Annotated in this window: 54 protein-coding genes and 1 tRNA gene (1 of these 55 only partly in view); 27 read left to right on the top strand and 28 right to left on the bottom strand. The window is 65.5% G+C overall.

The features are described from left to right. Positions 1–244: the beginning of a cyclase family protein gene (locus tag G6P88_RS10455; protein WP_165323100.1), read on the bottom strand. 539 nt of this gene lie to the left of the window's left edge; the window shows 244 of its 783 coding nt (coding positions 1–244); its start codon is at positions 242–244; its stop codon lies off the left edge, out of view. An 85-nt stretch (positions 245–329) separates the two neighbouring features. Between G6P88_RS10455 and G6P88_RS10450 the strand changes: the two genes are divergently transcribed. Then, on the top strand, positions 330–794 hold the full coding sequence (locus G6P88_RS10450; RefSeq protein WP_165323099.1) for a MarR family winged helix-turn-helix transcriptional regulator: 465 nt from the start codon (positions 330–332) through the stop codon (positions 792–794). Between the two features lie 266 nt (positions 795–1,060). On the opposite strand, the gene G6P88_RS10445 is transcribed toward G6P88_RS10450, so the two are convergent. Further along, a complete protein-coding gene (locus tag G6P88_RS10445) occupies positions 1,061–1,504 on the bottom strand; it encodes a hypothetical protein (protein WP_165323098.1) in 444 nt (147 codons plus the stop codon). A gap of 99 nt (positions 1,505–1,603) precedes the next feature. Continuing rightward, positions 1,604–1,777: a hypothetical protein gene (locus G6P88_RS10440; RefSeq protein ID WP_165323097.1), complete on the bottom strand. Its 174-nt coding sequence runs from the start codon at positions 1,775–1,777 to the stop codon at positions 1,604–1,606. A gap of 115 nt (positions 1,778–1,892) precedes the next feature. Here G6P88_RS10440 and G6P88_RS10435 point away from each other — a divergent pair, with 115 nt between their 5' ends. Next, the gene (locus G6P88_RS10435; RefSeq protein ID WP_165323096.1) at positions 1,893–2,402 is read left to right on the top strand and encodes a hypothetical protein; all 510 of its coding nucleotides are present in this window, start codon (positions 1,893–1,895) and stop codon (positions 2,400–2,402) included. Positions 2,403–2,428: 26 nt separating this feature from the next. Here the strand turns inward: G6P88_RS10435 and G6P88_RS10430 are convergent, their stop codons facing one another. Further along, on the bottom strand, positions 2,429–3,247 hold the full coding sequence (locus tag G6P88_RS10430) for a hypothetical protein (RefSeq protein WP_165323095.1): 819 nt from the start codon (positions 3,245–3,247) through the stop codon (positions 2,429–2,431). A gap of 291 nt (positions 3,248–3,538) precedes the next feature. Between G6P88_RS10430 and G6P88_RS10425 the strand changes: the two genes are divergently transcribed. The 3 genes from G6P88_RS10425 to G6P88_RS10415 all read left to right on the top strand — a co-directional run bounded on the left by G6P88_RS10425 (position 3,539) and on the right by G6P88_RS10415 (position 7,555). Next, positions 3,539–5,467: an ATP-binding protein gene (locus tag G6P88_RS10425; RefSeq protein WP_165323094.1), complete on the top strand. Its 1,929-nt coding sequence runs from the start codon at positions 3,539–3,541 to the stop codon at positions 5,465–5,467. A 229-nt stretch (positions 5,468–5,696) separates the two neighbouring features. Continuing rightward, the gene (locus G6P88_RS10420; protein WP_165323093.1) at positions 5,697–6,692 is read left to right on the top strand and encodes an NAD(P)H-dependent flavin oxidoreductase; all 996 of its coding nucleotides are present in this window, start codon (positions 5,697–5,699) and stop codon (positions 6,690–6,692) included. A 32-nt stretch (positions 6,693–6,724) separates the two neighbouring features. Continuing rightward, complete coding sequence (locus tag G6P88_RS10415) at positions 6,725–7,555, top strand: TetR/AcrR family transcriptional regulator (protein ID WP_165323092.1); 831 nt, start codon at positions 6,725–6,727, stop codon at positions 7,553–7,555. Here the strand turns inward: G6P88_RS10415 and G6P88_RS10410 are convergent. From G6P88_RS10410 to G6P88_RS10370, 9 genes are read right to left on the bottom strand one after another with little or no spacing between them, the layout of a single operon-like run. Next, positions 7,534–9,537, bottom strand: a complete 2,004-nt coding sequence (locus tag G6P88_RS10410) for a pyrroloquinoline quinone-dependent dehydrogenase (RefSeq protein WP_165325117.1) — start codon at positions 9,535–9,537, stop codon at positions 7,534–7,536. The genes G6P88_RS10415 and G6P88_RS10410 overlap by 22 nt on opposite strands. 31 nt (positions 9,538–9,568) lie before the next feature. Further along, a complete protein-coding gene (locus tag G6P88_RS10405) occupies positions 9,569–9,808 on the bottom strand; it encodes a biotin/lipoyl-containing protein (RefSeq protein ID WP_165323091.1) in 240 nt (79 codons plus the stop codon). Positions 9,809–9,820: 12 nt separating this feature from the next. After that, positions 9,821–10,813: an alpha-ketoacid dehydrogenase subunit beta gene (locus G6P88_RS10400; protein WP_165323090.1), complete on the bottom strand. Its 993-nt coding sequence runs from the start codon at positions 10,811–10,813 to the stop codon at positions 9,821–9,823. A gap of 13 nt (positions 10,814–10,826) precedes the next feature. Then, positions 10,827–11,822, bottom strand: a complete 996-nt coding sequence (locus G6P88_RS10395; protein ID WP_165323089.1) for a thiamine pyrophosphate-dependent dehydrogenase E1 component subunit alpha — start codon at positions 11,820–11,822, stop codon at positions 10,827–10,829. 10 nt (positions 11,823–11,832) lie between these two features. Then, positions 11,833–13,128, bottom strand: coding sequence for a M24 family metallopeptidase (locus G6P88_RS10390; RefSeq protein ID WP_165323088.1), 1,296 nt, complete (start codon positions 13,126–13,128; stop codon positions 11,833–11,835). Position 13,129: 1 nt separating this feature from the next. Continuing rightward, a complete protein-coding gene (locus G6P88_RS10385) occupies positions 13,130–13,597 on the bottom strand; it encodes a cupin domain-containing protein (protein ID WP_165323087.1) in 468 nt (155 codons plus the stop codon). A gap of 17 nt (positions 13,598–13,614) precedes the next feature. Beyond that, complete coding sequence (locus tag G6P88_RS10380; RefSeq protein WP_165323086.1) at positions 13,615–14,376, bottom strand: SDR family NAD(P)-dependent oxidoreductase; 762 nt, start codon at positions 14,374–14,376, stop codon at positions 13,615–13,617. Then, positions 14,373–15,164, bottom strand: coding sequence for an SDR family oxidoreductase (locus G6P88_RS10375; RefSeq protein ID WP_165323085.1), 792 nt, complete (start codon positions 15,162–15,164; stop codon positions 14,373–14,375). Before G6P88_RS10375 ends, G6P88_RS10380 begins: the two co-directional genes overlap by 4 nt. Further along, on the bottom strand, positions 15,161–15,478 hold the full coding sequence (locus tag G6P88_RS10370) for a putative quinol monooxygenase (protein WP_165323084.1): 318 nt from the start codon (positions 15,476–15,478) through the stop codon (positions 15,161–15,163). The genes G6P88_RS10375 and G6P88_RS10370 overlap by 4 nt, the downstream gene beginning before the upstream one ends. 23 nt (positions 15,479–15,501) lie before the next feature. On the opposite strand from G6P88_RS10370, the gene G6P88_RS10365 reads away from it, so the two are divergent. Continuing rightward, entirely contained in the window at positions 15,502–17,019 is a 1,518-nt protein-coding gene (locus G6P88_RS10365; protein ID WP_226946831.1) for a tetratricopeptide repeat protein, read from the top strand. A 78-nt stretch (positions 17,020–17,097) separates the two neighbouring features. On the opposite strand, the gene G6P88_RS10360 is transcribed toward G6P88_RS10365, so the two are convergent. Next, positions 17,098–19,419 carry a TonB-dependent receptor gene (locus G6P88_RS10360; protein WP_165323083.1) on the bottom strand — a complete coding sequence of 774 codons (2,322 nt, stop codon included), beginning with the start codon at positions 19,417–19,419 and terminating at the stop codon, positions 17,098–17,100. Positions 19,420–19,847: 428 nt separating this feature from the next. Between G6P88_RS10360 and G6P88_RS10355 the strand changes: the two genes are divergently transcribed. Together G6P88_RS10355 and G6P88_RS10350 are read left to right on the top strand one after the other, a co-directional pair. Continuing rightward, a complete protein-coding gene (locus G6P88_RS10355; RefSeq protein ID WP_165325114.1) occupies positions 19,848–21,890 on the top strand; it encodes a carbon starvation CstA family protein in 2,043 nt (680 codons plus the stop codon). Continuing rightward, the gene (locus tag G6P88_RS10350; RefSeq protein ID WP_165323082.1) at positions 21,890–22,072 is read left to right on the top strand and encodes a YbdD/YjiX family protein; all 183 of its coding nucleotides are present in this window, start codon (positions 21,890–21,892) and stop codon (positions 22,070–22,072) included. Before G6P88_RS10355 ends, G6P88_RS10350 begins: the two co-directional genes overlap by 1 nt. A 39-nt stretch (positions 22,073–22,111) precedes the next feature. On the opposite strand, the gene yghU is transcribed toward G6P88_RS10350, so the two are convergent. Next, a complete protein-coding gene (gene yghU / locus G6P88_RS10345; RefSeq protein WP_165323081.1) occupies positions 22,112–23,017 on the bottom strand; it encodes a glutathione-dependent disulfide-bond oxidoreductase in 906 nt (301 codons plus the stop codon). A gap of 143 nt (positions 23,018–23,160) precedes the next feature. Between yghU and G6P88_RS10340 the strand changes: the two genes are divergently transcribed. Then, entirely contained in the window at positions 23,161–23,571 is a 411-nt protein-coding gene (locus G6P88_RS10340) for a VOC family protein (protein ID WP_165323080.1), read from the top strand. Here the strand turns inward: G6P88_RS10340 and pabB are convergent. Both pabB and G6P88_RS10330 read right to left on the bottom strand, forming a co-directional pair. Further along, positions 23,540–24,727, bottom strand: coding sequence for an aminodeoxychorismate synthase component I (pabB, locus tag G6P88_RS10335; RefSeq protein WP_165323079.1), 1,188 nt, complete (start codon positions 24,725–24,727; stop codon positions 23,540–23,542). The genes G6P88_RS10340 and pabB overlap by 32 nt on opposite strands. Positions 24,728–24,735: 8 nt before the next feature. Beyond that, positions 24,736–25,176 carry a dihydroneopterin aldolase gene (locus G6P88_RS10330; protein WP_226946517.1) on the bottom strand — a complete coding sequence of 147 codons (441 nt, stop codon included), beginning with the start codon at positions 25,174–25,176 and terminating at the stop codon, positions 24,736–24,738. 178 nt (positions 25,177–25,354) lie between these two features. Between G6P88_RS10330 and G6P88_RS10325 the strand changes: the two genes are divergently transcribed. Then, entirely contained in the window at positions 25,355–26,194 is an 840-nt protein-coding gene (locus G6P88_RS10325) for an HpcH/HpaI aldolase/citrate lyase family protein (RefSeq protein ID WP_165323078.1), read from the top strand. Here the strand turns inward: G6P88_RS10325 and G6P88_RS10320 are convergent. After that, the gene (locus G6P88_RS10320; protein ID WP_165323077.1) at positions 26,191–26,646 is read right to left on the bottom strand and encodes a MaoC family dehydratase; all 456 of its coding nucleotides are present in this window, start codon (positions 26,644–26,646) and stop codon (positions 26,191–26,193) included. The genes G6P88_RS10325 and G6P88_RS10320 overlap by 4 nt on opposite strands. A gap of 278 nt (positions 26,647–26,924) precedes the next feature. Between G6P88_RS10320 and G6P88_RS10315 the strand changes: the two genes are divergently transcribed. From G6P88_RS10315 to G6P88_RS10290, 6 genes are all read left to right on the top strand, one after another. Next, positions 26,925–27,635, top strand: a complete 711-nt coding sequence (locus tag G6P88_RS10315; protein WP_165323076.1) for a response regulator — start codon at positions 26,925–26,927, stop codon at positions 27,633–27,635. Positions 27,636–27,664: 29 nt separating this feature from the next. Next, entirely contained in the window at positions 27,665–28,966 is a 1,302-nt protein-coding gene (locus G6P88_RS10310) for an ATP-binding protein (protein WP_226946516.1), read from the top strand. Positions 28,967–29,090: 124 nt separating this feature from the next. After that, a complete protein-coding gene (locus G6P88_RS10305; RefSeq protein WP_165323074.1) occupies positions 29,091–29,783 on the top strand; it encodes a carbonic anhydrase in 693 nt (230 codons plus the stop codon). Next, positions 29,780–31,297 (top strand): SulP family inorganic anion transporter, encoded by a 1,518-nt coding sequence (locus G6P88_RS10300; RefSeq protein WP_165323073.1) that lies wholly within the window; start codon positions 29,780–29,782, stop codon positions 31,295–31,297. Before G6P88_RS10305 ends, G6P88_RS10300 begins: the two co-directional genes overlap by 4 nt. Before the next feature lie 209 nt (positions 31,298–31,506). Continuing rightward, the gene (locus G6P88_RS10295; protein ID WP_165323072.1) at positions 31,507–32,346 is read left to right on the top strand and encodes a TorF family putative porin; all 840 of its coding nucleotides are present in this window, start codon (positions 31,507–31,509) and stop codon (positions 32,344–32,346) included. A gap of 316 nt (positions 32,347–32,662) precedes the next feature. After that, on the top strand, positions 32,663–32,875 hold the full coding sequence (locus tag G6P88_RS10290; protein ID WP_165323071.1) for a DUF2061 domain-containing protein: 213 nt from the start codon (positions 32,663–32,665) through the stop codon (positions 32,873–32,875). A gap of 50 nt (positions 32,876–32,925) precedes the next feature. Here G6P88_RS10290 and nhaA read toward each other — a convergent pair whose 3' ends face one another. Then, positions 32,926–34,107, bottom strand: a complete 1,182-nt coding sequence (gene nhaA, locus G6P88_RS10285) for a Na+/H+ antiporter NhaA (protein WP_165323070.1) — start codon at positions 34,105–34,107, stop codon at positions 32,926–32,928. A 140-nt stretch (positions 34,108–34,247) separates the two neighbouring features. Then, positions 34,248–34,541 (bottom strand): VOC family protein, encoded by a 294-nt coding sequence (locus G6P88_RS10280; RefSeq protein ID WP_206335741.1) that lies wholly within the window; start codon positions 34,539–34,541, stop codon positions 34,248–34,250. A 467-nt stretch (positions 34,542–35,008) separates the two neighbouring features. On the opposite strand from G6P88_RS10280, the gene G6P88_RS10275 reads away from it, so the two are divergent. The 7 genes from G6P88_RS10275 (at position 35,009) to G6P88_RS10245 (ending at position 41,666) form a co-directional block, all read left to right on the top strand. Beyond that, entirely contained in the window at positions 35,009–35,308 is a 300-nt protein-coding gene (locus tag G6P88_RS10275; RefSeq protein WP_165323069.1) for a PqqD family protein, read from the top strand. Then, the gene (locus tag G6P88_RS20540; RefSeq protein WP_226946515.1) at positions 35,305–35,736 is read left to right on the top strand and encodes a lasso peptide biosynthesis B2 protein; all 432 of its coding nucleotides are present in this window, start codon (positions 35,305–35,307) and stop codon (positions 35,734–35,736) included. Before G6P88_RS10275 ends, G6P88_RS20540 begins: the two co-directional genes overlap by 4 nt. 285 nt (positions 35,737–36,021) lie before the next feature. Continuing rightward, a complete protein-coding gene (locus G6P88_RS10265; protein ID WP_165323067.1) occupies positions 36,022–37,071 on the top strand; it encodes a glycosyltransferase family 9 protein in 1,050 nt (349 codons plus the stop codon). Beyond that, complete coding sequence (locus G6P88_RS10260) at positions 37,062–37,919, top strand: polysaccharide pyruvyl transferase family protein (protein WP_165323066.1); 858 nt, start codon at positions 37,062–37,064, stop codon at positions 37,917–37,919. Before G6P88_RS10265 ends, G6P88_RS10260 begins: the two co-directional genes overlap by 10 nt. Then, on the top strand, positions 37,916–38,884 hold the full coding sequence (locus tag G6P88_RS10255; RefSeq protein WP_165323065.1) for a hypothetical protein: 969 nt from the start codon (positions 37,916–37,918) through the stop codon (positions 38,882–38,884). Before G6P88_RS10260 ends, G6P88_RS10255 begins: the two co-directional genes overlap by 4 nt. After that, positions 38,881–40,764, top strand: coding sequence for an asparagine synthase-related protein (locus tag G6P88_RS10250; RefSeq protein WP_165323064.1), 1,884 nt, complete (start codon positions 38,881–38,883; stop codon positions 40,762–40,764). Before G6P88_RS10255 ends, G6P88_RS10250 begins: the two co-directional genes overlap by 4 nt. After that, positions 40,761–41,666: a hypothetical protein gene (locus tag G6P88_RS10245; RefSeq protein ID WP_165323063.1), complete on the top strand. Its 906-nt coding sequence runs from the start codon at positions 40,761–40,763 to the stop codon at positions 41,664–41,666. Before G6P88_RS10250 ends, G6P88_RS10245 begins: the two co-directional genes overlap by 4 nt. Before the next feature lie 68 nt (positions 41,667–41,734). Here the strand turns inward: G6P88_RS10245 and trmB are convergent, their stop codons facing one another. The 3 genes from trmB to metK form a co-directional block, all read right to left on the bottom strand. Beyond that, positions 41,735–42,415, bottom strand: coding sequence for a tRNA (guanine(46)-N(7))-methyltransferase TrmB (gene trmB, locus G6P88_RS10240; protein ID WP_165323062.1), 681 nt, complete (start codon positions 42,413–42,415; stop codon positions 41,735–41,737). After that, a complete protein-coding gene (locus G6P88_RS10235) occupies positions 42,408–42,998 on the bottom strand; it encodes a class I SAM-dependent methyltransferase (protein WP_226946514.1) in 591 nt (196 codons plus the stop codon). Before G6P88_RS10235 ends, trmB begins: the two co-directional genes overlap by 8 nt. Positions 42,999–43,098: 100 nt before the next feature. Further along, a complete protein-coding gene (gene metK, locus G6P88_RS10230) occupies positions 43,099–44,313 on the bottom strand; it encodes a methionine adenosyltransferase (RefSeq protein ID WP_165323061.1) in 1,215 nt (404 codons plus the stop codon). A 247-nt stretch (positions 44,314–44,560) separates the two neighbouring features. Between metK and G6P88_RS10225 the strand changes: the two genes are divergently transcribed. Continuing rightward, the gene (locus tag G6P88_RS10225; RefSeq protein ID WP_165323060.1) at positions 44,561–44,854 is read left to right on the top strand and encodes a hypothetical protein; all 294 of its coding nucleotides are present in this window, start codon (positions 44,561–44,563) and stop codon (positions 44,852–44,854) included. Between the two features lie 2 nt (positions 44,855–44,856). Here the strand turns inward: G6P88_RS10225 and lnt are convergent, their stop codons facing one another. After that, positions 44,857–46,503, bottom strand: a complete 1,647-nt coding sequence (gene lnt, locus G6P88_RS10220; protein WP_165323059.1) for an apolipoprotein N-acyltransferase — start codon at positions 46,501–46,503, stop codon at positions 44,857–44,859. 245 nt (positions 46,504–46,748) lie between these two features. Here lnt and groES point away from each other — a divergent pair, with 245 nt between their 5' ends. Both groES and groL read left to right on the top strand, forming a co-directional pair. After that, positions 46,749–47,036 (top strand): co-chaperone GroES, encoded by a 288-nt coding sequence (groES, locus tag G6P88_RS10215; protein ID WP_165323058.1) that lies wholly within the window; start codon positions 46,749–46,751, stop codon positions 47,034–47,036. A gap of 65 nt (positions 47,037–47,101) precedes the next feature. After that, the gene (gene groL / locus G6P88_RS10210) at positions 47,102–48,754 is read left to right on the top strand and encodes a chaperonin GroEL (RefSeq protein ID WP_165323057.1); all 1,653 of its coding nucleotides are present in this window, start codon (positions 47,102–47,104) and stop codon (positions 48,752–48,754) included. 205 nt (positions 48,755–48,959) lie between these two features. Here groL and G6P88_RS10205 read toward each other — a convergent pair whose 3' ends face one another. Further along, positions 48,960–49,913 (bottom strand): peptidylprolyl isomerase, encoded by a 954-nt coding sequence (locus G6P88_RS10205; protein ID WP_226946513.1) that lies wholly within the window; start codon positions 49,911–49,913, stop codon positions 48,960–48,962. A gap of 75 nt (positions 49,914–49,988) precedes the next feature. Between G6P88_RS10205 and G6P88_RS10200 the strand changes: the two genes are divergently transcribed. Then, positions 49,989–50,079 (top strand) — tRNA-Ser (locus G6P88_RS10200). Positions 50,080–50,126: 47 nt separating this feature from the next. Here G6P88_RS10200 and G6P88_RS10195 read toward each other — a convergent pair. From G6P88_RS10195 to G6P88_RS10185, 3 genes are all read right to left on the bottom strand, one after another. Then, complete coding sequence (locus G6P88_RS10195; protein WP_226946830.1) at positions 50,127–51,284, bottom strand: integrase core domain-containing protein; 1,158 nt, start codon at positions 51,282–51,284, stop codon at positions 50,127–50,129. Positions 51,285–51,664: 380 nt separating this feature from the next. After that, positions 51,665–53,443, bottom strand: coding sequence for a M61 metallopeptidase family protein (locus G6P88_RS10190; protein ID WP_226946512.1), 1,779 nt, complete (start codon positions 53,441–53,443; stop codon positions 51,665–51,667). An 89-nt stretch (positions 53,444–53,532) separates the two neighbouring features. Then, positions 53,533–55,806: a TonB-dependent receptor gene (locus tag G6P88_RS10185; protein ID WP_165323054.1), complete on the bottom strand. Its 2,274-nt coding sequence runs from the start codon at positions 55,804–55,806 to the stop codon at positions 53,533–53,535. Positions 55,807–55,937 lie beyond the last annotated feature (131 nt).

Below are 55,937 nucleotides of genomic sequence, written 5' to 3'. Positions count from 1 at the left end.
GGACCGGCGCGTCGAAATGGGTGCCGGTATGCTCGCCGACGGTGAAGTTGCTCCAGTACCAGGCGACGCCGCGATCGTCGTAGCGCGAGATTTCCTCACGCGAGAAAGGCGCGCACTGGCCGAAATTGGGGGGCAGGACGAGGACCGGCGTGTCCTCCGACAGCGTCTGCGTCAGGTCGACGACCCGGATCTGGTCCTGACCGATCGCCGTAGCGAAATCCATAAGCGTCTGCGTGCTGGACATCGTGCTTCCTCCCAAGCAATGAGCAGTCATCAAGCTGACTCGAAAAACTTGCAGATGCAAGTAAAATCCTGATGGGAAGACAAGCGTGGCTAAGGATCTGCGTCCGCTGGGAAATCCGGGGTCGGAAGACTTCCGCGTCGATGCCTATCCCTTCTATCTGCTGAACCGCGCGGTCAGCCGCTACAATGTCGTGATCGAGGCGGAACTGCGCGCGCTGGGAATCGACATCCCCACCTGGCGCGTGCTGATGATCCTCGGCGAACAATCCCCCCTCGCCATCGGGCAGGTCGCCCGCTCGGCGGTGATCAACCTGTCGACGATGATGCGGATCGTCGAGCGCATGGCGAAGGCCGGCCTCGTCGAAACCCAGCCGAGCGCCCAGGACGGCCGCATCACCGAATTGCTGCTGACCGACGTCGGCCGCGAAAAGCTGGCGGCGGCGCGCGGCGTGACGGCGCCAATCTACGAGCGGGTGACGAAGGGCTTCAGCGCGGCGGACTTCTCGCGGCTGCTGACGTTGCTGAACCGGTTGTATGAGAATTTGGATTAGGGGGGCGAGTCGGTAAGCGGGGCGTCGGCTGACGACCATTTTTCCCCATTACGTTTGCGGCTTTGAAATGGCCGCTGCCGCCGAAAGTTGACGCTAACCAGTTACGCTTGAGGAGAGTATAGGTGGCGATCCTCAGCTTGGCCTGGATGTGCTAGCGAGGCGAAGAATAGGATCTTCACTGGACGGCTTGCATGTCAACACCAATCACGTGTTAGAGAGGATTTTTCTGCAAATCTAAATCTACTACTTCCACTGACTCAGACGGGCTATCGTAGAATCTCTGGGTCGATCAGCTTATCCTCGCCGTAGATAATAGTATCGCGCGATCGCCCAACCAGCCGGACCCCCGCGCGCGCGTCGAGCCGATCGCGCAGGCCCTCGAGCGCCACCCGATCGGTCGCCTGAATCGCCGGGTCTCCGAACCAGCAGATCGCAAAATCATGGTACAGCCAATGCAGACTGTAGGTCAGGATATCGTAGAGATTGGTGTCCTTGTGCTGGACGACGGCGGCGGCCGGAACGACATGAACTCTTTTGGTGCTGTACAGGAACACCATGCTCGCCGCTGTGACCGAGAGCATTTTCTCGCACTGATTGATCAGGCGTCGATGCTCGGGCAGGTCAATCGCCTTGCCCACATCCAGCCGCTTAGCCTGCGCGAGGAACCCTTTGCGGGCTGAATAAACCGGCGTGTCGATGTCGAGCACCATGACGAAATCGGCGCCCAGATTGGGCTCTTCCTTCCACCGGGTGGTCGAGCGGGCCTTCAGGCGACCGCGTCCGCTTCCTGGGAAGGCGACATCCGTTTGTCACTGGATCGTGGCAGTCTCAAACCCTTCGAGCGCTTCTTTCAGCCGACCGCACAACTCGTCGGTGAACGATTCCTCGCCGACGACATCTTCCTGTTCATAGTCGCGAACCGTTCGGGCGGTCGCCTCGCTGAGCCGATGAGCAAAGCCGCGCGCATCTTCCGGATCGATCATGGAAAACCCCGCATCTCTTTAGCACAATGATTTGCTATAGCCCGCTCGATGAGGAAGCGCCTGTCTCGACCGAATCTGATAGCCTCATGAAGTTATAGTGACACGAGAGGGCATTATGGAACACGGTGTCGCGGAGAAATGGTTGAAACAGCGGGCGCCAGGCTTTTCGCAACTGCCGCCAGCCGATCGCCGCGCGATTTCCGATTTCGCTTTGCTTTGGAGCCTTTTTGAGTCCCGGATCATGGGCGGATTCGCCCGCGCTGACCATATTCGCGCCCGCGTTGATCAATGGTCGACACAGGAGTCGCTCGAAGCGGAGCGCTACGATGCGGAACTGGCATATTTCCGTGCGCGCTATTTTGCCAACGGCGCCTTGACCTATCGTTTCGATCGCCTTGAGCTGCGAGCCAACGACCATCCCGATCTGTTGGCGGCGGTCCTATCGGGTGCCGACGATGATCCCCGCAATCGTATGCTCGTGTTGCTCATGATCATTTGGCGGCTTCGGAATAACCTCTTCCACGGTGCCAAATGGCAATATCAGCTTGCCGAGCAGCACGGCAATTTTACCCACGCCAACGCAGTGTTGATGAGGCTGCTCGATCGCCATGGACAACTCGGCTGAACTGCGCCTGGTCGCCAATATCCGGCTCAAAGCGCTTTCAGCCGGCCTAAGAAATAGTCCGCCGTCAAAAGCGTAAGTGCGTAGCGATAGACGGCAGTGTCGGGCGTCGTTTCACCAGCATGAACCCCTTCGGTCCCCATCATGCCACTCATTTTCCATACAAACTCTGCCTCTGGCGACGGTTTACCCTGTTGCCGGGTCGGTCCGAAAAAGCCCATGTCCGCGAGATGCTTGCGCGCGTCGCTTTCCTCGCGAGGCGCAGCACCTTGTTCCAGCGTCTGGCAGATCGCGACGAAAAGCGCTGCCAGAAAGCCTCGCGCGACGCCGTTGGCAGCCTCCCAATTGCCGCCGTCGAGCGCAGCCTCCAACTGATCGAGGCGCTTGCGCGCATCGCCAAAGAGCGGACCATCGAGACTTTCGCGTAAGCGCGATCGCGGTTCGGACAGTGGCACCGGGCTGACAGGGACAAGCACCTTGTCCACGACCGTCCATCCGTCGACCGCCAAACTGTTGCGGAGCGCTGTTGCTTCGGACTTCTCGAACCTGCGCTTTGTTTCCCACGGATATCCGTCGCCGTCGGGAAGGTTTGGAAGGTGGCGGGCAGCTTCCCGCACTAGGCTGTCGGAGACGTGGTTCCCATCCGCATCGCGCCGATCGGGATCCCGCCGTAAAAGTCGTTGCAGCAAACTGTGAAGCTTTGGCGTGGTCAAACCGACGCCGCCCTCCGCGTCGAGATCTTCGCCGAGACCAAATTCTTCGAAAAGCCGATGGAATTGCGCATTGGTCCGAAAGACCTCTAGCACGTCGAGCGCACGACATTGGGTGATCCAGCGAAATCTTGTCATATACTACCCTTCGTCAGCTACCCTGATCCCTTTGCCCGTCATCCGCTTCCGGAAACACTCCTGCGCAAGGCGACACACTGGATCGAGGCTAAGGGCCCGGTCGACTGCCGCCCGACGTATGCGCGGCGGTTCACTTGGTCGTCCACGCCAATTCAGGATCAGACTTCGCTGATACCGAGCAATGAGGAGATTGTAGACCATTTCAAAAGGCTTGCCAGACGCCAAAATGGCAATTTGTGATGGCGCAGCAGTCATCGGTCTCGCTATGAATGAAGACACGGGGGATCGGCCATGACGTCGCAGGAAACTTTATACGCATTCGACCGGCGCTTTCTGGATCGCCATGCCGGCCCCATCATCTCCGATCTCTCGGTTGCCATCGTCGAATTGGTAGCGAACGCTTGGGATGCCTACGCTACCGTGGTCGATATCACCTGGCCGACCGCCGATGGCGAACGGAAGTTCGCTATCAAGGACAACGGCCGTGGCATGACTGCGGCGCAGTTCGAACAGCGTTGGGGAGTGTTCGACTATAATCGCGTCGCGGCTGAGGGCGAATATGTCTCGCCCCCGGTCGAATTGGAAACGCTTGCGCCTCGCCGGGCCTATGGCCGCAATGGACGCGGACGCCATGGCGGCTTCGCCTTCTCCAACCCTTACGACATCGTCATCGAGGCGGGCGGCGAGCAGGTAACCTACCGCGTGTCGCGCGGCGGACTGCGCCCGTTCGATTGGGAACTGATCAAACGCGAGGCGAGCCTCGGGCACGGAGTCGAGATCAAGGCCGTCGAGCCGACCCGGTTGCGGCTCAGCGCCGCTGATATTCGCGAAGTGCTCGGCACCCGCTTCCTCACCGATCCGAACTTCCGGGTCTTCGTCGATGGTCAGGCGGTGACCTTCGACGATATTCCGCGCGATTTCCTGCGTGAGAGCTTCGTGGACATCCCCGGCGTCGGCCGTGCTACGATCCTTATGATCGAGTCGCAGCGCGCCGATCGCAGCACTCGCCAGCACGGCATTGCTTGGCACGTCAATAACCGGTTGGTGGGCAATTGTGGATGGCGTAGCACAGATTATGAACGTGTGCTTGATGGTCGGTCCAGCGAGGCGAAGCGCTTCACCTTCATCGTCTTCGCTGACTTCCTCGCCGATACCGATGCGGTGCTGCCCGACTGGTCCGGATTCCAGCAGAGCGATCCCGCTTGGCAGCAAACCCAAATCGCTGTCCAAGACAAGATCCGCGAGGAAATCGCGGCATTCCACTCGGAACGGCGCCAGGAGGTCAAGGATGCAGTCCGCCAGCGCTATGCTTCGACCGTTACCCAAATCACGCCGGTCGCGCGCGAGCGTTGGAACAGATTCGTCGACCAGGTCACCGATAGCTGCCCGGGGATTTCGTCCGACCAGATCGAGCAGATTGCCGGCATACTCGCCAATTTGGAAGCGTCGTCGTCGCAATACAGCTTGCTTGCGAAGCTGCATTCCCTCCAGCCGGGGGAACTCGACCAGCTTGATGGTATTCTCGCCGACTGGAGCGTCGCGACTGCGAAGCTCGCGCTTGATGAGATTCAGAGCCGGCTCAAACTCATCCGTGAACTGCACGACAAGCTCCGCGACGAGCGTGCCGACGAGGTGCGCGAACTGCAGCCGCTCATTGAGCGGAGCCTTTGGGTGTTCGGTCCCGAGTTCGAAAGCATCGAATTCACATCCAACCGAGGCATGTCCACCGTGATCAAGACCCTACTCGGCGGCTCAGCGAAGGGTAGCCTCAACCGTCCCGATTTCGTGATCTTGCCTGATGGCAGTGTTGGCCTGTTCGCGCGCCCCGCCTTCGACGACCAGCACGAGGTTATCGGAGTGGCGCATCTGGTGGTGGTCGAACTGAAGCGACCAGGTATTCCGATCGGGATGGATCAGAAGAATCAGGCCTGGAAGTATGTCGTCGAGCTGCAATCCCACGGGCTCATCGATGACGCAACGCGGGTGACGTGCTTCGTGATGGGCTCGAAGCTCACCCCGCGCGAAGGCGTTCGCGAGGAAGGCCGGACGAAGATAATACCCATGGCTTACGAGACGTTCATCCGCCGGGCCGAAACGCGCATGTTGAACCTTTACGCGCGTCTTTCGGCGGCTCCGTTTCTTCGAGAAGCTGGCGTGGACGCCGCAGCATTCGTCGCGGAACCTGCCGCCCGCCAGCCGGGACTGGCGCTGTCTGCGTGAAATCTCGGCGGGGAGCTGTGCCGAACGAACCAGGCTGTGAATGTCTCCGATGGCGGACCACGCTCGACGTTAGTGAGCAAAACAGCGACGTCCGCTTTGTCCCATCAGGCGCGTTAACATGCTTGCGACCTCCAATCCGGGCCTGACCAATCCCCGCCCCCCTTGGCATCCACCCCATCTTCCCCCATGGCATTACCGTAAACCCCTTGCCCCATGCGGAAAGTGAGTCATGCCTGCCTCCCGATATCCGATCTTCGACACGCTGCGCCTGCCGGTCATCGGTTCGCCGATGTTCATCGTGTCCGGGCCCGAGCTCGTCATCGCGCAGTGCAAGGCGGGTATCGTCGGCAGCTTTCCGGCGCTCAATGCGCGGCCGGCGAGCCAGCTCGACGAGTGGCTGCATCGGATCACCGAGGAGCTGGCGGCGCATGATCGCGCGCATCCCGACCGGCCGGCGGCGCCCTTTGCGGTCAACCAGATCGTCCACCGCTCGAACGACCGGCTCGAGCATGACCTGCAGGTCTGCGCCAAGTGGAAGGTGCCGCTGGTGATCACCTCGCTCGGCGTGCGCGAGGACGTCAATGCGGGGGTGCATGGCTGGGGCGGGATCGTGCTGCACGACGTCATCAACGACCGCTTCGCGCGCAAGGCGGTCGAGCGCGGCGCCGACGGGCTGATCCTCGTCGCGGCGGGCGCGGGCGGGCATGCGGGGACGCTGTCGCCCTTCGCGCTGGTGCAGGAGGTGCGCGAATGGTTCGACGGCCTCGTCGCGCTGTCGGGGGCGATCGCCAATGGCCGGTCGATCCTGGCGGCGCAGGCGCTGGGCGCGGACTTCGCCTATATCGGCTCGCCCTGGATCGCGACGACCGAGGCCCATGCGGTCGACGGCTACAAGCAGGCGATCGTCGAGGCGGGCGCGTCGGACATCGTCTATTCGAGCTATTTCACCGGGGTACACGGCAATTATCTGCGCTCGTCGATCGTGGCGGCGGGGATGGACCCCGATGCGCTGCCCGAGCGCGACCCGACCGCGATGGATTTCGGATCGGCCTCCGGCGCCGATGCGAAGGCGTGGCGCGACATCTGGGGCTCGGGCCAGGGCGTGGGCGCGGTCAAGGCGGTCGAGAGCGTCGCCGAGCGCGTGGCGACGCTGGAGCGCGAATATGGCGCGGCGATCGCCGCTTTGCGCACTAAGGCCAGTTGGCAGGACTTCTCCGGAGCGTGACGACAGGCGCTTTAGGGATTAGCCTGTCCGCAATGACGAGTGACGTAGACTCTGGCGACATTGAACCTGACGATATCAAGGGGGGCGATATCGAGGGTGACGATATCGACGCCGACGCGGGCACGGCCAAGCCGCGCGCCCGCAAACGCTATGCCAGCCAGGGGATGACCGAGCGCCGGGTGCGCATCATCAATGCCGCGCACAATATCCTCGGCGAGGGCGGGGTGCAGGGGCTCACCATCGAGCGGCTGAGCCGCGAGGCCGATGTCGCGCCGCGGACGCTCTACCGCCTCTATGGCGACAAGGAAGGCGTGATCTTCGCGACGGTGGCCGACCGGTTGCGCGAGGTGCGCCGGCACATCGCGCGCAAGAAGAAGGACTACACCATCGAGGTCGTGTTCAAGGAACTCGACTGGATGGTGGCCGAAATGTACCGCGACTCGCTCTATGCGCGGACGGTGATCGACTTCTTCTTCTCGTCGGTGCCGCGCCCCGCCGCGATCCGCGAGCTTGGCTCGGTCGCCTATAACCGCTTCCGCAACTGGCTCGACCGGGAGATCGAGGCGGGCCATGCCTGCACCGACCTCGACCTGGAGCGGATCGCGCAGGAGCTCGTCGCGACCGAGTTCGTCATCTATCATCGCTGGGCGGTGGGGACGATCGATGGGCCGACCTGCTGCATCGAGCTCCACGCCAATTTCCTGAAGAGCGCGATCCTGTCACTGGAGGGCGAGGTGCGCCGCCACTATGTCGCGCTGCTCGCCGAAAAGCATCGCGAACTGGGGATGAGCGAGATCGGCGCGGCGGCGTCGACCAACCGCGCCGAACGCGATGCCGGGCTTCACTTCGCCGGCAGGGCGTAGGCGATCAGCTCGTCCGCGCGGGGCGTCTGGAACCACATATGCTGCCCCGATGACACCACCACATATTGGCGGCCGCCGGTGACATAGCTCATCGGCGTGGTCTGGCTGCCGCCGGGCAACCGATCCTGCCACAGCAGCTTGCCGCTGCGCATGTCGATCGCGCGCAGATTGCGGTCCATCGTCGCCGCGATGAAGAGCACGCCGCCGCCCGTCGCGACCGGCCCGCCGATATTCGGGGTCCCCAGCGTGATGTCCACGGGCAGGGGGATCGGCAGGCGATCGTTGATCGTGCCCAACGGGACATCCCACAGGATGCGGCCGCTGCGCAGGTCGATCGCGGTGAGGCCGCCCCAGGGCGGCGGCGTGCAGGGGGCGCCGAGCGGGGAAAGGAGCCACTCGCGCTTTACGTCATAGGGGGTGCCGGCCATCGGCGACACGTCTTCATGCGCCGACAGCTGGACGGTGCCGCTGCCCCCCGGCTTGCGCGGGCGCAGCTTGATGACGGAGGCGACGCGGCTGCTGTTGACGTAGAAGATCTGCCGCACCGGATCGATCGCGCCGCCGCCCCAGTTGGCGCCGCCCGACGCCGCCGGATAGGTGATCGTGCCGCGCGTCGTGATCGGGGTGAACAGGCCTTCGGAACGATAGCGCGCGATCAGGTCGCGGCACTTGCCCCGGTCCCAGGGGGTGAAGCCCCAGGCCTGGTCGGGGGTGATGCTCTGCGGCACGATCGGCTTGGGCAGGCGCGGGCGCGGCTGGGTGGGGGAGAGCCATTCGCCGGGCACCCTGCCCTGCGGCACGGGCACCTCGTCGATCGGGAACAGGGGGGCGCCTGTGCGCCGGTCGAGGACGAAGACATAGCCCTGCTTGGTCGGCTGGACGAGCGCGGGAATGCGCCGCCCGCCGCGCGTGATGTCGACCAGCGTCGGCTGGGCGGGCGTGTCATAGTCCCAGATGTCGTGGTGGATCAGCTGGCGGGCCCAGACCAGCTTGCCGGTCGCGGCGTCGAGCGCCACCGTGCTGTTGGCGTGGCGGTTGTCGCCGGGGCGTAGGCCGCCATAATAATCGGGCGAGGCGCTCGACGTCGGCAGATAGACCATGTTGAGCGCCGGGTCGCCCGCGATCACCGACCAGACATTGGCGGCGCCGGTGGTGCGGCGGCTGTCGCCCATCCAGTCGCGGTCGGGGCCGCCTTCCTGCGGGATCGGGTCGAAGGTCCAGATCTGGCGGCCGCTGCGCGCATCGAAAGCGCGGATGATCCCGCGCGGCGCATTGGCGCGGACATTGTCGAGCACCGAGGTGCCGATGACGATGCTGTCGCGGACGATCGCGGCGGGTGCGGCGAGCTTGACCTCGCCGCGATGGTGGAGCTTGCCGGGATCGACGCGCACCGTGCCCTTGTCGCCGAAGTCGGCGCAGGGACGGCCGGTGCGCGCGTCGAGCGCGATCAACCGCATGTCGACCGTCGCCAGGATGATGCGGGTCGAACAGGCGGCGGGGGCGGTAGCGGAGGCGGGAGCGGTGCTGTCCTGCCACTGCGACACGCCCCGGCAGATATATTGGTCGGGCAGCTGGAACTGCGTGTCGATCGCGGCGTCATAGACCCACTTCTCGCGTCCCGTGGCGGGATCGAGCGCGATCACGCGCCCGAAAGGCGTGCAGGTGATCAGCGAGCCGGCGGCGAGGATCGGGGTCGTCTCGTTGGTGCTGTTGGTCAGCATCGCATCGGGCCGGCGCGACAATTCGCCGGTCGAATAGCGCCAGGCGACCTTCAGATGCGCGACATTGGCGGGGGTGATCTGCGCGGCGGGGGTGTAGCGAGTGCCGCCCATGGTGGCGCCCCACTGGTCCCAGCGGGTCTCGCTCGGTCCGCCTTTCGGCAGTTCGAGCGGGCCGAGCGGCGGCATGAGCCGGATGGCCCATCCCACCGCCCAGGTGACGACGACCAGCCCGATCAGGGCCAGTCCGATGCGTGCGACCATTGCCCCCCGCCGCGCCCCCCGCCGTGCCATGTCAGACCGTAATCGTCGCGATATGGGTGCGGACGGTGACCGACTCGCCTTCCTCCACCAATATCTCGCTCAGCGTCCCGCTGCCCGGCGAGGGCACCTCGACCGTGGTCTTGGCGGCCTCTATCTCGACCAGCGGTTCGCCGGCTTCGACGCTGTCGCCGACCGCCTTCATCCAGCGGACGATCTCCGCATCCTGCATGCCCATGCCGAACTGCGGCAGCAGCACCTTCATATTTGCCATGCTGTGCTCTCCTCAGGCGTCGACGGCTTCGCGCGCGCCGACCAGGCGACGCGCGGCGGCGATGATGCGCTCGGCACTCGGGTAGAGCGCCTTCTCGATTGGGGGCGAGAAGGGGACATGCGTCTCCGCCGTCGCGATGCGCAGCACCGGCCCGCGCAGGGAGTCGAACGCATGTTCGGCGATCAGGGCTGCGATCTCGCTGCCCGCGCTGCAGCTCTGGTGCGCGGGGTCGACCGTGATCGCGCGGCCGGTCTTGCGGACCGAGCGCAGGATGATCTCCTTGTCGAGCGGGACCAGGCTGCGCGGGTCGACGACCTCGGCCGAGATGCCTTCCTTCGCCAGCGTCGCGGCGGCCTTGAGCGCGAGCGGGACGCCGCCGCCGATCGCGATGATCGACAGGTCGGTGCCTTCGCGCTTGATGTCGCCCTTGCCCAGCGGGATCAGGAAGTCGGGATCGTCGGGCATGTCGGACTTCGACGTCCAGCAGGTCGAATCCTCGAAGCACAGCACGGGATCGTCGTCGCGCACCGCCGCCTTGAGCATCCCCTTCATGTCATAGGCGGTCGACGGGACCATGATCTTCAGCCCCGGCACGTTCATGAACATCGAATAGTTGCGGTCCGAATGCTGCGCAGCATTGGAGTTGCCGTAGAAGAGGCAGCTGCGGATCACGAGCGGGAGCCGGGCCTGTCCGCCATAGATGTAGCGCGACTTGGCGATGATGCTCATGATCTGGTCCATCGCAGGATAGAGGAAGGACGAGATCGTCGCGTCGACGATCGGCCGCATCCCCACCATCGACGCGCCGGCGGCGGCGCCGATGAAGCCGTTCTCCGAAATCGGGGTGTCGCGGACTCGCTCGGTGCCGAAGGCGTCGACGAAGCCGGTGGTCGTGCCGAACACGTTGCAGATGATGTCCTCGCCCATGATGAAGACGCGCTCGTCGCGGGTCATCTCTTCCATCTGGGCCTGGCGGATGGCCTCCAGGAACGTCACTTTTGCCATGATGATCCTCTCCTCAGGCCTTGATGAAATCGGGGATGGGGAGGCGATCGACGAAGACGTCGTCAAAGGCTTCCTCCTGCGTGGGATAGGCGCTGTCGCGCGCGAACTGCAGCGCGTCGGCGACCTCGTCGGCGACCTCCTTCTCGATCCGGTCGAGCAGGTCGGCGGCGGTGCCGGCGGCGATCAGCTTGGCGCGGTAGAGCTTGAGCGGATCGCGCTCGCGCCATTCGTCGACCTCGGCGCCGCGATCGAGCAGGATGCGGCCCATGTTCACCGCATGGTCGGCATAGCGATAGGTCTTGGTCTCGACGAAGGTCGGCCCGCCGCCCGTCCGGGCGCGTTCGACGGCCTCGGCGACGGCGGCCTCGACCGCATCGACATCCTGTCCGTCGACGATGATCGAGGGCATGCCATAGGCCTTGGCGCGCTCGGCGATGTCCTTGACCGGCACCGCGACGCTCGCCGGGGTCGACACGGCATAGCCGTTATTCTCGCAGACGAAGATCGCGGGCAGCTTCCAGATCGCGGCGATGTTCAGCCCCTCGTGGAAGGCGCCTTCGTTGGTGGCACCGTCGCCGAAGAAGCACAGCGCGACGCGGCCATTGCCCTGCATCTTCGAGCCGAGCGCCGCGCCCGCGGCGACGGGCACGCCCGAGCCGACGATGCTGGTCTCGCCGAGGCTCCCGACCGAGAAGTCCGACAGGTGCATCGACCCGCCCTTGCCCTTGCAGATGCCGGTCGCCTTGCCGAGCAGTTCGGCCATCAGCGGCCGCAGCTTGGCGCCCTTGGCGATCGGGTGGCCGTGGCTGCGATGAGTGCCGACCATATAGTCTTCGGTGTTCAGCGCCATGCAGGCGCCGACGCCGGAGGCTTCCTGCCCGGCATAGGTGTGAAGTGCACCGGGGATCTCGCCCTGCGCGTGGATCGCCTCGGCAAGATCCTCGAACTGGCGGATGCGCTGCATCCGGCGATATTTCTCGAGGCTGCGGTCATTCTGTCCGTCGGTCATGACGTTCCTTTCAGGCGGGTTCGGCGACGCGCGCGGGCGCGTCGGCGACGATCAGTTCGAGCGGGGCCGCGTACATCGGCTCCGCCCCGGAGGCGGTGATCGCGTAGACATTCTCCATGTGGCAGGGGCCGAGCTTCGCGCCGAAGAACAGGCTGTCGAGGCTGATCAGCATGTCCTCCTCCATGACGAAGCCCTGCTTGACGCCGGCGAGGCCGGCCGCCGGATAGGCGAGCGGGATTTCGAGCGGCATCAGGCCGATGCCATGCGCGACGACGAGCAGTTTCTCGGGCGCGGCGACGCCCTTGGCCTTGAGATGCTCATAGCCGATAGCCGGCAGGCTGTTGGTCGAGACGCCCGGACGCAGCCGGTCGGCCATCATCAGGAAGGCATCGCGCAATATGTCGTGCAGCCGCTGATACTCGTCCGAGGGCTTCCCGATCACCGCCGTCCGGTTGATGTCGATCCAGAAGCCGTCGAGCACGCCCTGCGTCTCTAGAATGACGATGTCGCCACGCCGCAGGGAGCGGCCGCCCGAGGTGCGGAACAGGTCGGGGATGAACTCGTCCTGGTCATAGGCGCCGCCGAACAGCATCGCGCCCTCGTCGACCGGGATCACGCCGTTGCGCACCATGAAGTCGCAGATGCCGGCCTGGACGTCGTTCCAGTCGGCGCCTTCGTGCAGCAGCGACCCGGCGTGCGCGATCACCCGGTCGGCCATCGTGCCGACTTTGCGATAGCGGGCCAGTTCCTCCTGCGTCTTCACCACGCGCACGCGCATCATGAAGTCGAGTGCGTCGACATGCGTGTGCGGCACCTGCCGTGCGACGGCGGCGGACACGCGGTGCTCGTCGAAGCCGATGCGCTTGCCCGCCATGCCGTGATGGTCCAGCGCGCGGGTGATCGCCGCCGCGATGTCGGGCTGGCACTCGCCCCGGATCGCGCCTGCGACCGACATCGCATCCTCGGCGAGGCGGCTGCCCTTGCGGTCGGGATCGACATAGCGGCTGACCTCGCAGAAGTTCAGCATGTCGAAGGTGCGGATCTCGTCAAAGGTGCAGGCGTCCGCACGGGCGCGGTTGAGCACCGCGACGATGCCGACATTGGCCTCGGGGATGACGAGGGTGACCGGCCTGGCCGGATCGGCGAAGACGATGGCGCCGGCAAAGGGCTCCATCTGCGTCCAGCGTTCGAGGATCGAGTGATAGCCGGTGGCGTAGCGCACGTCGTGCGGATGGGTCAGCACGACCGCATCCAGCCCCTCGGCCGCCAGCATCGACCGAAGCCGCTCTGCGCGGGGATTGGCCATGTCAGGCGGCCTCGTGCTGTGCCGGAACGGCGTCGCCGGAAATGTCCGGCTGGTCCTTGCCCTGGTGCAGGTCGCGGAGGAATTCGTGGTTCATGATGAACCGGACCTCGCCCGCGTCGTCGGTATAGGCGACCGCGCCATGGCCGAGGAACAGATATTCGGTCGGCTCGACGCAATGCGCTTCGGCGTGGCGCGACCCGATCGGCTCATAGCCATAGGTGCCGGCGGGCGCGGAGCCGACGTCGTAGATCAGCTCGCCCTTGGTCACGAAATATTGGCCATGCCCGAGATGCCAGTGCGGGGCGAAGGTGGCGCCCGGCTCCATCTGCACCCACAGCACCCAGTCGCCGGTCTCCTCGCTGTAGCGGAGCAGGCGGATGGTGGTGCCGGAGCCGAGCTGGTGCGGCTTGGCATCGGCGATGTTGACGATCAGGTCGCCGAGCTTTCCCGGATCATGTTCGATGGTCATTGTCCTCGTCCCTTCGGTTACATCGTTGCGGTCAGGCCCTCGTCGGCGATGATCACCGCGCCGTGGATGGCGCTCGATCGCGGATCGGCGAGGAAGCAGATGACCTCCGCCATCTGGGCGGGGTCCATGAAGAAGACGCCGCGCGGGGAGGGGTGGTCCTCCATCAGCGCGGCGATGGCCTTTTCGCCTTCGGGGGTGCGCAGGCCGGCGGTCAGCGGGGTCGCCACCGACCCCGGGCAGACGCAGTTGATGCGGATGCCCTGCGATCCCAGTTCGGCCGCCAGCGTGCGGGCGAGCATCGCGACGCCGGCCTTCGACGCCGAATAGGCGCTGTCGCCCGCGCGTCCGGCGATGCCCGAGACCGAGCCGACGAAGATCACCGACCCGGCGCGCTTGGCCAGCATCGCAGGCAGCACCGCATGGGTGACGTAGAAGCTGCCCTTCAGGTTGACGTCGATATGCCGGTCGAACAGCGACAGCGGGCTTTCGGGGACCGGATTGGGCGCCCAGATCGCGGCGTTGTTGACCAGGATGTCGACGCTGCCCGCCTCGGCGGTCAGTTCCTCGACCGCGCGGGCGACGGCGCTTGCATCGGCGATGTCGACATGCCGGCCCGCTGCGATCAGGCCGCTGCGCGCCGCCGCGTCGATCTCCGCCTGCGGCACGTTGGACAGCACCAGCACCTTGGCGCCCTCGCGCGTCAGCTGTGCGCTGACCGCCTCGCCGATGCCTGAGGTGCCCCCCGTGACCAGTGCCACCTTGCCGGCGAAGCGGCTCATTGCGCGGTATATCCGCCGTCGACGACCAGTTCGGATCCCTGCATGTAGCCGGCCTCGTCCGATGCCAGAAAGCGCACCGCTTTCGCGATGTCGATCGGGTCGGCCATGCGGCCGATCGGATGGGCCGGCGCCATGCCGTCGAGTGCGGCCTGCACCGACGGGAAGAATCCCTCGTCGACGAAGCGCTGCATGATGTGGTCGACCATGCCGGTCTTCACGCCCGAGGGGTGGACGGTGTTGATCCGGATCTTCTGCCCGAGCGCGGAGAATTCCATCGCGCAGGCCTTGGAGAACAGCCGCACCGCGCCCTTGGACGCGCAATAGCCGGTGTGGAGTGCCGAGCCGATCAGGCCGGCGACCGACGAGATGATGATGATCGAACTGCCATGCGGTGTTTGCGCGCCCGTGCGTGCCATCAGGTCGGCGGCGACCTTGGTGCCGAGGAAGGGGCCGTCGACATTGACCGCCATCTGCTTGCGCCACTGTTCCAGCGTGGTGTTGGCGAGGCGCTCGACCACCGCGATGCCCGCGACATGGACGAGGATGTCGAGACGCCCGTCGGTCGTCTCGACATCCGACACGACCTTCTGCCAGTCGCCCTCGTCGGTGACGTCGAGCTTCAGATAGCGACCATTGGGCACCGCCTTGGTGAAGGCGCTGCCGTCATCGACCATGTCGGCGCCGACGACGGTAGCGCCGGCTTCGGCGAGCGCGGAGGAAATCACGCTGCCGATGCCGCCGGTGCAGCCGGTGACGAGGGCGACGCGTCCTTCGAGCGATCCGATCATATAGTCTCTCCTTCGATGTCTTTTTCGGTAATCGGGGTGCACAGGCGGATTTCGGGCTGGCCGTCGACGCAGTCCCAGCCGGCCGCCGACATCGCGACATGGTAAGGCATGTCGGCATGGGCGGCCTGCGCTTCGGCAGTCGCGAACAGCTCGGTGAAGTAGAAGAGGTTGGCGTCGTCCTGCGCGCGCATCACCTGCCAGATCAGCGCCTCGGGTTCGTTCGCGCGCACATCCCTCTGGAGCTTGGCGACGAGACGTGCGAACTCCTCGGCCCGTCCGGCCTTGGTCCTGACGATCATGACGACACCGATCATTCGGAGAGTCTCCCTTGGTGAATATGGAATGGCTGCAGCAGGCGGCGAAGCTGGCGCAGGGGCCTGACCCGAAGGCCGCTGCTCCCCTCGTCGATCGCCTGCTGCGCGACGCTCCCGGTGATGCCGACGTGCTGACGGTGGCGGGAATTGCTGCGCAGCGAAGAGGGGATATCGAGGCCGCGCTGGCGCATTTCGCTGCTGCGCGAGAGGCCGATCCCACCGATCCGGCGCGACTGGTGAATCTGGCGGTGGCGCTCAAGCAGGCGGGGCGTCTCGATGAGGCCGTCACGACGCTGCGTCACTCGCTCGACCTGCGTCCCGATGCGCCGGTGGCGCTTGCCAATCTCGGCTCCTGCCTGATCGCTGCCGATCGTCCGGAGGAAGCGTTGGCGCCGCTTCGGCGGGCCGTTGCGGTCAAGCCCGATCATGTCGAGGCCTGGAACAATCTGGGCGTCGCGCTGGTGAACGTCGGAAAGCGGGGCGAGGCGGTAGAAGCCTATCGCCGCGCGCTGGCGTTGCGGCCGAGCTATGCCGAGGCCGCGCTCAATCTGGTCGATGCGCTGGTTGCGCAGGGCGAAGGTGCCGAAGCCGAGCAACTGGCAAAGGCGCTGCTGGCGGCGATGCCCGGCCATCCGCGTGCGTCCAATCAGCTGGCCGCGATGTTGGATGCGCGCGGCGATCTCGCAGGGGCGATCGCTCTGTATCGGAAGGCGCTCGAGCGCGGACCGAACCATGCGCTGGGGATCAATCTGGCGATGGCGCTGCTGCGCGCCGGCGAGCCTCGCGAGGCGCTGTCTGTCTGCGACGCGCTGATGGTGGCATCGCCGAGCATCACCACGCCGCTGGCGCTGCGTTGCGCCGCGCTGGAGCGTCTGGGGCAGGAGGACGCGCTGGCGGAGCTGATGGCGCTCGATCGCTTCGTTACCGTGATCGATATCGATCGGGTCGACGGTTTCGAGACCATGGCCGCTTTCGATGCGGCGCTGCTCGCCGAGCTGGAGGTCCATCCGTCGCTCACCTTCGAGCCCGAGGGTCTGGTGACCCGTGCGGGCCGGCAAAGCGACGAACTGGCCGCTGATGAAAGCCCGGCGATTGCAGCGCTGGCGGAGCTGGCGCGCAAGGCGCTGGGGAACTCGCATGAGGCTCAGCGGGGCGACGACCACCCCTGGCTCCGGGCTCGACCCGACGACTGGTCGCTGACCTTGTGGGGAACGATCCTGGCACCCGGCGGCGAAGTCGGGGCGCATATCCACGCGCCCAACTGGTTGTCTGGCGTCTACTACCCGGCGTTCCGGCCACCGGCCGACGGCGGTACAGAGGGCTGGTTCGCGATTGGTGCGCTGCCTGAGGTGCTGGGCGGTGGCGGAACGCTGCACCTGCGCGAGCCGCGCGCCGGTCGCATGATCCTGTTTCCGTCCTATCTCTGGCATTGCACCCTGCCGTTCGGCGGGGACGAGCCGCGCATCAGCTTCGCCTTCGATCTGGTGCCAAAGGGCACGGGCAATCGCCACAGGTTGCAGCGACGCGCCGTGCAGGGATGATGGTCCGGCTCGCCGCCACTTTGGCCGCGAGGTTTGGGAAGACGGCTTCGGAGGAACGAGCCGGACCACCAGGCGGCCTCAGAGCTTCACGCCAAGCTCGATCCCGAACGAACGGGGCGGAGCATAGTTGGTGAAGTTGAAGAGGCCGGCCACCGAGTTGGCCGAAACCCGATAGGTCTCGTCCAGAAGGTTGCGGGTGAAGACCGACACCCGATAGCGTTCCGTGGGATCGGCCCACTGGATGCTGGCGCCTACCAGAGTGCGGGCCTCACCCTGGGTGAAGGGCGCGTTCAGCGTGACCGATTCATATTCCGCCTGATAGTTGACGTCGGCGTTCAGGCTGACCTGTCCCCAGTCGGTCGGCGGGAAGGCATAGTTGGCCGACGCGTTGGCGGTCCATTTGGGGACGTTGCGCAGCTTCAGGTTCGACGCGTCGTCGTTCGTCCCGTTGCCGTCGACGTCGGTGAAGAACTCCAGATATTTCGCCTTCTGGTAACCGAGCGAGGCCCCCAGCGTCAGGCCGTCGACCGGCACCGCGCTGGCTTCCAGCTCGAGGCCGTAGACCTCGGCCTTGCCGGCGTTGGTGGTCCGGGTCTCCTGTCCGGGCAGGCCCGTGATCGGGTCGATGAACGGCACCACTGCGTCGCGCTGCAGGTCGTCATATTTCACGTAGAAGGCGGCGACGTTGAAGCGCAGCCGGCGATCGGCGGTCTCGGTTTTCAGGCCGAACTCGAAGCTGTCGGCGGTCTCCTCGCGGAACGGCAGGGCCGACGTCGCCGACATCGCCTGTTCGTTGTAACCGCCCGACTTGTAGCCCTGGCTGTAGGTGAAATAATTGTTCACCCCGTCGGTGATTTCCCAGCGGTAGCCGGCCCGGAAGGTCGGCTTGGAGAAGCTGGCCTTGTCCGAATATTCGGGCCAGAATCCGGCTTGAACCCGCGAGCGGCGCACCTGCGGACGGACCGAGAAGGTCTTCTTTTCCTTGGTGTAGCGTCCGCCCAGGAAAACCGAGAAAGGATCGCTGACCTTATATTCCGCCTCGCCGAACGCCGCATAGCTGTCGACCTTGTAGTTGGCGGTCGAGAGATTGGGGTCGGTCAGCGCGGTCGGATCGCCGAGGAAGCGCAGGAAGCCGAGGAAGGAGGTCGCATTGGCGTCCAGCTTCTGGCCCCAGTACATCGACCCGACCGTGAACTTCAGCTTGTCGGAGAAGTCGGACGAGAAGCGCGCTTCGAGGCTGTACTGGTCGCGGGTGTCGTCGCGGGTCGATACGAACAGATAGGCGCTTTCACCGGTATAGTCGGACGGCAGGCTCGACTTCACCTTGCGATAGCCGCCGACGACGGTCAGCGAGCCGATGTCCTGCATATTGTGCTCGACCCGCACATAGCCGCCATCGACATTGATGCGGTGGCCGTTGAGCGTGCCGGGGCAGGTCGGCGCATTGGCATTGCCGCGGCACAGCGTCGTGCCGGTGTCGAACGGGCTCGCGCCGGTGGTCTGGATGCCCGGGAAGCCAAGGACATCGAACAGGAAGCCGGCGGGGGACTCGTTGACGCTGGGCGGGGAATCGCCGCGGTCGCGCAGCATCTCGTAGGTGAAGAGGACGTTGGTGTCGGGACCCGGCTCCCACAGCAGCTTGGCGCGGCCGCTGAAATAGCGCGTGCCGCCCCAGCGCTGACCGCGCGCGGGCACGTCCATCGGGATGAAGTCGACATTGTTGGTCTTGGTCAGGCGGTAATAGCCGTCGCTTTCCTGGAAGGAGCCGGCAACGCGGAAGAACAGATTGTCGGCCAAAGGCAGGTTGATCGCCGCCTTCACGTCCTTGGTGTTGAAGCTCGAATAGCCGAGGCGCATTTCGGCGCCGAAGGTCTTCTCGGGGCGCTTGGTGATGACGTTGACGACGCCGCCGACGGTGTTCTTGCCGAACAGCGTTCCCTGCGGACCGCGCAGCACTTCGATCCGGTCGATGTCGAACAGGTCGAACAGCTGGGTCTGGACGTGGGCGAGGACGAAATCGTCGACGACGACGCCGACCGCCGGCTCGAAGGTCAGGATGATGTCGCCGGTCGACTGGCCGCGAATGCCGATCGATGCAGCGTTGAAGCCTGGTACGTTGGTGATGACGACGTTGGGCACATCACCGGCCAGCGCGCGAATGTCGGTCGCGAATTTGCGCTCGATGGCTGCCGAGGAAAAGGCGGTAACGGCGACCGGCGTGTCCTGCAGGGATTCGCGAACGCGGCGGGCGGTGACGACGATGTCTTCCAGGCCGGCCGCCTGGCCCTGCCGTTCCGGTTCGGGCGCGGTCTGCGCCAGCGCCACGGTGCTCGTCGATGTCAAGAAGGCGATAGTCGCCGTTCCCAGGGCGCGCGTCGCACCCCGGAGCAGTCCTTTCATGGCTCTCTCTCCGTCCCTTCGGGACCGTCCGCTGCTTGCGAGCGAATCGGCTGCCCCTCCTCGCGATCCATCCGATCGCCCTCATAAAGGAACATAGATGTTCATTTTTGAAAAGGGCAAAAAACATGCATGAATGATTTTTTCCTGATGTGCTGTTTGGTTTGCAGGCTGAAGGATTCAAAATACTGAAATTTCTTACTTATTTTCGAGATATGAACCTCTCGATATCGGTCTGACGGATGGCTCTCCCGCACGATATGGCTGGCTTTGTCTGATCCGTTACCGAAGATGTCGGCGCGAAATGTTGCGCAGCACGAATGGGTATCGCGAGGTCGAAGGGCCGGATCGCTTGCCCTCGGCTACGGTCGCTCTAAAGGCTGGGCGATGCCCCGCCGCCATCCACCGGTCCGCAGGAGGAGAGACATTTGATCCGGAAACATGCTCCCTGGGCCCTGCTGGCCGCGATTGGCGCCTTCGCGCTGGCGGTCGTCGCGACGAGCCGGGGCGAGATGATCAATGCGCTATGGGTCGTCACCGCGGCGATCAGCGTCTTCCTGATCGGTTATCGCTATTATGCGCTGTTCATCGCGCGCACCGTGATGCGGCTCGATGGCGCGCGGCCGACACCGGCGGTCCGCCGGGGTGATGGGCTCGACTATGTCCCGACCGAGCGGAGCGTGCTGTTCGGCCACCACTTCGCGGCGATCGCCGGGGCCGGGCCGCTGGTGGGGCCGGTGCTCGCAGCGCAGATGGGCTATCTGCCCGGCACGCTCTGGATTTTAGCGGGCGTCGTGCTGGCGGGGGCCGTGCAGGACTTCATGATCCTGTTCATCTCGATGCGCCGCGACGGCCGCTCGCTCGGCGAGCTGGTACGCATGGAGATGGGCATGGCCGCGGGCACGATCGCGCTGATCGGTGCCTTCATGATCATGGTGATCATCCTCGCCGTGCTCGCGCTGATCGTCGTGAAGGCGCTCGCCGAGAGCCCGTGGGGCAGCTTCACCGTCGCCGCCACGGTCCCGCTCGCCCTGATGATGGGCGTGTACACCCGCTGGATCCGCCCCGGCCGGATCGGTGAGGTATCGCTGTTCGGCCTCGTCGGCCTGATCGCCGCGATCATCTTCGGGCAATCGGTCGCGCAGTCACCGGTCTGGGGACCGGCCTTCACCTTCACGCCGCTCCAGCTCTGCTGGATATTGATCGGCTATGGCGGCGTCGCGGCGATCCTGCCGGTGTGGCTGCTGCTGGCGCCGCGCGACTATCTGTCGACCTTCCTCAAGATCGGCGCCATCGCGGCACTGGCGATCGGCATCGTCATCATGGCCCCGCCGCTGCGCATGCCGCCGCTGACACAGTTCATCGGCGGGGGCGGGCCGGTCTGGTCGGGCGGGCTCTTCCCCTTCCTGTTCATCACCATTGCCTGCGGTGCCGTATCAGGTTTCCACGCGCTGATCTCGAGCGGCACCACGCCCAAGCTGATTGCCAGCGAGGATCATGCGCCGGTCATCGGCTATGGCGCGATGCTGATGGAGGCCTTCGTCGCGATCATGGCGCTCGTCGGCGCGTCGATTCTCGATCCGGGGATCTATTTCGCGATGAACAGCCCGGCGGCGGTGCTCGGCAGCGATCCGGCCAGTGCGGCCGCCGCCGTTACCGCCATGGGCTTCCCGATCGCGCCGGACGTGCTGACCCAGGCCGCGAAGGACGTCGGCGAGGCAACGATCATCTCCCGCACCGGCGGCGCGCCGACGCTCGCGGTCGCGATGGCGGAAATCTTCAGCCATGTGATCGGCGGCAGCGCGATGAAGGCCTTCTGGTATCATTTCGCGATATTGTTCGAGGCGCTGTTCATCCTGACGGCGGTCGACGCCGGCACCCGCGCGGGCCGTTTCATGCTGCAGGACCTTATCGGCACGGTGGTCCCGTCCTTCCGCGACAGCAGCGCGGTCGTGCCCGGCCTCATCGCGACGGCGCTGTGCGTCGGCGCCTGGGGCTTCTTCCTCCACCAGGGCGTCACCGATCCGCTCGGCGGGGTGAACACGCTCTGGCCGGTCTTCGGCATTTCGAACCAGATGCTCGCCGCCATCGCCCTGATGCTGGCGACGGTCGTCCTCTTTCGGATGAAGCAGGATCGTTATGCGTGGGTCACGCTGCTCCCGACCGCCTGGCTGCTGATCTGCACGACGTCGGCGGGCTGGCTGAAGATCTTCTCGAGCGATCCGAAGGTCGGCTTTCTCGCCCATGCCGCCCGCTTCTCCGAGGCGGCGGAGCGGGGTGAGGTGCTGGCCCCCGCCAAGTCGGCCGAGCAGATGGCGCGGATCATCTTCAACGACCGGGTCGATGCCGGGCTCTGCGCGCTGTTCCTCGTCGTCGTTCTGGCCATCGCCATCTTCGCGGTGCGAAGCTGTCTCGCTGCGCGCCGGCTGGATCGGCCGAGCGCCCATGAGATCGGTGGGGAGGCGACCGTCTGATGGGCCAGTTGTTCGGGCTGATCGCGCGGACTGCGCGGATGATGGTCGGTCTGCCCGATTATGGCGCCTATCTGCGCCACATGGCCGAGAATCACCCGGATCAGGCGCCGATGGACCGCACCGCCTTCTTCCGCAACCGGCAGGACGCCCGCTATCGGGGCGGCGGCGGGCGCTGCTGCTGACGGCCGGCGTTCACCGCCGGGCCGTCAGCGACCACATCGTCAGATGCGGGTGCCGCCGCGCGCCTCGACCATGTCCTGGCGGTTGGTCTCGAAGTCGCTCGCATCGTGCCGCTCGCGCAGCTGCATATCGGGGCTTCCGACCGCGCGGTTGACGATACGCCCGCGCTGGACGGCGGGGCGTTCGGAGACTTCGGATACCCAGCGGTCCAGATTCGGATATTCGTGGACCGACAGGAATTCCTGCGCGCCATAGGCATCGCGCATGATCCCGCCATACCAGGGGAAGATCGCGATGTCGGCGATCGTGTAGTCGTCGCCAGCCATGAAGCGGTTGCGCTCCAGATGGGTGTCGAGCACGTGCAACTGACGCTTGGTTTCCATGGCGAAGCGGTCGATCGCATATTCGATCTTGATCGGTGCATAGGCATAGAAATGGCCGAGCCCGCCGCCGACATAGGGCGCCGACCCCATCTGCCACATCAGCCAGTTCATCGTCTCCGCACGACGGTGGAGATCGGTCGGCAGGAAGGCGCCGAACTTCTCCGCGAGGTAGAAGAGGATCGAGCCGCTCTCGAACAGGCGCACCTTCGGATCGACCGAGCGGTCGACCATGGCGGGGATCTTCGAATTGGGGTTGATCGAGACGAAGTCGCTGCCGAACTGCGCGCCTTCCTGGATCGGGATCAGCCAGGCGTCATATTCGGCGCCTTCATGGCCGAGCGCGAGCAACTCCTCGAGCATGATCGTGACCTTCTGGCCGTTGGGGGTGCCAAGCGAGTAGAGCTGCAGCGGGTGCTTGCCGACCGGCAGTTCCTTGTCGTGCGTGGCGCCCGAGACGGGCCGGTTGATGCTGGCGAAGGCGCCACCGCTCGGCTTCTCCCAGGTCCAGACGCGGGGCGGGACATAGCCTGCGGGGAAGTTGTTGGCGGGGTCCTGATCGGCCATATGTCATTCCTTGGGGGATTTGGTGTTGGGCAAGGCCAAGCCGAAGGCTATGGCCGGGGGCAAGCAAACATGATCGCAAAGATCGTATCGCGGCCAGAAAGTTCAACCACCGCAAGCGCCGCGCACAGGCAAGAGGATGCACTATGCGGGTCAACGCACTTGACCATGTCAACATCGTCACCGCCGATCTCGACGGCACGGCGCGCTTCTATGCCGAACTGCTGTCGCTCGAACGCCGCGATGGGCCGGCGCCTTTGCGGCCCGACCATGTGCAGTGGATGTACGATGCCGGAGGGCGCCCGATCCTCCACCTCAACAGCATGGATTGCCCACGATTCTATGACCGTCCCGTCGAAGCGGGGCCGACCGGATCGATCCATCATGTCGCGCTCAATTGCTCGGGTTTCGAGGAGGTGCGTGGGCGGCTCGATGCGATGGGCGCCGATTATCGGACCAACAGCGCGGACTCGATCGGGCTGAAGCAGATCTTCACCCAGGACCCCAATGGCGTGCTGCTCGAACTCAACTTCTTCGAGGGGGCTGCCTCAGCCTGAGGCCCGTTCGCGGCCGGGTCAGCACCTCCGCCTTGGCCAGGCATTCGCGCCATTCGCTCGCCTCGCCCGAATCCGCGACGACGCCCGATCCGATGCCATAGCGGGCGAAGGCGGCGCCCGTCGGCCAGTCGAGGGTGCGGATCGCGACGTTGAACTCGGCCGACCCATCCGGTGCGAACCATCCGATCGAACCGGTGTAGATGCCGCGAGGTTCGGGTTCGACCGCCAGGATCGCCTCGGTCGCGCGGATCTTGGGCGCGCCTGTGATCGATCCGCAGGGGAACAGCGCGCGCAGCAGCGCCTCGGCGCCGATCTCAGGACGCAATGTGCCGGTGACCGTCGACGTCATCTGGTGGATGGTCGGATAGGTTTCCACATCGAACAGCCGCGGGACCGAGACGCTGCCCGGCAGGCAGATGCGGGCAATGTCGTTGCGCAGCAGATCGACGATCATCAGATTCTCGGCCTGCTGCTTGGGATCGTCCGACAGCGCCGCGACGGCGAGCCGATCCTTCTCCGCGCTCGCGCCCCGCGTCGCCGTCCCCTTCATCGGGCGGCACTCGATCGCCTGCCCGTCGCGGCGGAAAAACAGTTCCGGCGAGAAGGACAGGATCGACCGGTCGGCGGTCCGGAGGATGCCGCCATGCGGCGCGCGGGCCTGGTCGCGCAGCGCCGCATAGAGCGCCACGGGGTCGCCGCTCACGGGCACCCGGCAGGGAAAGGTCAGGTTGATCTGGTAGACGTCCCCCGCCGCGATGAGGCGCTGAACCTCGGCAAAGGCGGCGGCATAAGCCTGTCGCTCGATCAGTGGCTCCGCAGGGCCGGCGGCGGCCTCCGCTGCGCTGCCCGCCGTCCAGTCGTGGGGCAGGTCGGTGAATTCCTCGAACAGGCCGAACCATAGCAAGGGGCCGCGTTCGGGTGGCAGCGGCCGGGCGAGCGTGGCCAGGCGGGGTTCGAGCGCCAGGCCCGCCTCGAAGGTGAGATAGCCGGCCGCATGTAGCCCCTCCGTCAGCGCCAGATCGAGCCGGGTCAGCGCATGGCTCACCTCGGCGCCGTTCCAAGCGACGATCGTGGCGACCGGCCGTGCATAGAGCCGGTCCCTGCCCGATGCGGCCAGAACGGCGAAACTGCCCGACAGAGCGGGGACGGAGGGCATGGGTTGGTTCAGGCGCCCCGCGCCAGCGCGATGGTTGAGCGCGCGACCCCATTGGGCAAAGCGCCAGGCTTCGCCACCGATATCTCGGCGCGCATCACGCGGGAATCCGCGAGCAGCGCCTCGCCCAGCTGGCGGGCGAAATTCTCGATCAGGCCGATGCTCCGGTCGGCCAGGCGGCGACATTCCTCGACGATCCGGTTGTAGTCGATCGTATCGTCGATCGTGTCCGCCTCGGGGGGCAATATGTCGAGCTGGACCGCGACGATTAGCGACTGGCGGCGGTTCTTCTCGTGGCTGTGGACGCCGATGAACGCCTCGACGCGGATGTCGTCGACGCACACGCGCTGGTGCAGGACGACCGGGGCCGAGCGGCTGCGCCTGTAGGGCGCGGCGGCGTCCAGCGTTCCGTCCGCCGATGCGCGGTCGATCATGCGCTTGCCTTGAGTCATGCGTCTTTCCCTGCAGGCCCGGATAACCCGGCTAGACTATCGCGGTCGTTTCGGCGAGGCGGCCGGGAGTCCAGGCTGTCGGATCGCCGCACGCCATGCGGCTGCCCCGTCGGATCACGGCCTCCCCAGTCCGATTCGCCGATTGCCATCGCTTGGCCGCGAAGGCAATGCGGGAGCCATGAGACTCCGCTCGCTCCTCTTCGTGCCCGGCGACCGGCCGGAGCGTTTTCCCAAGGCTGCAGCCAGTGGGGCCGACGCGCTTATCCTCGATCTGGAAGATTCGGTGGCGGCCGAATCCAAGGCGGCCGCCCGGAATGCCGTCGCCGCGTGGCTGTCGGCGGCCCCTCCCGTGCCCAGTTTCGTCCGTATCAACCCGCTCGACTCCGAACATGTCGGCGCCGATCTGCGCGCCGTGGCGGAGGCCGCGCCCGCCGGCCTCGTGCTTCCCAAGGCCGAAGGGGCGGGCTCGGTCGCGCGGCTCCTCGAACGGGCAGGAGCGAACTGCCCGCCGATCCTTCCGATCGCGACCGAAACTCCGGCGGCGATCTTCGCACTCGGCAGCTACGCGGCCCAGGCGGATCGCCTCGTCGGCCTGACCTGGGGCGCCGAGGATCTGCCCGCCGCGATCGGCGCGGCAACCTCGCGCGAGGAGGACGGGCGCTACACCGCCCCCTATGAGATGGTTCGGGCGCTGACCCTGTTCGGTGCCCACGCAGCGGGGGTGGCCGCGATCGAGACGGTGTTCCCGAACATCGCCGACGCGGAGGGGCTGGCAGCTTATGTCGCACGCGGGCGGCGCGACGGCTTCACCGGCATGATGGCAATCCATCCCTCGCAAATCGAGACGATCAATCGCGGCTTCAGCCCCACCGAGGCCGAGATCGCGCACGCCCGTGCGATCATATCGCTCTTCGCCGCCAACCCCGGCGTGGGGGCGCTCAAGCTCGAGGGGAAGATGGTCGATCGCCCGCACCTGAAGCAGGCCGAGGCGCTGCTGGCGCGGGCGGGAGCGCTTTAAGCCGCAGGCTTGCGTTGCAGCAGTGCCGACCTCAGGCATTCGCAGACGACCTCGTCGCGCTGGTTCAGCAGCCGGTGGCGGAAGGTCACGATTCCGGCATCTGGCCGCGACCGTGACGGGCGCAACTCCACAATCTCGGTCTCGGCGCGCATCGTGTCGCCGATGAAGACCGGCTTCGGCATCACCAGCTTGTCATAGCCCAGATTGGCGACGAGCGTGCCCAGCGTGGTGTCGCCCACCGACAGCCCTACCATCAGCGCGAAGGTGAAGGTGCCATTGACGAGGATCTGCCCGAACTCGCTCTGCCGCGCAGCCTCTGCATCGATGTGGAGCGGCTGCGGGTTGTGCGTCATCGTCGAGAACAGCAGATTGTCTGTTTCCGTGACGGTTCGGCGGATCTCATGCGCCAGGCGGTCCCCCACCGTCCATTCGTCGAACCAGCGTCCCGCCATCCCGGCCTCCTTCGTTATGCAGGGGATAGAGGATAGAGGGGCGCGAGCGCCCGGCAAAATCGAAACCTTGCCGACATCTGCATAGACCGGAGCTATGGAGCGGCCGGGGGCTGCGAAGCGGCTTCGGTAGGCGGGGCGATATGCCTTGTCGCTATATGGTGTCGGATAGGTGTCAAAATATTGCTTGATTTCGCCCCGCAATCTTTTGCGTATTGAGGCTGTTGACGCATTGATAGTGCCCCCATACCTGAAACACCTCCGTTCCGATGAGGAAGACCGTGACGTCCAGTACCATCCTGTTGGTTGAAGACGATCCGTCGCTGAGGGTCCTCACCGCGCGTGCGCTGCAGGAGAACGGCTACACCGTCCGTCCGGCGTCCACCGCGCCGGAAATGTGGATCATTTTCAATGCCGAGCCGGTCGACCTGATCCTGCTCGACATCATGTTGCCCGGCACGAGCGGAATCGAGCTCTGTCGGCAGGTCCGCCAGAAAAGCGACGTGCCGATCATCTTCATCAGCGCAAAGGGCAGCGAGACCGACCGCGTGATCGGGCTTGAGATCGGTGCCGACGATTATCTGCCCAAGCCGTTCAGCACGCGCGAGTTGATGGCCCGGGTTCGGGCGGTGCTGCGGCGTGGCGGCATGGAGCGGCAGAGCGACGTCAGCCGGCGCAATGAGGCATCGTTCGACGGCTGGACCGTCAATTTCCCGCGCCGCGAGCTGACCTCGCCCACGGGGGCCATCATCGATCTGACCGGCGCCGAGTTCGATCTTCTGTCCAGCTTCGTTCATAATGCGCAGCGCGTCATAGCGCGCGAGCGGCTGATCGAGCTGTCGCGGACACGGCTCGGCGATGCCTCCGACCGCAGCATCGACGTTCTCGTCAGCCGTCTCCGGCGCAAGCTGCAGAGCGCGGGCAAGGAGGCTCCGATCACCACCGTCCGGGGGGTCGGATATATGTTCAACGCAGAGGTCTCGCGCAGTTGATCCACCTCGTTCGCCCATCCCTCGGGCTGGTGGGGCGGATCCTGATCATCCTGCTCCTCACGGTGACGGTCGAATTCTGCACCAGCACGCTGCTGTACGAGCGGGCGAGCCAGTTCTCGCTGCGTGAGGACGAGGCGCATCGGCTGGCCGAGCATCTGGTTATCACGCGCAAGCTCATTGCCGAGCGCACCCCGCGCGAGCGTCCCGCCATGGCCTCGCTACTGACGACCGACCGTTATGACGTGCGCTGGGGCGAGTCCCTGCCGCCGCCGCCGCCGCGCATGGCGCCGGAGCTGCGCGAGATGCGCGACCAGATCGTGAACTGGGAGCCCTCGCTGGCCGAGGCCGACATGCGGCTGCAATTGAAGTCGCCGGGGCTCAATTCGATGGTCGTGGGCGGCATGACCCTGCCCGATGGCAGCTGGATATATTTCGGCACGCGGGATGTGGTGAGCGGTTGGGATCTTGCGATCGGTCGGGTGATATTGGCGCTGGTACCCGCGCTCGCCCTGCTGGTGATCGGGAGTCTCCTGATCAGCAACACGCTGAAACCGATCCGGATGCTGGCCCAGGCCGCAGAGCGCTACGGTTATGGCGATCGCATCATATTGCCCGAGGTCGGGACCGGCGAGGTCCTGCGCGTGGTGAAGGCCTTCAATGCCATGCAGGACCGGATCCAGCGCCTGATTCAGGATCGCACCCAGGCGCTCGCTGCCGTCGGACATGATTTGCGCACCCCTATTTCCCGCCTGCGTCTGCGCATCGACATGATCGGCGATAGCGCCGCGCGTGACGCGATCCAGCGCGATGCGGTCGAGATGGAAACTATGATTGCCTCGCTGCTGGCCTTTCTCGGTGGCGACGAGACCGAGCAGCCCCGGGTCCGCTCGGACATTGCGGTCATGGCGGCAACGGTGGTCGACGATGCCACCGATCATGGCCATGACGTGCGCTACGAAGGGCCCGAGCATTTCGACGCCTATGTGCGCCTTTATGATCTGAAGCGCGCGCTCGACAATCTCGTGTCCAACGCGTTGCGGCACGCGCGGCACGTCACGGTGTCGCTCATCCCCGGCGAGGAGCGGGTGACATTGCGGGTCGTGGATGACGGACCCGGCATTCCCGAAGCCGATCTCGACTCCGCAAAGCAGCCCTTCGTCAGGCTAGACACCGCGCGCGAACGGAACACGGAGGGGCTGGGCCTGGGGCTGGCGATCGTCGAGCGGATCGTGGGTGCGCATGGCGGCGTCCTGACCCTGGCCAATCGGCCGGAAGGCGGTCTGCGGGCCGATATCGATATACCCGTCAAGGGACCGCAACAGCTCGGCTGAGCGCGTCAGCGAAACGTTTCACCGGCAGCAATGATTTTTAACAGGACCGCTGCGCCGCGGCAAAGTCCCTGCTCGATATTCGAGGCTCCCGCCGTGTTCCCGGCGCACATTTCGGAGTCTAGAAATGAACGAGCTGATCGGACGCGTAGTCAGTTTCCAGTCCAACACATTTCCCAGCAATAGCGACCTTTATGGCAAGCTGGCTCGGGATGGCCAGAGCCCCAAGGCTCTGATGATTTCTTGCGCCGACTCGCGCGTCGTGCCCGAGTTCATCGTTCAGGCGGCTCCGGGCGACCTGTTCGTATGCCGCAATGCGGGCAACATCGTCCCGCCGCATTCGCAAGCCAATGGCGGCGTTTCGTCGACGGTCGAATATGCGGTGATGGTGTTGGGCGTTCGCGACATCATCGTCTGCGGCCATTCCGATTGCGGGGCCATGAAGGCCCTGGCCAACCCCGAGTCGCTCGAAGGCATGCCGAATGTCGCCGCCTGGCTGCGCCATTCGCATTCGGCGCAGAAGGTCGCCAGCGAAGCCTATCCGCAGGCCGGCGACAATGATCGGGTCCGCATCATCGCCCTCGAGAATGTCGTGACGCAGCTGTCGCATCTGCGTACCCACCCGTCGGTGGCATCCGCCATCGCGCGTGGCGAGCTTGCCCTGCACGGCTGGTTTGTCGACATCCATGCGGGCGAGGTGCTCGGTCTCGACGGCAAGACCGGCCGGTTCACGCCGATGACCGCCGACAAGCCGCTTCCGGTCGCGCTTCCGGCCGCTCAGCGCCTCGCCGCCGACCTTCTTCAGGAAGCCGCAGAATGAAAGCCGCTCCCGCCTCCCTGTTCTCGGGGGCGACCCTGTCGCGAGACTTCACGGCGTCGATCGTCGTGTTTCTCGTGGCATTGCCGCTCTGCATGGGCATCGCCATCGCCTCGGGCGTTCCTCCCGAGAAGGGGCTGATCACCGGCATCATCGGCGGCATCGTCGTCGGCCTGCTCGCGGGATCGCCGCTCCAGGTCAGTGGTCCCGCCGCGGGGCTCGCCGTCATCGTGTTCGAAGTCGTTCGCGACTTCGGTCTGGCAGCGCTCGGCCCGATCCTCATCCTCGCCGGCCTGATCCAGTTTTCGGCGGGTGTATTCCGGTTGGGCGGGTGGTTCCGTGCCATATCCCCCGCAGTCGTCCACGGGATGCTTGCGGGCATCGGCGCGCTGATCGTCGTAGGGCAATTCCACGTCCTGTTCGACGCGAAGCCGCTTGCCAACGGCCTGCAGAATCTTGCCGCCATGCCTGGCCGCATGTTGGGATTGTCGGCTTCCAACATCGAGGCTGCCGAACTCGCCTTCGCCATCGGCCTGCTGACCATCGCAGCTATGATCGGCTGGGAAAAGCTGCGGCCCAAGTCGATGAAGCTGGTTCCCGGCGCGCTGATCGGGGTCCTGGCGGGAACGATGGTGGCCTGGGCGTTCGGCCTCTCGATCACCCGGGTGGACGTGCCCGAGTCGATCGTAGCTGCCGTAGCCCTGCCCGGAGATAGCTTCGTCGCGCAGATCATGCAGCCGGCCTTGCTGGTGACGGCAGTCGCCATCGCCTTCATCGCCAGCGCCGAGACGCTCTTGTCTGCCGCTGCGGTCGACCGGATGCACGATGGGGTGCGGACCGACTATGACAAGGAACTGCGCGCGCAAGGCGTGGGCAATTTCCTGTGCGGCGTCGCAGGCGCTTTGCCGATGACGGGCGTCATCGTGCGCAGCTCGGCCAATGTGCAGGCGGGCGCGATGACCCGGCTGTCGGCGGTGCTCCATGGCGGCTGGCTGCTGGCGTTCGTCGCCCTCCTGCCCTGGCTGCTGCGGGAGATCCCCATGGCATCGCTGGCCGGCGTGCTGGTCGTGACCGGCTGGCGCCTCGTTTCGGTTTCGCACGTCCGCCATCTGTTCAAATATCATGGCGTGCTGCCGGCAATGATCTGGGTCGCGACCTTCGTCATGGTTGTCGCGACCGACCTGCTGACCGGCGTTCTGGTCGGCCTGGCCCTGTCGGCGATCGAACTGCTGCCGCATGTCCGAAAGCTCAAGCTCAAGGTCGATACGGCAGAGACTGGAAATGAGAGCGAAGTGCGCCTTCAGGGGGCGGCGACGTTCGTTGCCCTGCCGAAGCTGTCCAAGGTGCTCGAGGCGATCCCCGGCGGGCGGCCGGTGCATCTCGACATGCGCGGTGTTCCGGCGATCGATCACAGCATGGCCGAGATGATCGGCGAGTGGGTTCGCAGGCATCGTTCGGGGGGCGCTGCCGTGCGCGTCGACGGCGACGAGGATCATCTGCGGAGAATGGCGGCCTGACCTGCCCTATGCGTTAGGTGTTGCAACAGCGTCACGCTCCTCGAACAAGGAGCGTGACGCTGGCTTTCAGAAACAATTTGTAACAATCTAGAAACGTATTGCTGAAGCTCTTCTCCATAATGGCCGCGTCGAATGGAGACGCGATCCGCATAGAGATGGCGCACGTCGATGAGGAGGGACGATCCTAAACCGAAAAGGGGATTGTCTTTATGCGCTTTCCGAAACTCACCGCCGCAGTCCTGGCTCTTGCGGCCGCCACGCCGGCTCTCGCTCAGGACGAGGAAAGCTCCGCCTTCAAAGTGACCGGCAGTGTCGGTCTCGTTTCCGATTACCGCTTCCGCGGCGTGTCGCAGAGCGACAAGGAAATGGCGATTCAGGGCGGTATCACCATCAACCATGAGAGCGGCTTCTATGCCGGCACCTGGGGATCGAACCTCTCGGGCTGGGGCACGTTCGGCGGCTCCAACATGGAACTCGACCTGTTCGCAGGCTACAAGGTCCAGCTCAACGATGCCGTCGCCGTCGACACCGGCCTGACCTGGTTCATGTATCCGGGCGGCGCTTCGGAGACCGATTTCGCCGAGCTCTTCCTGAAGGTCAGCGGCACGGCCGGTCCGGTCAATCTTCTCGGCGGCGTCGCTTATGCGCCGAAGCAGCAAGCCCTCGGTCGCTGGTATCTCACCGGCGCATCCTACGGCACCGGTGTTCCGGACGCTCCGGGCGACAAGGAAGACAATCTCTACATCTGGGGCGACATCTCCAGCGCGATCCCGAGCACGCCTGTCACGCTGAAGGGCCACCTTGGCTATTCGAACGGCAATTCGGGCCTGGGTCCGAATGGAACCAGCGTTGCTCCGACCGGCAAATATCTCGACTGGCTCGTCGGTGCCGATGTCGCCGTAGGCCCGGTCGTGCTCGGCGTGTCTTATATCGACACCGACATTTCGAAGAGCGAGTCGGCCTATCTTCTGCCGAACTTCTCTTCGACCAAGAATGGTTCGTCGATCGCGAGCGGCAAGGTCGTATTCTCGGTCAGCGCCGCTTTCTGAACCGCGGCAGGACAAGGACGGGACGCGCCATTGGCGCGTCCCGTTTTTTATGGGGCGTGGTGCCAGCGACGCATCCCGAAACCCATAGAAACATTTCGTTGCAAAGATGCCAATGACGCATCGCAGCAATTTTCATCATCATAATCGGCGGATAATCGCCGTTTCCCAGAGCCCTCGGGCGGTGTGGCGCGATCGCCATAGCCGAGGCGATATTCTGTCATCAGCGCGCTCTGATTGAACGCCTCACTTGGCCTGATCGCTATTGTCCGCTTTCTATTTGCGAATAATTCGCAATAAAGGGGGCGGAGAAAAGCTCATGCCGACCGACCTGCTGAAGACCCTGACCTATTTGTCGCTGCACCTGACGATCGGATTCAGCGTGGCCTATGCCCTGACCGGATCGATTCAGGTCGCCGGCGGGATTGCGCTGATAGAGCCCTGCGTCAATGCCGTTGCCTTCTTCTTCCACGAACGGGCCTGGAAGCGTCGCGAGGCCGCTCGCCCTGCAAGGGGGCCGCTGGCGGCCTGACGATCGTCGCCCCTCCTCGCAGGGCGCGATCTGCCCTGATTGGCCCGCAATCAGGCAGGCAGATCCTTCTCGCGCTGGGTGAAGCGCAGAAGCAGGAAGCCCAGCAAGCCGGACAGGAGCGAGCCGACGAGGATTCCGATCTTCGCCTCGGCCTGCAGAATGGGCTGGCCGGCAAAGGCAAGCAGAGTGATGAACAGGCTCATCGTGAAGCCGATGCCGCAGAGGAGGGCGGTCCCCGCCAGTTGCGCCGGGGTCGCATGGGCGGGCATGTCCGCGAGGCCGAGCCGGACGGCGACGATGGACGTTCCAAATACCCCCACGACCTTACCGACGAGCAAGCCCAGACCGACCCCGATCGTGATGGGTGCGGTGAAAGCCTCCGGCGGAAGGCCGATGACCCGCACGCCCGCATTGGCCAGACCGAAGACCGGCAGGATCAGGAAGGAGACAGGCAGGTGCAGGCGGTGCTCCAGCCGATGGAGCGGGCTGCACGACTCGGAGTCCGGGCGGCCGGGCGATTCCTGCAGCGGGATCGCGAAGGCAAGGACGACCCCCGCCAGTGTGGCGTGGACGCCCGACCCCAGAACGAAGATCCACAGGACAAGGCCCACGAGCAGATAGGGGAGGAGGCGACGAATGCCGAGGCGGTTCATCATGAACAGCAGGGTTGCGACACCCGCCGCCGCCGCGAGATGCGGCAGCGATAGGTCCGCTGTGTAGAATAGGGCGATGATGATGACCGCGCCGAGATCGTCGATGATGGCAAGCGCGGTCAGGAAGATGCGAAGGGAAACGGGAACCCGTTTGCCCAGCAGGGCGAGAACCCCCAGTGCGAAGGCGATGTCGGTCGCTGCCGGTATGGCCCATCCATGTGCCGACGCCCCCGGGTTCAGCAGCAGATAGACGAGCGCCGGCGCGGCCATTCCGCCGGCGGCGGCAAGGCCCGGCAAGATGCGCCGGGGCCAGGACGATAATTGCCCGTCCAGAACCTCCCTCTTTATCTCGAGCCCGACCAGCAGAAAAAAAATCGCCATCAGCCCGTCGTTGATCCAGTGCTGTACCGACAGGGGGCCGAGATAGGCGTGCAGGGCGTGCTCATAGGCCTGTCCCAGCGATGAATTGGCGACGACCAGCGCCAGCGCGGCGCAGGCCATCAGCATCAGGCCGGCCGATGCCTGGCCATGGAAGAACTGGCGAAGCGCGCTGCGCGGTTTCAAGCGGGAGAGGACCATCGAAACTCCGGGCATGGGACTGCCCGCTGGCGGCCCGACCAGCGAAGAAACCTGCCCGTCATCACCCGGACGAGCACCCTCGGCTGCTATCGCAGAGGCCCACCTTCCCTGCAACCCCGTGCAGTTCGCTTTGACGGGCCTCAGACTTTCCGGGCGGCCAATTGCTTGGCAACCCACCAGATATGGCAGGCCGGGTCGCGAAACCCGACCCGCAGATCGTCATCATCTGCCTTGCGCAGCGGCGTCTGAACCGCCTCTGCGCCGGCTGCGATGGCCCGATCATAAGGGGACTGGGCATCGGAAACGTACCGATGCAGATGGACTTCCGACGAGCGATATGGGGTCGCGCCACCGCCGATCATGACGATGCTGTCGTCGATGCGCAGCTCAGCGTGCATCAGCGAGCCGTCGGGCCGGTCGAAGCGGCGAACCACCGGCGAGGCCCCCCTTCAATGTAGGTAAAAAGTCAGCGTTGTTGCTGTGAGTGCAACAGTAAGTCGCCGATGCGACGGAAAACGCACGACTTATGGTCCGAACGATTCCTGGACTCGTATGCGAGCAGCCGATGGAAAGAGGCGGGCGATTCCAGCGTCCCGCTTTCTCGCACAATCAGATTCGGCTGAATGTGATCTCTTGGTGCCCCGTCAGACGAGAGCCACCTGCAAGAAACGGCCTATTGATTCAAGCCCGGCGCCCTACCGCCGTCTGTACCGAAAATACCAGGTCGAATGAATCTTCGCGGGAGCCCCGGCTGCGTAGCGGGTCTCGGGTCAGTCCAGGCTTCGACAGCACGCATATGGGTGGTGCCGGGCGAATGATTGTCATGTGCCGCCCCCTATAGTAGGGGCAAGTCCCCATGCTCCTTTAGTGATATGATAGCGACATAGAGACAGTTTCGGCCATGTCGGTAGCCTCCTTTCCAGATGATGCGTTGCTGGTCAGAGCGCGGAACATCGTGTTTAGCGATCTCGACAATGAGCTGATCATGATTTCGGCCGAGGCCGGGAAAGTGTTTTCGCTCAACGTCGTTGCTCGCCATGCGTGGATGGCCATGGCAGAGCCGATCACGTTCGGCGCGCTGTGCGAAGCTTTGCGCACGGCATTCGTGGTGGAGCCGCAGCAGTGCGCCGACGATGTGGCAGAGCTTGTCCATACGTTGAGAGAGCTGGGGCTGCTCGCCGTTACGCACGCCGCGGCATGACAGCGCGCTGCTGGCAAAGATGGGCCTTGCGCCTGGAGGCCGTCGTCTTTGTCGCCCTGGCCCGCCTGATCCTGGTCGTCCTGCCGTTCCGCCGCCTCAAGCCGTTCCTCTCCCGCCCTCTCGCCAGCCCGCCGGCCCCAGCGAAGGAGCAGGCGATCGCCATCGCGTCGATACAGGCGGCAATCCTGTGGGTCTGGCGGCGGGGCATGTTGAGGGATTCCTGCTTTCACCGGGCCATCGCCGCGCATCTCATGCTGCGCCGCCGCCGGGTGCCCACATGGTTTCATTATGGTGCAGCAACGGTCGCAGCGAGGGGGCTGACCGGGCATGTCTGGCTGACATCTGCCATTGGCCCTGTCGTGGGGGGGATCAGGCGCCGGACTATGCGCCGCTCTTGTGTTGGGGGCCTACAAGCGACTGAGGAGTAGCCCTGAGATTGCAACGTTCCGGAAGCGGGGATAGAATAAGTCCAACAATATGCCCAACGAGGAACCGAGAATGGACTCCAACCTGAACGCCGGATCTTCCGATCAATCCCGGAATTCGGCATCCGCTTCCTGCGGCACAGAGATGGCGCCCCGGGCCGCTTGGGTGAAGCCGGCGGTCGTGGTCGAGGAGATGTCACGCGCGCAGACGGGCGGTTCTAATTTTCTCAATACCGACGGCGGAAGTACCTGCGCCAGCTGACGCAAGCTCAGTGCTGCGACCCGCTTGTGCCAAAGAAGCGGCCTATCCTGCTTCTTGGCTGGCAGACCACCATCGGATCGGGCATCGCGGCCCTTCCCGCCATTCACGCCGTCCGGGCCCATTTCGGCGAGGACGCCGAATATTGGCTTCTAACGCGGCCCGCCCCTGCGGGCACATCCCATCCGGCTGAGCTTCTCATCGGCTGGGGTCGGCTGGAAGGGCTGCTGTTCCTTCCGCGGCTGCGGCATGTCTGGCGCTGGCTGGCCCTGCTGCGCAAGGTCCATCGGTTGGGCATGGACCGTGCCGTCTATGTAGATCTTTCCGCCCCCCGGCGCGTCACCCGGATATTGCTCGACGCTTTCTGTCGTCTGGCGGGCCTCGGCCGTCCCATGGGCCTTCCTGGACAAGCCCAGCCCATCTACAGTTCTCCGCACGAGCCAGCCCGCCGTCTCGCCAATCTGGCTGCTGCCGGCCTGCCATGCCCCGCTTCGCCTTACCTGCCGCGACTGCTCCCACCGGCAGCTGTCGATGTCGATGCATGGCTCGCGGCCAATGCGCGGCCCGGACGAAGGCTGGTGGCCATCTGTCCCGGGGCGCGAGCACAGGCCAATCACTGGCCGGAGGATCGCTTCATCGCCCTGGGTGAGCGTCTCATTCGCGAGGGGCGGTACGAATTGGTCATCTGCGGCGGCCCCTCCGAAAGCGGGGTGGCCGAAAGGCTGCGCGCGCGTTGGGGGGAAGGACTGGTGGCCGCGGGGACGTTGAGTCTCGTCGCGACCGCGCGCCTGCTTTCCCGTTGCGATCTTGTGGTCGGCCTGGACACGGGCACCAGCCATCTCGCCGCTGCCCTGGGTGTCCCCGTTATCGAGATTCAGGGCGGGCGCTGTGTGGTGGGGGCGTGGGACCCGATAGGGCGCGATGTTACCGTGCTGCGCTTCGAGGTTCCCTGCGCCGGCTGCGGACATGCCGTCTGTCCGCTGGCCATCCACCCTTGCATGCGGGGCATCTCCCTCGAACAGGTATGGCACGCGGTGCAGCAGCGTCTTGCCCGTCCCGTGGATGCCGCATGTACCTGAACTGCCATTATTGGGGCCGGGATGCGTTCGTTCTCAATCTCGGAGATTCGCTCGTCCCCCTGATCCTGCGTGCTTTTGGCCATGACTGCGCGCCCCGCCCCGAGGCCGCGGCCAATGCCGGCCGGACACTGCTGGTCATCGGCTCGCTTTTGGATGATGCCGATCTCGATCGGATCGCCGGTCCGATCGATGTTTGGGGATGTGGCTGGCGAGGCGGATCGGTGTCTGACCGCAACCTGGACCGGCTGACATTCCACGGCGTGCGCGGTCCTCTCACCGCGCGGGCGCTTGGGCTGTCCGGCACTCTTCCGCAGTCCGACCCGGGCTTCCTGTTGCCGGCGATTCTTCCGCCTCCCGCCATGCGACACGGCCTGCGGCTGGTCCTCCCCCATTGCCTTCGCGTGCGGACGCAGTTGCCCGCCGAGCGCCTCGCCGCAACGGGGGCTGACGCCATTCTCTCCCCCTGGGTCGTGCGGCGGCAGGGACGCCTCACGTCCGCCAAGCTGCAGCAGGCCGCCGGGCGACTGTTGTCTGCTGCCATTTGGCCAAGGGGCGTGGAAAGCAGCGTGCGCACCCTGGCCGGGGCGCGTTTCGTCCTGACCGGCAGCCTGCATGGGGCGATATTGTGCCAGGCCTATGGCACTCCTTGGGCCGCCTATGCGGATGACGGCATCGATGCGCCGGCGAAGTGGCAGGACCTTGCGGCTCTCCTCGACATCGACATTGCCCTGGTGCGAACCGTCGGGGCAGGGGAGGCCTGGTGGGACAGGACAGGCCAGTGGGCCAGGCCGCCTGAGCTCGAGCCTTTTCGCGCGGCCTTTCCCTACCGGCAGGAGGGCGCGCGATGATCGTGCTGCCGCGCGACCGGTTCGTGCCGGAGGCTTGGCGGACCATCGCCGCTAGGGGGCCGGTCCATATGTTCAATCCGGGCATGACGACGTTTGGCGGCCGCCGCATCATGGCCTATCGCCTGGTGCTGGCGGACGGGCGGCGGCGGCTCGCCATCTGTGCCCTGGATGCGGCGCTGGAGCCGGTCTCCGGCAGCGTCCAGCCGCTGTCCGACCATCTGGCCGAAGGCGGGGCGTGGCTTGCCGATCCGCGCTTCTGCACCCTGGGAGACCGCTTGCTCCTTCACTTCAACACCGGCGACCGGCCACGCCCGAACAGCATCTTCCTTGTCGAGATCGATCCGCACTCGCTGCTCCCGTGCGCCGCGGCGCAGCCGCTGGAGCTTGAAGGACGAAGGCCAGTCGAGAAGAACTGGATGCTGTTCTCCCCCGACGGGGACACGCTTCTGGCTGTCTACAGTATCCGGCCCCATGTGGTGCTTCGCCTCCATCTGCGTGCCGGCGCATCCGTGCAGAGCGAGATGATGGCGAGGCATGACTGGACGGCGCCCTTGGCCAGCCTCTCGGAACCGCGCGGGGGAACGCCGCCCATCCGGGTGGGGGATGTCTTCTATTCCTTCTTCCACCTTCTGGTGCCAGCGCCGCGCTGGAAACGGGTGCTCCACGCTATGCGTCACAAGGGCGGCCGCCCGCTGCATCGCTACGAAATGGGCTTCTACGGCTTCCAGGCATCGCCCCCTTTCGCTCCCCTGTGCCACACGCCGGTTTCGATCGCGCGCGCGCCAGCCCGGCGCGCAGGGGACGCGCTCCCCCTCAACCGCGACGCGGAACGCGTACTCTATCCCATGGGTGCCGAGTTCTCCGAGAACCGCTGGACCGTGGCCGCCGGGCTGCATGACGAACGCTGCTGCTTTCTCCACTTTGATCATGCCGACTTGCTGCAGCGCGTGGAGCCGGTGGCATGAGTGCGCTCTTCGGCTATGTCCGCCCTGACGGCGTGCCGGAGGGCGAAGGCCTTCTGGCCCGGATGCGCGTCGCCCTGGCGGGGCCCTTCGATGAGGCTGGTGGCCTCTGGGCCGATGTCATGGCGGGCATGGGCACCCGTCGGCTCGCGCGACGCCCCGCCACGAACCGGCCGATGACATGCGTCCGCACGGGTCTTGTCTTTGCGGCGGACGCGCGCATCGACAATAGAGCCGAGCTGTGCTCCGAGCTCAAGGCTGCGGGCGTGGTCCTTGAGGAAGAGGATGATGCCGGTCTGCTCTTTGCCGCCTGGCGCCGTTGGGATGTGTCGGCACTGACGCGGATCGCAGGAGCCTTCGCATTCGCGGCGTGGGCGCCACAGACGCGGCGGCTCGTGCTCGGCCGTTCTGCCATCGTCGGGCCGCCGCTGCATTATCATGAGGCTGGCGATGGCCTTGCCTTTGCGACCATGCCGCGCGGCCTCTTCGCCTTGCCCTGGGTCGACCGTCGGCTGGACCGGCACACGCTGGCCATGAACCTCATCCGCCTTTCGGGCGAGGACCACGTGACGCTATTTGCCGGCATCCGGCGTCTCCCGACGGGCTGCGTGCTGGAGAAGGAGGGCCGGCTGCCGGCTGTGGTCCGGCGATGGTGGGAGGTGGATCTTTCCCGCCCTTTGCCCACCGGCAGCCTTGAAGATCATGCCGTCGCGTTGCGGGATCTCCTCGCCCGCGTGGTGGATGAGCAAATGCCGCAGGCTGAACCGGCAGCTCTCATGCTCAGCGGCGGGCTCGACTCCGCCGGGATCGCTGCGCTTGCGGTGCGGGCGCGCCCGCATGTCCTCGCCTTCACCCATGTTACGGCGCCCGGCGCCGGCGTCCCGCCAGAGGGCTGGCGGGCGGATGAGAGCACCCTCGTCCAGGACCTCGCCAGCAGCTCCACAGGTCTCGACAGCCGCATCCTGCCTTTCGAGTCGGGCTATCCGTTGGATGGCGCGGACGACATGGTGCGTGTGCAGGAGCGTCATTTTTCCAATATTGGCAATCTCGACTGGATGATCACCGCGCTGAAGGCGGCACGCGAGAGCGGGGCCGGGGTCATGCTGACGGGCATGCAAGGGAATCTGACCGCCAGCCGGGCCGGCGGAGCGCCCTTTCTCGCCGCCCTGGCCGCGCGGGACTGGCCCGGCCTTGTGCGGGAGTTCAGCGTGCGTCGCGCGCTGTCTGCGGGTTGGCTTCTCCTGCCCGAGCCGCTGCGACGGCGCATGCTTATGTTTCGCGGACATCCATTTGCCGCGACGGCCCGTCCGTGGCGTGACCATCACCCCGTTCATCCCGCTTTTGCGGACGCGCAGGAGCTGGATGCGGCGGGGCCGGTCTGGTTCTCCACCTACATGCCGCCGCCGCAGGCCGATGAGCGATACAGGATGCTGTATCTGCTCCAGCGCCAGGATATCGGTCTTGTGGATCATGCCTTCACCCATCTCACCGGGGTTGAGTGGCGGCACCCGCTGGCGGACCGGCGCGTCGCGGAATTCTGCCTGCAGCTTCCCAATCGCCTGTTCCACCACCAAGGCGAGCCGCGGACCATGATGCGCGAGATGTTGCGGGGGCTGCTGCCCGAGAGCATCCGCACGTCTCGCATCCGGGGGCTGCAGGGGTACGATATGATGGCGCGGCTGAAGGCCCATCCCGGCCAGCTGATGGCCGATCTGGAACGGCTGGATCAGAACGCCCTAGCATGCGAGGCGCTCGACCTTGGGCGGATGCGACGGTGCGCTGAGGACCTGCTGGCAGACCGTGCCGCCCCCATCAGCATATTGGTGGGCGGTCTCACCATGGGGCGGTTCCTGTGCTGGCTGGAAGAGGAAGGCGTCCGGTGAACGAGGGCAGGGTCTATGCGCTATCCGGCATCCGGTTGGCCTGCGGTTTCGAGGTTCCCGAATGGGAAAGCTTTCGGGTGGAGCCCGGAGCGGGTGAGGATGTCCGGATCGCATTGGCGGAGGCGCAGCCGGGCCTTCCCGCCACAAGCTGTGCGCTTGCGGAGGGGCGCGATCTCTGGCTGGTCATTTCCGGCTTCGCCACCTTCCATGTGGAGGATGGCTGTCGCATTACGGTCTTTCCGGAGCCCGATGTTCCCCTAAGCCAGTGGCGGCCCTTCCTTCTCGGAACCGCCTGGAACGCCCTTTGCCTTCAGCGGGACATCCTCCTCCTTCATGCCTCGGTGGTCGCCCGGGACAAGAACGCGCTGGCCTTCTGCGGGCCGTCCGGGGCGGGGAAGTCGAGCATGGCGGCAAGCCTCCTGCGGGAAGGCTATAGTCTTGTGAGCGACGATCTCTGCCGGGTCGATCCGTCACCGGTCGCGCAGGTCCATCCCTCGATGCCCCGCCTTCGGCTCTGGAGGGAGATGCTGGCGCTGGGCGGCGCGGTTCCGGAGGAGCTGACCCCTGTTCTGGACGGACGCGACAAGTTCCAGCTGCCCGTGGCCGGCACCGGAAGGGCGCCGGTCTCGCTCCACGCGATTTTCCTGCTCGAATGGGGAGAGCCGGAGGTACGCCGCATCTGCGGCCTCGATGCCCTCAAGCGGCTGGTCGGCGAGGCCACCTACCGGCCGGAGATGGTAGAGGCCATGGGGCTGTCCGGGCGGCACTGGCAGCACTGCCTGACCCTGCTCCGCACCGTTCCCCTGTACGTCCTCCGCCGACCACGCGACATCGCCCGGCTTGACGCAGCCCCAGCGCTGATCCGCCAGCTTACAGGCGATCCTCGCCACACGGGAATGTAGCGCGGGCAGCGTCCATGGGCTGGCCCAAAGGATGTCAGCTCACCTCGGTAGAATCGTGCCCTGGCGCATCAACGGCGGCGATATCGAAAATACCAGACCTCATGCCCCTTCGCGCGCGCCTTGGCCTCGTAACGGGTTTCGGGCCAGTCGTCGGGGCGGACGAGGAAGTCGCGCGGGCTTTCGCCCAGCCACTCGAAATCGGGCGAGCGGCCCATCACCATCATCGCCCAGCGGACATAGACGGGGTGGTCGGTGCCGAAGCGAAACTCGCCGCCCGGCTTCATCTTGCGCGCGATCAGGCCGATCGGGCCGTCGTTCATGAAGCGGCGCTTGGCGTGGCGCGCCTTGGGCCAGGGGTCGGGATGGAGCAGCCAGGCGCGCTCGAGCGAGGCGTCGGGCAGGCGTTCGAGCACGTCGATCGCGTCGCCCATGTGCAGCCGCACATTGTCGAGGCCGAGCTCGTCGATCTTCATCAGCGCGCCGACCACCCCGTCGAGAAAGGGCTCGCACCCGATGAAGCCATGGGCCCGGCGCTGGTCGGCCTGCCAGGCCATGTGCTCGCCCTTGCCGAAGCCGATCTCCAGTTCCAGCGGGCGGTCGTCGCCGAACAGCACGGGCGCGTCGAGCGCGCCGGCTTCCGGCACGCTGATCTCGGGCAGCAGCCGCTCGACCAGTTCCGCCTGTCCCTGCCGCAGCTTGTGCCCCTGCCGGCGCCCGTAGAGGCGCCGGATCGAGAGCGGATCATTCATGGTCGCGACCTATTTCATAAACGGCGGCCGGCGGGAGATTGCGCAACGTGCTGGACAAGCGTCGGGCCTTGAGGCCGAGCCGTTCCATGACGGGCTTCCGCACCGGACAGACCGGGCTGTAGCTGAACTGGTAGAGTCGGCCGCCGGGGCGCATGAGATCGAAGCAGCCCCGCATGATCTTCATCTGCTGACTGACGTTCATGCTCAGGATCGGCAGGCCGGAAATGGTGGCGCCGGCGAGGCGGTCGGCGAACAGGGCGCGGTGGCGATGGACGCCCGCCGCATCGCCGCGCACGATACGCGCCTGGGGGAAGCGCGTTTCGAGCATGCGCGCGAAGTCCGCCTCATTCTCGATCAGGATCAGGTCCGATTGCTGCAGGCCGCGGTCGAGCAGCGCCTTGGTGAAGACGCCGGTGCCGGGACCAAGCTCGATCACCGGCGCCATTTCGGGCGTGATATGGGCGGTGATCAGCCGGGCGAGCGACGGGCCCGACGGGGCCACGGCGGCGATACCGAGCGGATCCCGTGCCCAGGCGCGCAGGAAGGCTGCGAGATCCGAAATGGGCGCTCCGCTCGAGGTCACGACGCTGCCCTACTCGCTTCCCGCCATGCTGCGCCAGAGGAAAGAAACGGCTACCGAACAATATGTCCGGCCCGGTCGCCCGGGCCGGAGCAGGACGATGTCAGGCCAGCGCGGCCTTGAGCTTGTCGACGAGGTCGGTGCGCTCCCAAGGGAAGAGATCGCCTTCGGCCTTGCGCCCGAAATGGCCATAGGCTGCGGTCTTGCGATAGATCGGCTTGTTGAGGCCGAGATGGGTGCGGATGCCGCGCGGGGTCAAACGGCCCAGTTCCTCGATGCCCTGGATCGCGGCTTCGATCGCGGCGTCGTTCACGCCGTCGCGCGCAGTGCCGTGGGTGTCGACATAGAGCGACAGCGGTTCGGACACGCCGATCGCATAAGCGAGCTGGATCGTGCAGCGGCGAGCGAGCCCGGCGGCGACGATGTTCTTCGCCAGATAGCGGCTGATATAGGCGGCCGAGCGATCGACCTTGGTCGGATCCTTGCCGGAGAAGGCGCCGCCGCCATGGGGTGCGGCACCGCCATAGGTGTCGACGATGATCTTGCGCCCGGTCAGGCCGGCGTCGCCGTCGGGGCCGCCGATCTCGAAGCTGCCGGTCGGGTTGATGTGGTAGACGGTCTTGTCGGACAGCAGCTCTGCCGGGAGGATGTCGGCGACGACCTGCTTCACATAGGCCTTGAGTTCGGCTTCCTTCTCACCCTCGTCATAGCCCTTGCCATGCTGAGTCGAAACCACGATCGCCGTCGCGGCGGCCGGCTTGCCGTTCTCGAAGCGCAGGGTGACCTGGCTCTTGGCGTCGGGCTCGAGGAAGGGGGCTGCGCCCGAGTGGCGATCGGCGGCCATGCGCTCGAGGATCTTGTGGCTGTAGTAGAGCGTGGCCGGCATCAGGTCGGGCGTCTCGTCGCAGGCGAAGCCGAACATGATCCCCTGGTCGCCGGCGCCTTCGTCCTTGTTGCCGCTGGCGTCGACGCCCTGCGCGATATGGGCCGACTGGCCGTGCAGATTATTCTCGAAGCGGAACTGGTTCCAATGAAAGCCGTCCTGCTCATAGCCGATCTCGCGCACCGTCTCGCGGACGGTCTTCTCGATCTCTTCCTGTGCGCCGGCGGCCCAGGCACCATTCTCATACACGCCCTTGCAGCGGATCTCGCCCGCCAGCACGACCAGCTGAGTGGTGGTCAGCGTCTCGCACGCGATGCGCGCCTCCGGATCCTTCGACAGGAAGAGATCGACGATGGCGTCCGAAATCTGATCGGCGACCTTGTCGGGATGGCCTTCGGACACGCTTTCGGACGTGAAGAGATAGTTGCTGCGCATAGGTACGGACTGACCTCTTGGGATGATCGTCGCCTGATAAGGCGCTCGCGGCGGATAGGATATAAAGAGTTCGTTATATCGCCCTTAACGCCGCTTGCTCCCGTCCGCAACGGGCGACGTCGACCGGCAGGCGGCGCGAGGATTCGGAACCCGACTCTAAAATCCTCCGAAATATACCGGACATTAAGGTGATTCGTTTCATGAGCGAGGCTTGGACAAGAGGGGATTCGCCCCGAGGAACTGCATCATGCCCTACAAGGTTGCGATCGACTGGCTTTATGGCTGCCCGCGGGACCCGTCGGCGGAGGAAGTCCGTGCGACCACCGCTGCCCGGCGGGTGTTCGAACAGGCTGGTATCGACGGCTGTACCGCCGAGAAGGATTATTACGCCCAGGGTGGCTTCTTCGGCAACGAAGCCGCGATGACGGGGCTCGCGCGGGTCTGGCTCGATGCCAGGGATGCGGCCAATGTCGCGGCGACCGAGAGCTGGCCCGATCCCACGCGTGCCCGGATCTCGATCGAATGCCGGCCTAACGGCTGACATCAGCGGCGGAAGGCAAATCCCAGCCCGCCGGCTGCCAGCAACAGCGCGAACAGCATCGGCAGCAGATTGCCGAAGCGCGCGAAAGGCGTCGCTTCGCGTGGCGACGGAAGTGTCGCGCTGATTGCTCCCGCCTGCCGCCAGGGCAGGCTGTGGAGAATCCGGCCATCGGCATCGACCACGGCGGAAATGCCGGTCGGCGTCGAGCGGATCACCGGCAAGCCCTCTTCCACCGCCCTCAGGCGCGCCTGGGCGAGATGCTGGGGCGGTCCCCAGCGGCCGAACCAGGCGTCGTTCGACGGATTGAAGAGGAAGTCCGGGCGGTTGCGCGCATCGACGACCTGTCCGGAAAAGATGATCTCGTAGCAGATCTGGATGCCCGCCTTGCCGAAGCCGGGCAGGGCCAGCGTTGCGGGCCCGGGCCCGGACAGGAAATCGACATTGCCCTGGACGAGGCGCGACAGCCCGATCGCCGACAATATCGGTCGTGCCGGCAGATATTCGCCATAGGGCACCAGATGGGCCTTGTCGTAGCGCCCGGTGATCCGGGCCTGTGAGTCGAGCGCGAACAGGCTGTTATGTGCGGCGGTGAGTTGCCCGCTCCGGTCGAAGATCAGCGAGTCCCCGCCGAGCAGGATGCGGTCGCGGGGGCCGAGCAATGCCGCGATCCGGGCGCGCGCATCGGGATCGATCTCCAGGAAGTCCGCAGTCGCCGCCTCGGGCCACAGGATCAGCCGGGGTGCCGGGCCCGGCTGGCCGGTCAGCGTCCGCAGCCGGATGAAATTCTTGCGCTGGAGGGCCGGATCCCATTTCTCGTTCTGGTTGATGTTCGGCTGGACCACCGTGAGCAGGGGGCCTTGGCGGGGCGGTAGCGGCCGCAGCAGCCAGGCCGAGAGAATCTGCGCCAGCATGGCCACGAGCAACGCCCAGCCGACCCGTTGCCAGCGGAGGCGCTTGGTGCCCGGCAGGATTGCCAAGAGCCAGATGCCCGACAGCAGGACGACCCATCCCGAGAAGCCATAGGTGCCGAACAGCCGGGTGAGGCCGATCCAGGCGGGTTCGGCGCTGTCGGGCGCGACCATCACCGCGCCGAGCGGGTTCCAAGCAAAGCCCGTGAACAGCGTGGCCCGCATATATTCGGTAAGGATCCAGCTTGCGGCGAACAGCGGTACGAAGGCCGCCGCAGCGGGAGTCGGGACATCGGCACGCTGGGGCGCCTCCATGCCTTCGGGGATCAGTCCCTTGAGTTTCGCGCGGCGGGTCGCACCCTCGAGCCGCACTTTCCGCAGATGAAGCGCTGCGGGCAATTGGTGGAGCGACCAGGCGAGGATGCAGGCGAGCATCGGATAGATCGCGAGGTAGAGGGCCAGCAGGACGACCGCGACGCCGCCCAGCCAATGGGGCATCGCGTCCTGATAGGTGAAGGCCTGGGCGATCCAGTTGTTGCCGAAGGTGAAGTGGCCGACGCCGAAGCTCCAGCCCCGCCAGGCGACGTCGCGCAGCCGCTCCGCCCGCAGCGTCAGCCACATCAGCGAGGCGACGCACAACAGGGTGATGACCCACCAGTTCAGCGGTGCGAAGCCGAGCGCGGAGGCCAGACCGAGCGCGAAAGCGATGGCCGGATATTTCAGTGGGACGAGTTTCTGCATCACCGGCTTCGAAAATTGCGATCGGCTCCCAATATCCCCCGGCGGCGGGAACAGGAACCCGCGATCGGCAGGCCGCAGACGGTGTCGGCAAAAAAATCACCTGGATCCCCGCTTGACTCCCGGGTGCCGCCTTCACATATCCCCGCTAGCACTCGCCATGAGTGAGTGCTAAAAGTTTCCAATCTGATGGAATCGACGGGGCCGCATCCGGCGTCGTCGAGAGTTGCTAGGAAAGGGTGAAGCGCATGAGTTTCCGTCCGCTGCACGATCGCGTGCTTGTCCGCCGCGTCGAGGCCGAGGAAAAGACCGCCGGCGGCATCATCATCCCGGATACGGCCAAGGAAAAGCCGCAGGAAGGCGAAGTCGTTGCCGTGGGCAACGGTGCCAAGAGCGACGACGGCAAGGTTACGCCGCTCGACGTCAAGGCCGGCGATCGCATCCTGTTCGGCAAATGGTCGGGCACCGAGGTGAAGGTCAACGGTGAAGACCTGCTGATCATGAAGGAAAGCGACATCCTGGGCGTCGTCGGCTGAGCCGCGACACCGGATTTTCCTGAATATCTACCCGTCTTAATCACATAATCAGAGGAATAGAGACCATGGCAGCGAAGGACGTTAAGTTTTCGCGCGACGCACGTGAGCGCATTCTGCGCGGCGTCGACATTCTCGCCGATGCGGTGAAGGTCACGCTGGGGCCGAAGGGCCGCAATGTCGTCATCGACAAGTCGTTCGGCGCCCCGCGCATCACCAAGGACGGCGTCACCGTCGCCAAGGAAATCGAACTGAAGGACAAGTTCGAGAATATGGGCGCGCAGATGGTCCGCGAGGTTGCCTCGAAGACCAACGATCTGGCCGGCGACGGCACGACCACCGCGACCGTTCTGGCGCAGGCGATCGTCCGCGAGGGCATGAAGTCGGTTGCGGCCGGCATGAACCCGATGGACCTGAAGCGCGGCATCGACCTCGCTGTCAACAAGGTCGTCGAGAACCTCAAGGCCCGCTCGAAGCCGGTCTCCGGTTCGAACGAAGTCGCCCAGGTCGGCATCATCTCGGCCAATGGCGACCGCGAAGTCGGCGAGAAGATCGCGGAAGCGATGGAGAAGGTCGGCAAGGAAGGCGTGATCACCGTCGAAGAGGCGAAGGGTCTCGAGTTCGAGCTCGACGTCGTCGAGGGCATGCAGTTCGACCGCGGCTATCTGTCGCCCTATTTCATCACCAACCCCGAGAAGATGCAGGTCGAGCTCAACGACCCGTACATCCTCATCCATGAGAAGAAGCTCTCGAACCTGCAGGCGATGCTGCCGATCCTCGAGGCGGTCGTGCAGTCGGGTCGTCCGCTGCTGATCATCGCCGAGGACATCGAGGGCGAGGCGCTGGCCACGCTGGTCGTCAACAAGCTGCGCGGCGGCCTGAAGGTCGCAGCGGTCAAGGCTCCGGGCTTCGGTGATCGTCGCAAGGCGATGCTCGAGGACATCGCGATCCTGACCAACGGCGAGATGATCTCCGAAGATCTCGGCATCAAGCTCGAGAGCGTCACGGTCGGCATGCTCGGCACCGCCAAGCGCGTCACCATCGACAAGGACAACACCACGATCGTCGACGGAGCCGGTTCGGCCGACGCGATCAAGGGCCGCGTCGAGGCAATCCGCAAGCAGATCGAGAACACCACCTCCGACTATGACCGCGAGAAGCTCCAGGAGCGCCTGGCCAAGCTCGCTGGCGGCGTCGCCGTCATCAAGGTCGGCGGTGCGACCGAGGTCGAGGTCAAGGAGCGCAAGGACCGCGTCGACGACGCGCTGCATGCGACCCGCGCCGCAGTCGAGGAAGGCATCGTTCCTGGCGGCGGTACCGCGCTGCTCTATGCCACCAAGGCTCTCGAAGGCCTGAAGGGCGCGAACGACGACCAGACCCGTGGCATCGACATCATCCGCAAGGCGATCACCGCCCCGGTGAAGCAGATCGCCCAGAATGCCGGCCATGATGGCGCGGTCGTCTCTGGCAACCTGCTGCGCGAGAATGACGAGAACCAGGGCTTCAACGCCTCGACCGACGTGTACGAGAACCTCGTCGCCGCCGGCGTGATCGACCCGACCAAGGTTGTTCGCACCGCGCTGCAGGACGCGGCCTCGGTCGCGGGTCTGCTGATCACCACCGAAGCGGCGATCTCCGATTCGCCCGAGGACAAGCCGGCAATGCCCATGGGCGGCGGCGGCATGGGCGGCATGGGTGGCATGGGCGGCATGGACTTCTAAGCGGCCTCGCGGCGGGCGGTTCGCCGTCCGTCGCAGCCGCTGCGAAATCCGCCGACCATCCGGTCATCGGAAAAAGGAAGGGCCCGGGGGACTATCCTCCGGGCCCTTTTCTCATCCGCCGGTCCCTGCGCGGGATAGTGCCGATGTGGGCCTCTGCCCTTGCCCGGCGCGAGCGTTGCTGGTTCCCGGTCCAGCCGGTGGCACTCTACCGGGTGAGGGGCGGGGTCGGGCGGACCGGCGGCAGGACGTTGCAGATGTCGACGCCGCCGGCGGGGTGGTTGAAGAAGACATCCTGCCGGTTCGCGCGCGCCTTGGTCCAGGCGGCGAAGGCGGGGCCGCCGGTCTTCATCACCTCGAAGCGGGGCCGCTCGGCGGGCGGAATGTCTGCCGCTATGCGCGCGGAGCGGATGGCGGGCCGCGCTTCGCCCTCCTTGTAGAATCCAAGCTGTTCGGTGCCGCGCGGCAGCGCCGACAGTATCTCCATGCCCGAAAGCACCCGGCCGACGGTTGCGATATTGCGGTCGAGATGGCGTGGGCCATGGCCGTTGACGACATAAAGCTCGGCGCCCGTGCCGGTGTCGGGCGCGATGTTGCGGCCCACGCCGACCATTCCATAGCAATGCGGAAGCCAGGCGAGGCCCTTTCCATCACCGGCGACCGGCCATCCCCCGGCATGCCCCACCATGGCGGCATAGGAATCGGGATAGGGGAGGCGGCGGACGTCCAGCCCCGTTGCCGGTCGCTCATATTCGGCGGGCGGCGCCGAGACGATGCCGGGCGGCAGCGGCTTCTTCTCGGTGGCGTCGCCCCATTGGACGACATAATTGTCCTGGACACGGTTGATCGTGATCCCGTCGAACCAGCCGGCCCGGACCAGCTTGCGGATATTGTCGACATGGACCGGCGCGAAGCCCGGAGCGAGGGCGATCACGACGCGGCGGCCACTATCGAAATCGAGCAGCAGCAGGTCTGCCTCCGGGAAGGCCTGCCAGTCGGCCGGAGTACTGGCGGCGAGGATTTCCCCGGCGGTCGCGGGCGGCTTCGCCGCAGGTGGCGCAGCTGCCGCGGCGAGCGGGGGCGCAAGAGCCGACAGGATGAGGAGCGGCGCAACGCCAAGTGCGAGGGAGCGGAGCGGAGGAGGGCAGGCTTTTGCGATCATGGCCGCATGATACATGCTCCAGCGCCTTGCGGAAGCCGCCGCGCCAAGCTAGGGAGCCAGCCTTCCAGTGCACGCGGAGCGGTGGCCGAGTGGTCGAAGGCGCTCGCCTGGAAAGTGAGTATACGGCAAAACCGTATCGAGGGTTCGAATCCCTCCCGCTCCGCCATCTCCACATTTGTACATACCCGAGACATGGGTGACGGATTGTTCCGGTCACATGGGTAACAACCTCGTGCCGAACGGGTTGTCGATGGTTTGCAGGGTTTTCTGTTCCAAGTCGATATATCCGAGATCGTAGTCGAGGAATGAGACGAGCCATATTCCGTCGTCGACTTCCTTGATGCCGAGTTTCTGGCCGGCGAGAACGGTCGAGATGTTGACCTTTTTCCGGTGCATGCAGATTCGCCCGCAGGCGGTGACGAGCACGTCGCGGTCGTGGAACGGGTACTCGACCGGGGGCAGGCCCTGATAAGGTTTCGTCGAGGGCGTGTAGAGTTCGGCGGGATATTTCATGCCGAGCGCTTCATGCGGGCGCTCTTGGTTGAACTCGGTGACGAAGCTGTCGAACCGGTCCTGCTGCTGTAGGAAGTTCATGCGCGCCGGGCGTGTCGCCTCGGCTTTGAGCGTACGATGCATGCGTTCGTGCCGGCCGTTCTGCTGGGGGCGACCCGGCTTGATCCGTTCGATGGTGATGCCCAGGCGGAGCCACCAGACGGACAGTTTGGACAGGTTGTAGAGGCCGTTGGGACTGGCGAAGGGAACGCCATTGTCGGAGCGGATGGCGGCCGGGAGACCTCTTTCCCTGAACAGCCTCTCGAAGCTCTCGATGACGGGCATTTCGCGTGTCGATTCCAGCGCCTCGCAGGCGAGCAGGAAGCGCGACGCATGGTCGGTGACCGTGAGCGGGTAGCAATATCGACCGCTTCCGAGTTTGAACTCGCCCTTGAAGTCGGTGCACCAGAGCTCGTTCGGCGCGAGGCCGGGCGACAAGGATGTTCCGGACGCCTTGCCTCGCCGCTTTCTGGCGCGGGTAACAAGTCCATGGCGATCGAGCACGGCGTGAACCGTGCTGACGGACGGTACGCGATAATCCCCGTCGAGCTTGCGCACCAACAACTCCCGGATCTTGCGGGCACCCCATCCCGGCTTATCCTTCTTGGTCGCGATCAGCAGTTGTACGATCTGGTCGGGCAGCTGATTGGCGTATCGAACCGGACGGCGGGAGCGGTCACACAGCGCGACCGGCCCATTCTCGCGGTACCGACTGACGATCTTGTAGCCGGTCTTGCGAGATATGCCGAACTCCCGGCACACATCGGTCATCGGCTCGCCCTCCAATATGCGGGCCACGAAGCGCAGACGTTCGTCCATCACGGAGACTTCCTTCCACGGCATCGACACATCTCCCCTGCGATCGCAGGGGAGATGTGTCACCCATGTCTCCGGTACAGTCTGTCACCTATCTCTCGGGTCGCTCAATTATCGGCGTTCGCGCCGATCGGCTAGAGACCTGGCTAAGCGACGCGCTCTGAGGCAGATCTGGGCGGATTTTTGCCTTTCGCCCGCCAAGACCTGATCCCGGCAGCCAGCAGAACGAAGGATTGCCGTGGCCTGCCGCGTCCGACGTTGCGGCGGCTCTGCGCCAGCCGCAATGAGTTGATGTTCGACGAAACGTCGAGGCCAAAGGTGGGAGTCAGCGGCGGGTTGCGCGGGCAGGCTCGGGTCCTCTCCTCGGCGACGAAAAGGGGCGTCTAGAGCGCGCAGCCCATTTTGCCCTCACGGTCGGGCACAAGCTCCCACTGCCAGGCATCGACGACCTCCCCGCGCGGTAGGTAGGTAAGCGAGAATAGGCTGTCGCCCCGGCGAACCTTCAGCTGAATCTGCTCTGTCTGTTCGCCTTGGATTCCGTCCTGGGGGACGGGATCGACGATCTCGTCGCCATCCTTAAGTCCCGCGCGTGCCGCGGCCGATCCGGGCAGCAGGCCGCGAACGATCCGCTTGGGCTGCGCCAGGACGTCGGTCGCGAAACCCAGCTCATAGCGCCGCAGTTTTGCCGTGGTCCGGCGGAAGCAGGGTCCGAAGGCGTCGGAGGCCGGAAGCGGCATCGCCCCGTCGAGGAAGGCGCGGAACGCGTCGACCGCTCCTGGGCCGAGTTCGGCGGCAAGCAGCTTTTCCCAGTCGCCATTATCGGTGACCTTGCCGGCCTTTTCGAGCGCGAGCATCGCGAAGACGAGATCGTCGAGGGATTTGCGTCCGCGCGATCCCTTGCGCATCGCATCATCGACCGTCGCGAAATAGAGCATGCCGCGATCATAGGGCAGCGTACGGACGCGGGTGTCAGCCCAGAACCGCTTGGGCACTTCCGCATTGGGGACGGTCGCCATCGCGCTGCTATAGTAGCGCGCCGCCGTCCAGTTGATGTCGGCCAGATACGCCTCTGCCCCGATCATGCCAAAGCGGAAGGGCAGCCGCGCCTGGTAGAAGGTCGCCAGCCCCTCGGCGAACCAGGAGGATTCCAGCCCCGCCGGATTGCCGATGAAAGGCTGGAAGGTGTGAAACATCTCGTGCGCCAGGGTCAGCTTGATCTTCTCGGCGTTCGATCCCTTGCCCCGCCCGAAGGTCGTCACGAAGGAACGGAACAGACCGACGCCTCCGCCTGCGTTGATCGGGTTGTAGCGCAGGAACACGCCATAAGGCGGCGACGCCTTCTGTCCGAAGAAGCGGGCATAATGGTCGTAGAGCCTACCGGTCCAGGCGAGCAGGCTGCCGGCATCGAAGGCGGGAACCCCCTGCCATGCGCCGAAGAAACCGCCGCTCGGGATCTTCGCCGGATAAGTGCCGATCCGCCCGGCCATGAAGAAACTCATGCGGATCTGGGCACCGTCGAGCGGTTCGACGGCCGTCGCCGTTCCTTCGCCCAGCGAACTGACACCCCGGCTGCCCCTCGGCGCGCGGGACAGGTCCCAGCCATAGGTGGTCCGATAATGATGCTCGCCCGGCGGCAGGAGCAGGAAGACGTGACCGGCGGCGGACACTCCGCCCCCGTCGGCGGAGAAGGAGAAGGGCGGCGCAGGTCCGCGCGGCGGGAGGGTCGCCTGAGCGGGCACGCTGTAGCGAACCGTGACCGTGCCCTCCACAGCCCTGTCCGCTATCCACTCGCGCGACGGACCACCGCCGACGGCATCGCGCAGGCCGGTCTCGGGAAGGTCGATGGTACGAGGGGTCAGATCCACGGGGCCCTTGGCGTCATGGGCTGTCATTGCCGTAATGACGGTCGCGACGCTGTCGACATTGCTGCTGACCAACGGCAGGCGCAGCAGCGGCTCGCCCCTGGCGACAGCCAGCCCTTCGAATCGCAGAGTGACGTCGACGGAGCCGATGGTCGTCGGGGCGGCAGGTGCGGCGATTGGCGCCAGCGTCACGGCAAGGGAGCCGTGTCGTTCCGCCGCACCCGCCATGGAAGGCGCGCCCAGGGCAAAAGGTAGCGAGAAGCCCGTCAGAAAATTCCTGATCGTCGTTCCGTGCACCATCTCGCCCTCGATACTGCCCCCGAAAAGATGCGCACATGCGGGATGTGCGCATCTCCCTTTCCATCGCGGGAGCAACGCCCCCGCGCGCGTCAGAAGGATCGCGTCAGCGTCAGGCCGAAGGTGCGCGGCTGGATGAAGAGCGCGGTCGGTACGTTGACGCCGTTGCGGTTGTCGGCTGCGGCCACGCCGCGCTTGTCGAACAGGTTGCGGACATAGAGGTTCGCGCCCCACACCTCGTCGAAGGTCAGGCCCCCGCGGACGTCGACCGTGGTGTAGCCCGGCAGGGCGATGCGGGGACGGGTGGCGTTCGCCGCGTTGGTCACGAAGGTGCCCGCACGATCGCCCAGATAGACGACGGTGAACCCGACAGTGCCCTCGAGCCGGTCGCTGAGCGGGAAGCTTTGGTTCGCGGTGATGTTGGCGGCGACGCGGGCGGAGAAGGGCAGGCGATCGCCATCCAGGCCGCGCAGACCGGTGGCATTGGCGATCGTCGGCAGATCCTCGGTCAGGGTCGCGTCGGTGAACGTCAGGTTGGTGTCGATCGTCATGCCCGCCCACGGGGTCAGGGTCGTCGCGAACTCGAGACCGCGGCTGCGCGCCTTGCCGCCATTGGACAGGAAGGTGAGCGAGCTGATCGAGTCGGTGCCCTGGAGCTGGATGTCCTTCCAGTCGATCTGGAACAGCGAGAGGTCGATCGTCAGCAGGCCGGGAACGACCTTGCCCTTGAAGCCCAGTTCATAATTGATGACCTTGTCCGAACCGAACGACTTGGGGACCGACGGCGGAGCGGCGATGTTGGGACCGCCGGGGCGATAGCCGGTCGCGATGCGCGCATAGGCGATGATGTCGCGCGAGAAATGATAGCTCGGCGAGATCAGCCAGGTGAAGGCGTTGTCGCTGGAATCCGCGATGGTGGTGCCCGAACCGAAGACCGGTGCGGTCTCGGCCGAGGTGATCAGCGTGGATTCGTTATGCTGCTTGTTGTGCGCGTAACGGCCGCCCACCTGGATATCGAGCTTGTCGGTCGCGTGCCAGGTCAGGTCGCCGAAGCCGGCATATTCGCGATAGGTGCCGGGGCCGGTCCCGATATAGGGCGTCGCGGTCAGGCTGCCCGAGGCGATCAGCGTCTGGTCGGTCGCGGCATGCTCGACCGTATAGAAGCCGCCGGCCAGCCAGGTGAGACTGGTGCCGATGTCGCCACCGAGCCGCACCTCCTGCGAGAATTTATGCGTCTTGTCGGCATTGGCGATCTGGACGGTCGGCCGCGTCGACAGGCCGTAGAGCGACCGCAGCAGGCCGCCGAAGACATTGGTTACGTCGCTGGTGATGACGTTGTCGGCCCGGCTCCACGCGCTGATCGAGGTCAACGTGACGCCACCGAGCTCGAGTTCGCCGCGCGCCGAATAAAGCTGGAATTTGGCTTTGTTGATCGAATCGAGCGAGCGGATCGTCAGATCGCCATAAACCGGCTCGAACGTGGTCCGGGCGGTCGCCGGGATCGGCGCTGCGGCGAGCGTGCAGGCGACGCACACCGGCACGCCGCCGGCGGTAATCGCGAGGTCGCTGTTCATCGCGTCGGTCTTCTGCCGAAGCGCCGAAAGGACGAGGCGGAAATTATCGGCAGGTTTGATCAGTGCCGCACCGCGGAAGCCCCAGACGTCTCGCGTGTTGACGTCCTTGGCTTTCAGCGCCTGCGGATTGGCGTTGTTGAGATAGGGGGCGTCCTCCCGCTTGAAGCCGCTGCCCAATACCGCCAGCCAGTCGGTGATCGGCACGTTAACCGAGCCGCGCAGCGCATAGCCGGTATCGCCGTGCGAGACGGCGGTGCCGCCCAGTTCGACCCGGCCGGAAAAGGCCTGAAGGTCCGGCTCCTTGAGCACATATTTGATCAGTCCGCCCAAGCTCGATGCACCGTAGAGCGTGCCCTGCGGCCCGCGCAGCACCTCGACTCTGCTGACGGCGCTCGCATCGAAATCGGGCAGCGGCGGCTGGCCGGTGCCGGTGGTGCCGCCGAACTGTACGTCATCGACGAGCAGGGCAACAGTCGGTGCCGTAGCGCCGCCGGTGGTAACGCCGCGCAGCGCAAGACCCGCGACGCGCTGGTTCGAATATTGAAGGCCGGGGACGCGATCGAAATATTCGGAGAGGCGGTTGATGTTCTGCGAGGTGAGCGTGTCGGCGGAAATCGCGCTGATCGCGACCGGAACGTCGATCAGGCGCTCGGCGCGCTTCTGCGCGGTCACGACGATGTCACCCGCCGCGTTGTCGTCCGCCGGGCGCATGTCCTGCGCGACGGCCGGCATCGACGCCGCCAGAGCGACGACCGCTGCCGACATGGAGATGGCATGTTTAAAGGTCTTCATTCTTTCTTACCTCCACTGAACCCACGGATCGCCGCCGCCCCCCTTGGACCAGCCGCTTCGCGCGCTATGCCTCGGCCCGTCCGCGGCCCGCGACTATCGCCGTCGGACCTGCGAACATCCCTCACCGAGGC

Source organism: Rhizorhabdus phycosphaerae, assembly GCF_011044255.1.
In the GTDB taxonomy this organism is placed as follows: Bacteria; Pseudomonadota; Alphaproteobacteria; order Sphingomonadales; family Sphingomonadaceae; genus Rhizorhabdus; species Rhizorhabdus phycosphaerae.
This window is presented reverse-complemented; position numbering and strand designations above follow the sequence as displayed.

What these genes read in the sequence shown, in the direction of transcription:
- G6P88_RS10415 (WP_165323092.1), top strand. Translation starts at nt 6,725, where the DNA reads ATGACGAGTGACGTAGACTCTGGCGACATTGAACCTGACGATATCAAG.
- trmB (WP_165323062.1), bottom strand. Translation starts at nt 42,415, where the DNA reads ATGAATGATCCGCTCTCGATCCGGCGCCTCTACGGGCGCCGGCAGGGG.
- yghU (WP_165323081.1), bottom strand. Translation starts at nt 23,017, where the DNA reads ATGGCCGATCAGGACCCCGCCAACAACTTCCCCGCAGGCTATGTCCCG.
- G6P88_RS10360 (WP_165323083.1), bottom strand. Translation starts at nt 19,419, where the DNA reads ATGAAAGGACTGCTCCGGGGTGCGACGCGCGCCCTGGGAACGGCGACT.
- G6P88_RS10365 (WP_226946831.1), top strand. Translation starts at nt 15,502, where the DNA reads ATGGAATGGCTGCAGCAGGCGGCGAAGCTGGCGCAGGGGCCTGACCCG.
- G6P88_RS10445 (WP_165323098.1), bottom strand. Translation starts at nt 1,504, where the DNA reads ATGGTGCTCGACATCGACACGCCGGTTTATTCAGCCCGCAAAGGGTTC.
- groES (WP_165323058.1), top strand. Translation starts at nt 46,749, where the DNA reads ATGAGTTTCCGTCCGCTGCACGATCGCGTGCTTGTCCGCCGCGTCGAG.
- G6P88_RS20540 (WP_226946515.1), top strand. Translation starts at nt 35,305, where the DNA reads ATGACAGCGCGCTGCTGGCAAAGATGGGCCTTGCGCCTGGAGGCCGTC.
- G6P88_RS10325 (WP_165323078.1), top strand. Translation starts at nt 25,355, where the DNA reads ATGAGACTCCGCTCGCTCCTCTTCGTGCCCGGCGACCGGCCGGAGCGT.
- G6P88_RS10330 (WP_226946517.1), bottom strand. Translation starts at nt 25,176, where the DNA reads ATGACTCAAGGCAAGCGCATGATCGACCGCGCATCGGCGGACGGAACG.
- G6P88_RS10395 (WP_165323089.1), bottom strand. Translation starts at nt 11,822, where the DNA reads ATGACCGACGGACAGAATGACCGCAGCCTCGAGAAATATCGCCGGATG.
- G6P88_RS10430 (WP_165323095.1), bottom strand. Translation starts at nt 3,247, where the DNA reads ATGACAAGATTTCGCTGGATCACCCAATGTCGTGCGCTCGACGTGCTA.
- G6P88_RS10385 (WP_165323087.1), bottom strand. Translation starts at nt 13,597, where the DNA reads ATGACCATCGAACATGATCCGGGAAAGCTCGGCGACCTGATCGTCAAC.
- G6P88_RS10410 (WP_165325117.1), bottom strand. Translation starts at nt 9,537, where the DNA reads ATGGTCGCACGCATCGGACTGGCCCTGATCGGGCTGGTCGTCGTCACC.
- metK (WP_165323061.1), bottom strand. Translation starts at nt 44,313, where the DNA reads ATGCGCAGCAACTATCTCTTCACGTCCGAAAGCGTGTCCGAAGGCCAT.
- G6P88_RS10380 (WP_165323086.1), bottom strand. Translation starts at nt 14,376, where the DNA reads ATGAGCCGCTTCGCCGGCAAGGTGGCACTGGTCACGGGGGGCACCTCA.
- G6P88_RS10370 (WP_165323084.1), bottom strand. Translation starts at nt 15,478, where the DNA reads ATGATCGGTGTCGTCATGATCGTCAGGACCAAGGCCGGACGGGCCGAG.
- G6P88_RS10405 (WP_165323091.1), bottom strand. Translation starts at nt 9,808, where the DNA reads ATGGCAAATATGAAGGTGCTGCTGCCGCAGTTCGGCATGGGCATGCAG.
- G6P88_RS10350 (WP_165323082.1), top strand. Translation starts at nt 21,890, where the DNA reads ATGGGCCAGTTGTTCGGGCTGATCGCGCGGACTGCGCGGATGATGGTC.
- G6P88_RS10305 (WP_165323074.1), top strand. Translation starts at nt 29,091, where the DNA reads ATGAACGAGCTGATCGGACGCGTAGTCAGTTTCCAGTCCAACACATTT.
- G6P88_RS10190 (WP_226946512.1), bottom strand. Translation starts at nt 53,443, where the DNA reads ATGGTGCACGGAACGACGATCAGGAATTTTCTGACGGGCTTCTCGCTA.
- pabB (WP_165323079.1), bottom strand. Translation starts at nt 24,727, where the DNA reads ATGCCCTCCGTCCCCGCTCTGTCGGGCAGTTTCGCCGTTCTGGCCGCA.
- G6P88_RS10295 (WP_165323072.1), top strand. Translation starts at nt 31,507, where the DNA reads ATGCGCTTTCCGAAACTCACCGCCGCAGTCCTGGCTCTTGCGGCCGCC.
- G6P88_RS10400 (WP_165323090.1), bottom strand. Translation starts at nt 10,813, where the DNA reads ATGGCAAAAGTGACGTTCCTGGAGGCCATCCGCCAGGCCCAGATGGAA.
- G6P88_RS10375 (WP_165323085.1), bottom strand. Translation starts at nt 15,164, where the DNA reads ATGATCGGATCGCTCGAAGGACGCGTCGCCCTCGTCACCGGCTGCACC.
- G6P88_RS10225 (WP_165323060.1), top strand. Translation starts at nt 44,561, where the DNA reads ATGCCCTACAAGGTTGCGATCGACTGGCTTTATGGCTGCCCGCGGGAC.
- G6P88_RS10195 (WP_226946830.1), bottom strand. Translation starts at nt 51,284, where the DNA reads ATGGACGAACGTCTGCGCTTCGTGGCCCGCATATTGGAGGGCGAGCCG.
- G6P88_RS10205 (WP_226946513.1), bottom strand. Translation starts at nt 49,913, where the DNA reads ATGATCGCAAAAGCCTGCCCTCCTCCGCTCCGCTCCCTCGCACTTGGC.
- G6P88_RS10435 (WP_165323096.1), top strand. Translation starts at nt 1,893, where the DNA reads ATGGAACACGGTGTCGCGGAGAAATGGTTGAAACAGCGGGCGCCAGGC.
- G6P88_RS10320 (WP_165323077.1), bottom strand. Translation starts at nt 26,646, where the DNA reads ATGGCGGGACGCTGGTTCGACGAATGGACGGTGGGGGACCGCCTGGCG.
- G6P88_RS10420 (WP_165323093.1), top strand. Translation starts at nt 5,697, where the DNA reads ATGCCTGCCTCCCGATATCCGATCTTCGACACGCTGCGCCTGCCGGTC.
- nhaA (WP_165323070.1), bottom strand. Translation starts at nt 34,107, where the DNA reads ATGGTCCTCTCCCGCTTGAAACCGCGCAGCGCGCTTCGCCAGTTCTTC.
- G6P88_RS10255 (WP_165323065.1), top strand. Translation starts at nt 37,916, where the DNA reads ATGATCGTGCTGCCGCGCGACCGGTTCGTGCCGGAGGCTTGGCGGACC.
- G6P88_RS10290 (WP_165323071.1), top strand. Translation starts at nt 32,663, where the DNA reads ATGCCGACCGACCTGCTGAAGACCCTGACCTATTTGTCGCTGCACCTG.
- G6P88_RS10275 (WP_165323069.1), top strand. Translation starts at nt 35,009, where the DNA reads ATGTCGGTAGCCTCCTTTCCAGATGATGCGTTGCTGGTCAGAGCGCGG.
- G6P88_RS10260 (WP_165323066.1), top strand. Translation starts at nt 37,062, where the DNA reads ATGTACCTGAACTGCCATTATTGGGGCCGGGATGCGTTCGTTCTCAAT.
- G6P88_RS10250 (WP_165323064.1), top strand. Translation starts at nt 38,881, where the DNA reads ATGAGTGCGCTCTTCGGCTATGTCCGCCCTGACGGCGTGCCGGAGGGC.
- groL (WP_165323057.1), top strand. Translation starts at nt 47,102, where the DNA reads ATGGCAGCGAAGGACGTTAAGTTTTCGCGCGACGCACGTGAGCGCATT.
- G6P88_RS10440 (WP_165323097.1), bottom strand. Translation starts at nt 1,777, where the DNA reads ATGATCGATCCGGAAGATGCGCGCGGCTTTGCTCATCGGCTCAGCGAG.
- G6P88_RS10185 (WP_165323054.1), bottom strand. Translation starts at nt 55,806, where the DNA reads ATGAAGACCTTTAAACATGCCATCTCCATGTCGGCAGCGGTCGTCGCT.
- G6P88_RS10340 (WP_165323080.1), top strand. Translation starts at nt 23,161, where the DNA reads ATGCGGGTCAACGCACTTGACCATGTCAACATCGTCACCGCCGATCTC.
- G6P88_RS10390 (WP_165323088.1), bottom strand. Translation starts at nt 13,128, where the DNA reads ATGGCCAATCCCCGCGCAGAGCGGCTTCGGTCGATGCTGGCGGCCGAG.
- G6P88_RS10300 (WP_165323073.1), top strand. Translation starts at nt 29,780, where the DNA reads ATGAAAGCCGCTCCCGCCTCCCTGTTCTCGGGGGCGACCCTGTCGCGA.
- G6P88_RS10425 (WP_165323094.1), top strand. Translation starts at nt 3,539, where the DNA reads ATGACGTCGCAGGAAACTTTATACGCATTCGACCGGCGCTTTCTGGAT.
- lnt (WP_165323059.1), bottom strand. Translation starts at nt 46,503, where the DNA reads ATGCAGAAACTCGTCCCACTGAAATATCCGGCCATCGCTTTCGCGCTC.